General features: G+C 47.2%; 36 protein-coding genes and 4 pseudogenes (1 of these 40 running past the window's edge). 5 read left to right on the top strand and 35 right to left on the bottom strand.

Going from position 1 to position 43,129, the window contains the following annotated elements:
- The 9 genes from FPZ49_RS19295 to FPZ49_RS19260 form a co-directional block, all read right to left on the bottom strand.
- Positions 1 to 113 (bottom strand): transposase (locus tag FPZ49_RS19295; protein ID WP_186445923.1); only part of this gene is annotated, 113 nt, incomplete at its 3' end.
- Between the two features lie 104 nt (positions 114 to 217).
- A complete protein-coding gene (locus FPZ49_RS19290) occupies positions 218 to 910 on the bottom strand; it encodes an ATP-dependent DNA ligase (protein WP_144849939.1) in 693 nt (230 codons plus the stop codon).
- A gap of 398 nt (positions 911 to 1,308) precedes the next feature.
- Entirely contained in the window at positions 1,309 to 2,040 is a 732-nt protein-coding gene (locus FPZ49_RS19285; protein ID WP_144849937.1) for an FGGY-family carbohydrate kinase, read from the bottom strand.
- 73 nt (positions 2,041 to 2,113) lie between these two features.
- A complete protein-coding gene (locus FPZ49_RS19280) occupies positions 2,114 to 2,800 on the bottom strand; it encodes an FGGY-family carbohydrate kinase (RefSeq protein ID WP_144849935.1) in 687 nt (228 codons plus the stop codon).
- Between the two features lie 5 nt (positions 2,801 to 2,805).
- Positions 2,806 to 2,976, bottom strand: coding sequence for a hypothetical protein (locus tag FPZ49_RS35835; RefSeq protein ID WP_186445922.1), 171 nt, complete (start codon positions 2,974 to 2,976; stop codon positions 2,806 to 2,808).
- 32 nt (positions 2,977 to 3,008) lie between these two features.
- Positions 3,009 to 3,458, bottom strand: coding sequence for an aspartate/glutamate racemase family protein (locus FPZ49_RS19275; RefSeq protein WP_144849933.1), 450 nt, complete (start codon positions 3,456 to 3,458; stop codon positions 3,009 to 3,011).
- A 66-nt stretch (positions 3,459 to 3,524) separates the two neighbouring features.
- The gene (locus FPZ49_RS19270; protein WP_144849931.1) at positions 3,525 to 4,892 is read right to left on the bottom strand and encodes a sedoheptulokinase; all 1,368 of its coding nucleotides are present in this window, start codon (positions 4,890 to 4,892) and stop codon (positions 3,525 to 3,527) included.
- Entirely contained in the window at positions 4,889 to 5,797 is a 909-nt protein-coding gene (locus FPZ49_RS19265) for a class II fructose-bisphosphate aldolase (RefSeq protein WP_144849929.1), read from the bottom strand. Before FPZ49_RS19265 ends, FPZ49_RS19270 begins: the two co-directional genes overlap by 4 nt.
- A gap of 37 nt (positions 5,798 to 5,834) precedes the next feature.
- On the bottom strand, positions 5,835 to 7,337 hold the full coding sequence (locus FPZ49_RS19260) for an FAD-dependent oxidoreductase (protein WP_222429930.1): 1,503 nt from the start codon (positions 7,335 to 7,337) through the stop codon (positions 5,835 to 5,837).
- Between the two features lie 45 nt (positions 7,338 to 7,382).
- Here FPZ49_RS19260 and FPZ49_RS37890 point away from each other — a divergent pair, with 45 nt between their 5' ends.
- Positions 7,383 to 7,922: a JAB domain-containing protein gene (locus FPZ49_RS37890; RefSeq protein WP_144849925.1), complete on the top strand. Its 540-nt coding sequence runs from the start codon at positions 7,383 to 7,385 to the stop codon at positions 7,920 to 7,922.
- A gap of 65 nt (positions 7,923 to 7,987) precedes the next feature.
- Here FPZ49_RS37890 and FPZ49_RS19250 read toward each other — a convergent pair whose 3' ends face one another.
- The gene (locus FPZ49_RS19250; RefSeq protein WP_222429929.1) at positions 7,988 to 13,822 is read right to left on the bottom strand and encodes a cadherin-like beta sandwich domain-containing protein; all 5,835 of its coding nucleotides are present in this window, start codon (positions 13,820 to 13,822) and stop codon (positions 7,988 to 7,990) included.
- Positions 13,823 to 15,016: 1,194 nt separating this feature from the next.
- Here FPZ49_RS19250 and FPZ49_RS19245 point away from each other — a divergent pair.
- Positions 15,017 to 15,283: pseudogene (locus FPZ49_RS19245) on the top strand (JAB domain-containing protein); the annotation flags it as partial.
- Positions 15,284 to 15,782: 499 nt separating this feature from the next.
- Here the strand turns inward: FPZ49_RS19245 and FPZ49_RS36885 are convergent.
- The 5 genes and pseudogenes from FPZ49_RS36885 to FPZ49_RS19215 form a co-directional block, all read right to left on the bottom strand.
- Positions 15,783 to 16,094: pseudogene (locus tag FPZ49_RS36885) on the bottom strand (enolase C-terminal domain-like protein); the annotation flags it as partial.
- 74 nt (positions 16,095 to 16,168) lie between these two features.
- A pseudogene (locus tag FPZ49_RS37520) lies at positions 16,169 to 16,318 on the bottom strand (LacI family DNA-binding transcriptional regulator); the annotation flags it as partial.
- A gap of 169 nt (positions 16,319 to 16,487) precedes the next feature.
- A complete protein-coding gene (locus FPZ49_RS19225) occupies positions 16,488 to 17,411 on the bottom strand; it encodes an oxidoreductase (RefSeq protein WP_144849917.1) in 924 nt (307 codons plus the stop codon).
- Positions 17,412 to 17,520: 109 nt separating this feature from the next.
- Positions 17,521 to 18,237, bottom strand: coding sequence for a purine-nucleoside phosphorylase (deoD, locus tag FPZ49_RS19220; protein ID WP_144849915.1), 717 nt, complete (start codon positions 18,235 to 18,237; stop codon positions 17,521 to 17,523).
- A 207-nt stretch (positions 18,238 to 18,444) separates the two neighbouring features.
- On the bottom strand, positions 18,445 to 18,642 hold the full coding sequence (locus tag FPZ49_RS19215) for a hypothetical protein (RefSeq protein WP_144849913.1): 198 nt from the start codon (positions 18,640 to 18,642) through the stop codon (positions 18,445 to 18,447).
- 559 nt (positions 18,643 to 19,201) lie between these two features.
- Here FPZ49_RS19215 and FPZ49_RS19210 point away from each other — a divergent pair.
- Positions 19,202 to 20,284 (top strand): amidohydrolase family protein, encoded by a 1,083-nt coding sequence (locus FPZ49_RS19210; RefSeq protein ID WP_144849911.1) that lies wholly within the window; start codon positions 19,202 to 19,204, stop codon positions 20,282 to 20,284.
- A gap of 433 nt (positions 20,285 to 20,717) precedes the next feature.
- Here the strand turns inward: FPZ49_RS19210 and FPZ49_RS37515 are convergent, their stop codons facing one another.
- From FPZ49_RS37515 to FPZ49_RS19160, 11 genes and pseudogenes are all read right to left on the bottom strand, one after another.
- On the bottom strand, positions 20,718 to 20,834 hold the full coding sequence (locus FPZ49_RS37515; protein WP_391563840.1) for a glycerophosphodiester phosphodiesterase family protein: 117 nt from the start codon (positions 20,832 to 20,834) through the stop codon (positions 20,718 to 20,720).
- A 338-nt stretch (positions 20,835 to 21,172) separates the two neighbouring features.
- Positions 21,173 to 21,868 (bottom strand): hypothetical protein, encoded by a 696-nt coding sequence (locus FPZ49_RS35825; RefSeq protein WP_186445920.1) that lies wholly within the window; start codon positions 21,866 to 21,868, stop codon positions 21,173 to 21,175.
- Between the two features lie 322 nt (positions 21,869 to 22,190).
- Positions 22,191 to 22,379, bottom strand: a pseudogene (locus FPZ49_RS19200) (cold-inducible protein YdjO-related protein); the annotation flags it as partial.
- 395 nt (positions 22,380 to 22,774) lie between these two features.
- A complete protein-coding gene (locus tag FPZ49_RS19195) occupies positions 22,775 to 25,015 on the bottom strand; it encodes a helix-turn-helix domain-containing protein (protein ID WP_186445919.1) in 2,241 nt (746 codons plus the stop codon).
- Positions 25,016 to 25,130: 115 nt separating this feature from the next.
- Entirely contained in the window at positions 25,131 to 25,526 is a 396-nt protein-coding gene (locus FPZ49_RS19190) for a Rieske (2Fe-2S) protein (RefSeq protein ID WP_315899195.1), read from the bottom strand.
- A gap of 20 nt (positions 25,527 to 25,546) precedes the next feature.
- Positions 25,547 to 26,701: an amidohydrolase family protein gene (locus FPZ49_RS19185; RefSeq protein WP_144849905.1), complete on the bottom strand. Its 1,155-nt coding sequence runs from the start codon at positions 26,699 to 26,701 to the stop codon at positions 25,547 to 25,549.
- A 4-nt stretch (positions 26,702 to 26,705) separates the two neighbouring features.
- Complete coding sequence (locus FPZ49_RS19180; protein WP_315899194.1) at positions 26,706 to 27,584, bottom strand: carbohydrate ABC transporter permease; 879 nt, start codon at positions 27,582 to 27,584, stop codon at positions 26,706 to 26,708.
- A 23-nt stretch (positions 27,585 to 27,607) separates the two neighbouring features.
- Positions 27,608 to 28,564 (bottom strand): ABC transporter permease, encoded by a 957-nt coding sequence (locus tag FPZ49_RS19175; RefSeq protein WP_144849903.1) that lies wholly within the window; start codon positions 28,562 to 28,564, stop codon positions 27,608 to 27,610.
- Between the two features lie 51 nt (positions 28,565 to 28,615).
- Positions 28,616 to 29,701 (bottom strand): amidohydrolase family protein, encoded by a 1,086-nt coding sequence (locus FPZ49_RS19170; protein ID WP_144849901.1) that lies wholly within the window; start codon positions 29,699 to 29,701, stop codon positions 28,616 to 28,618.
- An 18-nt stretch (positions 29,702 to 29,719) separates the two neighbouring features.
- The gene (locus tag FPZ49_RS19165; RefSeq protein WP_144849899.1) at positions 29,720 to 31,276 is read right to left on the bottom strand and encodes an extracellular solute-binding protein; all 1,557 of its coding nucleotides are present in this window, start codon (positions 31,274 to 31,276) and stop codon (positions 29,720 to 29,722) included.
- A gap of 193 nt (positions 31,277 to 31,469) precedes the next feature.
- Complete coding sequence (locus FPZ49_RS19160; RefSeq protein WP_144849897.1) at positions 31,470 to 32,561, bottom strand: hypothetical protein; 1,092 nt, start codon at positions 32,559 to 32,561, stop codon at positions 31,470 to 31,472.
- Between the two features lie 905 nt (positions 32,562 to 33,466).
- On the opposite strand from FPZ49_RS19160, the gene FPZ49_RS19155 reads away from it, so the two are divergent.
- Positions 33,467 to 34,207 carry a Fic family protein gene (locus FPZ49_RS19155; protein ID WP_144849895.1) on the top strand — a complete coding sequence of 247 codons (741 nt, stop codon included), beginning with the start codon at positions 33,467 to 33,469 and terminating at the stop codon, positions 34,205 to 34,207.
- Between the two features lie 240 nt (positions 34,208 to 34,447).
- Here the strand turns inward: FPZ49_RS19155 and FPZ49_RS19150 are convergent, their stop codons facing one another.
- Positions 34,448 to 34,831, bottom strand: a complete 384-nt coding sequence (locus FPZ49_RS19150) for a VOC family protein (protein WP_144849893.1) — start codon at positions 34,829 to 34,831, stop codon at positions 34,448 to 34,450.
- Between the two features lie 1,034 nt (positions 34,832 to 35,865).
- Here FPZ49_RS19150 and FPZ49_RS19145 point away from each other — a divergent pair.
- A complete protein-coding gene (locus FPZ49_RS19145) occupies positions 35,866 to 37,035 on the top strand; it encodes an MFS transporter (RefSeq protein ID WP_144849891.1) in 1,170 nt (389 codons plus the stop codon).
- Here FPZ49_RS19145 and FPZ49_RS36880 read toward each other — a convergent pair.
- From FPZ49_RS36880 to FPZ49_RS19110, 8 genes are all read right to left on the bottom strand, one after another.
- Complete coding sequence (locus tag FPZ49_RS36880) at positions 37,026 to 37,157, bottom strand: hypothetical protein (RefSeq protein ID WP_261381490.1); 132 nt, start codon at positions 37,155 to 37,157, stop codon at positions 37,026 to 37,028. The genes FPZ49_RS19145 and FPZ49_RS36880 overlap by 10 nt on opposite strands.
- A gap of 389 nt (positions 37,158 to 37,546) precedes the next feature.
- Positions 37,547 to 37,738: a hypothetical protein gene (locus tag FPZ49_RS19140; protein WP_144849889.1), complete on the bottom strand. Its 192-nt coding sequence runs from the start codon at positions 37,736 to 37,738 to the stop codon at positions 37,547 to 37,549.
- 309 nt (positions 37,739 to 38,047) lie between these two features.
- Entirely contained in the window at positions 38,048 to 38,869 is an 822-nt protein-coding gene (locus tag FPZ49_RS19135) for a hypothetical protein (RefSeq protein WP_144849887.1), read from the bottom strand.
- Between the two features lies 1 nt (position 38,870).
- On the bottom strand, positions 38,871 to 39,743 hold the full coding sequence (locus tag FPZ49_RS19130) for a gamma-glutamylcyclotransferase (protein ID WP_144849885.1): 873 nt from the start codon (positions 39,741 to 39,743) through the stop codon (positions 38,871 to 38,873).
- Positions 39,744 to 39,775: 32 nt separating this feature from the next.
- On the bottom strand, positions 39,776 to 40,543 hold the full coding sequence (locus tag FPZ49_RS19125) for a M20/M25/M40 family metallo-hydrolase (RefSeq protein ID WP_144849883.1): 768 nt from the start codon (positions 40,541 to 40,543) through the stop codon (positions 39,776 to 39,778).
- 106 nt (positions 40,544 to 40,649) lie between these two features.
- Entirely contained in the window at positions 40,650 to 41,657 is a 1,008-nt protein-coding gene (locus tag FPZ49_RS19120; protein WP_144849881.1) for a tetratricopeptide repeat protein, read from the bottom strand.
- A 590-nt stretch (positions 41,658 to 42,247) separates the two neighbouring features.
- Entirely contained in the window at positions 42,248 to 42,547 is a 300-nt protein-coding gene (locus FPZ49_RS19115; RefSeq protein WP_144849879.1) for a hypothetical protein, read from the bottom strand.
- Positions 42,548 to 42,991: 444 nt separating this feature from the next.
- Positions 42,992 to 43,129, bottom strand: the 3' end of a protein-coding gene (locus tag FPZ49_RS19110) for a TRAFAC clade GTPase domain-containing protein (protein ID WP_144849877.1). 1,683 nt of this gene lie beyond the right edge of the window; 138 of the gene's 1,821 nt are visible here — the last part of the coding sequence; its start codon lies beyond the right edge, outside the window; the stop codon is at positions 42,992 to 42,994.

Raw genomic sequence — 43,129 nt, 5'->3', positions numbered from 1 at the left:
TCTTTCAGCCGGTTGGATATTTCATCATTGATCACTTTTCGGCGGTACTTGATTACTAGAATTAGATGATAATTAAGTGAGAATACTGAATGGTTATTCGAGTCAAGATCCATTGATAATACAACCTTTCTCTAAATACGACTGAATGAATCTAATCGTATAGATTTCGGCTGTATTAGTCAAGTTACCTAAGACCGTTGCCATTCATCCCACCACTTTAGAAGTGGGGGAATTCTGACAACTGATGGTTAAAATTCAATCCAATAACAAGCCCAAACGGATTACTCCTATAGCCCAAAATCACAACATCAATTGACTTGAAATGCTTAATTTTCAACCAATCCATACTTTTCGTGTCCAGTAAATATCTTGAATCTTTTCGCTTTGCTACTATTCCCTCCATATCCTTCTCTCGGGTCAATTCGAATAATGCTTTTCCTTTGCCTTCGAGATACATAGTAGGTGTGATTACTTCGGTTGGGCAAACAATCTCAGTTAAGCGCTGTTTTCGCTTCATTAATGGTTCATTCAAAAGCTCATGCTCCATGTATATAACATCAAAGGCTACGAATGTAGCCGGATGGGTGTGTACTGCATCTCTAATGCGTGCCGAATTGCTTAAACGACCACGGAAGGAAAAATCATCGAACACCGGTCTTCCGCCGCGTAAAACGATTCCCTCGCAATCTAAAATGGCTGAATTTGCTTTGATCGCCTCGCGCACTTCTCTTAACTCTGGAAATTTGCTTGTTACAATATTGCCATTTCGCGTGTACGCTTCAATACGATCTCTCTGTTTATGAAGGAGAATGCGCCAACCGTCCCATTTTGGCTCAAAGATGTGGTGTTCGCTACCGAAAGGTTCATTCCCAATACTCACGATCATTGGTTTTATAGGTGTAAAGAGCATTTTATTTCCTCCCTTTACACCATTTTGGCATTTTTAAGGTAACAATAACCGTTTAGATCCTAAGTAAATTACATTCATGATCGAATACCGCATTGAGGGCAATCAATACAGATAGCGGCTGAGCCCTCTGCCGGTACAGCAATGGGAACTGGCAGAGGGCTCAGCCGCTAAAAATTTATATTCTGGCCTGATGTCCTTGGCCTTGTTGTTCATTAGAATTTTCATAAGTATTCCCCATCTAGCGCCAAGAAGCGCTTAATCAGGGTTACCAGAGCGTTATACCATGTGTCTATACTTCCATTTTCACTCTACATTGCATACATACGTAAGTTTGAAATTCTTCATACTTCTAATACTCCGTTAGTCGTTTCCCGGCTGTGCTAGGGGCAAATGAAGATCTAACCCAAAGGCCTTCGGTTGGTACTTAGAACCGAACGAAGCGGCTTGAATTGAGTTTCATAAATTCGATGATACTCTGCATGCCGTACAACTGAAGGTACTATAATTTTCTCTTCATGTGCTTGCATCTTAGGAAATGAGTGCGGACCCCCTAACACAAAACCGCAGCCCATCGCAGCAAGTCTGGCCGCTCCAACCAAAGCCGCCTCGCTAACAGAAGAAATTGCAAAGGTGCAGTTTGACACATCGGATTTGATCTGCATCCAATCCATGTTACGCGTCCCGCCCCCGACGGATATCACAGAACGTGGTTGGGTTCCGTTCGCAAGCTCAGCAGCCTCTCGGATCGCTTCCATTTGGTATGCTGTCCCTTCAAGTACTGCTTTGGCGATCTCGGCCCGTCCATGCTGCCGATCCAGACCTATCAAGGCTCCACGTATGTTCGCGTCCGGCCATGGAGCCCCGCTCCCGACAAGATATGGGAAATACAAAATGCCGGTAGGCCGCTGTCCCGCTTGCCGGACCAACTGCGACATATCTTCATAGCTTACGGGTTCCTCCCCAAGAACACTGCGCAACCATTCGACCGATCCCCCGGATGCGGATAATCCTCCCAGCCAATAGTACTGCCCTTCCACAACGTGAAGACCGTAGGAAAGCCCGGAGTTCAATTCCTTGTCGGTCAGTTTCTTTTCGCTCAAAAAGCCCATCATCGTTTCAGCCGTACCCATGGAGTTAAATAACGCCTGACGTTCAGACGCCCTGCCGCAAAGGCTGCGCACAAGTGATCATGCCCGCACACCGCTACCGGCGTTCCGGCGGAAAGTCCCCGTCCAACAGGTCTCCTGAAGTATGGCCTATAGGTACACCGCTTGGTACTGCCTCAGGAAACAAGGTGGAAGAGAACCCGAAGTGCCGAATCCAGTCATGATCCCAACTTCGGCTGGCAATATCGAAGCAGTATGTTCGTGCAGCCAATGTATAATCGGTCACCATAGTGCCTGTTAGACGATATACGATATAATCTGCTGCGGATAACCATACGGCATCCTTTAAGGCGTCGGAATGGTGATCTTGAATCCATAGCAGCTTGGCTAGGCCGTACTTAAAGCTGGCATGAAGCCCGGTTTTCGCAAAGCGCTCCTGCAAGTCGCTTTCCTGAATTAACTTGTCGGTCTGGGAGAGTGCCCGCGTATCATACCACGGAACGAATTCGGAACTGGGAATTCCCGTTGTGCGGTCAACCAGAAGCCCAGCTTCTGCCATGCTGGTTACTCCGACACAAGCAATTAGAGGCCGGCCGCAAACAACGTAAACTTCGCTTACAATTTCGGAAATCGTCTGCCACAAAACATCCGGGTCATACGCACATCCTCCGTCCGAAGTCGAATGAACCGGGGTCGGGCGGCTAGCAACAGCAGCCAATCTCCCATCTTCCGTGACTAAACCGGCTTTGCAATGCGTCGTTCCCATGTCGATGCCTAGAAACATAATTCCTATGCCTCCCTGGTAAACAGTTGGGCTACCTCCACCATCGCTAGTCGCGGGCTGGTCAAAAACCGCTCACGCTCATTTGGTTCTAACCGCGTCAATACACGACTCATGGATGCCTGGGCCAGCACCACCACATCTACTCTCTCCGCTAGCTGAAGGAGTGACTGAAGCAAAATCCGGTCGTGCTCCTCCGCATTCCCCCGAATCAGCTGCTGATAAGCTTCGCTAAGTAATATCGGCTGCAGCCTGTATCCCTTGCTTTTTGCTGCAGCAGCTCTATGGTCGGTCTGAGCGTCGTTTCTAATGTAGCCGCAACGCCGATTTTGGTTCCCTGCCGGATCGCCTCCGTGGCCATCGCATCGTCAATCCGGATGACAGGTACGGACACGCTGGAACACATCGCCGAGGCCGCTTCACCGACCGAGGAACAGGCGCTCAAAATCACATCCGCTCCTGCACGCTCGGCATATTTAGCATATTGAACCAATTTGTCCTGCACGGATTCCACCTTTGTCCCAGGCAACGCCAATTCGGGTAAAATCGAATCATCTACAAAGTTAATCACACTGCACCCAGGCATCAGCTCCGCAGCCAATGCTTTAAATACGTCCACCGTGACAGGCGTCGTGTGGATCACACCCAGTTTTCGAGACATGTATCCTCCTTCCCGTGCAACACCGCCGTCTAATCAGCAGCAAGCACTCCATCCATTCGATGAGAATTACATTTGCAACTTTTCCATTACATCAAACGTGCTTTCCAAGGTTTCATGCGTTTGAGCACAAACCAAAGCGATTCGGAACAATCCGACCAGAGTGTCTTCAGAGAAGGGAGATAGTTCGCAGGGCATAGAAAAACGCTCGCCGATCAGATTGAATAGTATAGGGCTTTTTCTAACCACTCCCCCGGCACAGATCACCCTGTTTACCTGATTCTCTTGAGGTGATTTCAGGATTCGATAATGCTTCAAATATTGGTCGGCCATATTATTCAAAGCCCCAAGAAAAAGGTCCTCTACTTTAAAATTATGTTCCTTTATATTTCGAACGCTGCCTTCATCGGGTTGCATAGAGCTATTGAAAAAGGATACATTCACTTGAAGATCTGTCTCCTGAATGAATGCTAGATATCGGTCCACTCTTCCCCATATTTCCCCATCCTCGATCTCAGCTTGCCCATAGATTTTTTCCCCGACACCTTTAATAAAATCAACTAATACCTGTAATGAGCGGCCTCCTGGAATGTGGGATAGCGTCCGAAAATACATCCCCTCAAAAAAAGGACGTGTTTCATAGCTGCCGAAGGTTGGGTGCTGATCCAGGATGCACATTTGAGCACCCGTTCCAATATTCAGGACTAGGTCTTGATCAGGCCGGATAAAGCTTCCAAGTAATGCAGCCTGCTGATCTCCGACCGCTGGGTACAAAGAAATCTGCTGGTTTCGTGTTCGATATATCCCGGTTGCCGCAGACTCCTTTACAATCGGCGGAAAAACAATGTGGTCTAAGCCTAACGTGCGAATCAGTTTCCAGTCCCATTCCCCTTGCTCTAAATTCACCATCCCTGTCGACGCGGCATTGGTAAGATGGCATGCCGGTTTTTCCCCAGACAGCTTTGAGATAATAAAATCCCCTAAGGTACAAAACCAAGCCTTTTCCTTGGGATGGTGTAAAACCCAATGATAAAGGCTGCACACCCCATTCACGTTGTGCACCCTCGAATCCATGAGTCGCTCCAGCCACTCCAAATACGTTTCATTCGAGTCCTCTACCCGCTCAAGCGCGCGTCGATCCTGCCAGCCGATAAAATTGGAGATTGGCTCCCCTGATTCATCTGTCAGCACAAAGCCGTGCATTTGCGTGGAGAACACAATTCCTTGAATATCCAAATCCTCATCCAAGTATTGATCAATCATCTCTACGACCCGATTCAGAAAATCGATCGGATCGTTCTCCTTAAAGTTCGAACTCGCATGAGGAACAAATTCAGGTGCCTTGATTTTACGAATGCTTTGGATACGGCACTCACTTAAATCGAATAATGCAGCCTTAAGATAACTGCTCCCGATGTCAATACCCAGGAACTTCATTGCATTTTCCCTGCGCTTCCGAGAAAATGGCTGATTTTGTCCGCTACCATAGCCTGCACCGCTGCTCGCCCTACCTCCAGCTGCTCCGCAGATAAACCGCGGCACTCCGAATTCGTCATCCGTTCTTCACGCCCAAGCGCCTCTAATAAAGCAAGCTCAAGGTCGGTCGCGATGTTGACCTTGCTGACACCACCGCCCGGAAGCATAATCGCCTTGGACATCATCTCCGCAGGAACGCCTGAGCCCCCATGAAGAACCAGATGAACCGGTGTCAGAGCACGAATCGCCATCAGCCGCTCATAATCAATTTTCGGCTCCCGCACCATATAAATGCCGTGAGCAGTACCACAGGAAACCGCTAAGGCGTCCACACCCGTTTCACGGACAAAGCGTTCCGCTTCCTGAGGATCGGTATATAGCTCCTCGTCTTTTTCGGTTTCAACAAAATCCGTCGTGCCGATCATCCCTAGCTCCGCTTCCACCGACACCCCGCGGGCATGAGCGTACTCTACAACCTCCTTGGAAATGCGGATATTGTCCTCAAGCGGCTGCTCCGAGGCATCGATCATGACAGAGGTAAAGCCAGCCTCTATCGCCTGTGCGATCGTATTCAATTTCTTCGAATGATCGAGGTGAAGCACCACAGGAACGGAAATGGCCTCTGATTCAACGCAATTGTAAAATTCCTCTGCAAACTCCTGTGGCGTGATGCCATAACGAACCAATTCTCGATGTGAAATCTGCACAATTAACGGTGATTGCAAAGCCTGACCGGCCCTTAAAATCGGGGCGATCATCGGTGTATACCTCGGCGAAAATGAGCCAAGAGCATAGCCACCCTTCTCAGCGGCAATAAGTGCTTGCTTTAATGTGAGCACATTCGGAAGCTTTTTTCGGTTGGTCATCTTTGGTTCACTCCTGAATTAGTTTCTTCTTGCCAGGTTAGGTGGAGCCTCTTGCTGCTTTCCAAGGCTTAGTTTGAAGCGACGACTGGGTGGAGGCGAATTGACTCCATTGATCACTGCTCTCCAAATCCATACCTGTAATGTCCTTCAGCTCCTGCCGGGCATGCCGGACAAGTAGCTTTCGCCGATCCGCGGTAAAGGCCGCCAAGATCCGAAGCCCCTCTGGCTCGCCGCAGCGAGCTAAGGCCCGGCCGATGACCAGCTCAAGATACGCCTTCCGCTCTAAAAAATAATCCGGCTGCAGCTCCTCCGTCATGACGTTGCCTTGAAACAAGGGGTTGTCATGTAGCTTTTTTAAGATCGGTACGCAGGCGGAATTTCCAAGCCGTTCGGCGATATCACAGATGCTGTCGACGTAATAAAACAGCCCGTGCCTCGGGTCCGTCAGCTTTTCCCATGTTGGCTTCAGCTTGGAAATGGCCTGCTCCATGACCGGGATGGCCCTTGGATCGGAAAGCATCGCCATGGTGTACAGCAGGTAGGCCAAGTCAGGCATAGCCCCTTGGTCCGGCGGCGTGTTAGAGTGCCGCATCTTCGAACTTCGCGGTGGCAGCTCCTCCTCTTCGAGATACGGCTGCATATGCTCCAGCAAAACGGGAAACGCTTCCGCCTCCCCATACCATGCCAGCGCGCGCGCTACTGTCAGCCGGCGGAGGGATGCATCCTTACGCAATTCCTCCTTCAGCAGCGGCACGATCTCTGGCCCCGCCGTACAAACCATGACGATTGGAATCGGCTCCTTCCTCACGTCCAAATAGCCCATATCTGAATAATTATACAGCTTTTGGCTGTCGTCAAGCAGTCCGATCCAATACTTCATGTCCTCCGACGTGAGCATCGTCTCCTGGATTTGTCGCTGCAGCACCTCTGGTGGCAGCACCTCGTATTCCACAAGCTTCTGTTGCAGCTCACGAACCGGTAACTCTCCCGGTGAAATCCCTGCTGCCGCCGACATCGCCGCTGCCAACCCGGCCACACCGCCCAGATTTTCCAGATCCGCCTGCATACGCACCGCCGGCAGCCCGTCATGGGTTACTGAGATCGCTTTGCCTGTCACAAGAATTCCCATCAAATCTATAGGGATCATGACGCGATAGGGAATTTCGATTTCCAGGTTTGGCGAGATCAGCCCCATTTTGACCCAGTCCGAAGTGCTGTGGCCTTTAATATCGTTGTTGCTAAAAGCGATGTTCACGACGTCCGGCCACTGCCGCTGCGTCAGCTGATCCGTCAAAGTCAGCCGTACCTGGCCTTGGATATGCCGCGACTCCCTCGGTGCAACATACATCACGTGATCGTGGCCGATCATCCGCCGCCTTGCGGACAAGATGGCCCGCGTATAATCAAATGCATCGCCGACGTCCACCGTGCTGGTGAAGTTGTTCTTTACGACACCCGGCGACGGCTTGGGTGCCATGGAAAACCATAAGGTCACGCTTTCCCGTTCGGAGCCGTATACCGTTTTTGCGCCCGCCAGCATGGCAAGATCGCCGTCCCCTTTAACTATATTAAAGGAGGCTCTTCTATGAATGCTCATCCTAATTCCGAATTGAGGTCTTTATTATCCGACTCTTTACTCGAAAGACAGGGTAGCTATGTGATTGAAGATCTTTTGCATCACTCTCCTACCGTTTCTGAGCTTACCGATGCCACCGAACAGGAGTTGGTTCAGGTAAAGGGGATCGGCCTAGGAAAGGCCCGGCAGCTCGTTGCAATGCTTAAGCTTGCAAAAGTGATTATTAACCCCGTTAATGATCGGAGTGTTATTAGAAGCCCTAAAGATGTCTTCGAATTGTTAGAGCCTGATTTCAGGCATCTACAGAAGGAGCATTTTGTCTGTTTATTCTTAAACACGAAAAACCGCCCTGTACAAGCACAGAGCGGGTTTTCAGTTCCATCGTTACTTGTTCGTTGCGTGCTGCTTCGACGACAGCTTGCTAGCTGGGCTGTTTTGGCCTTGCGAGCAGCGGTTTTTATCGTCCTTGGCCTGCGTATCATGCACTTTGGCAACGAATTATTCGGTAGTGCTGCAATATGCGGGATTTATCGATCTTCTAAATGTTAAAAATAAGGACTATCCTTCCACTGTTTAATCACGGTTTTGGAGGATAGCCCTGTTGTCGAATAAGGCTAAATCAGATCCGATTTTTGCAGCAATCTTTGCACAATAGCCGCAACCTCAGCTCTTGTGATAAACGCTTTAGGAGCCAGTCTTGCGCCCTCTCTTCCCGTTACGATACCGGCCTCCGCACTGTCGGCAATACCGCCCACCGCCCAACTGGAAGCATCCGCCGCATCGGTGAAGGAACGCAATATATCTTCTGCCGCATGGCTAGCAAGTTTGTCTTTCAGCTTCGTAATCGTCATCGCCTGGGCGATGATGACCATCGCTTGTTCCCGGGTGATCTTGTCATTAGGACGGAAGGTTCCGTCCTCAAAGCCGCTGATCAGATGATAAGCGTATGCCGTATTGATCGCACTGCTGTACCAGTCCGAGCTCTTCACATCCGAGAATGGGGTTGCTCCGTTTTCCAGCTTCAGTCCCAGGCCTCGAACGATAATGGCCGCAAATTCTGCGCGGGTAATATCCCGGTCAGGACTGAAAATTCCGTCGCCCGTACCTTCGATGACCATTCGCGAGCCCATATCATTGACTGCAGCCTTGGCCCAATGGTTTGCAACATCCGTAAATTCAATCGGATGCCAAACAACCGTGTACGTGCTGTTGGTCAAGCTGTACACTTTGGCGTAATACTTGCCGTCGATTTTAACGATCTTGGTCGGCACGTGCCTTACCGTTCCGTTGGGCTCGACGACGATGCCTGTCGTGATTTTGCTTGGATCAACGCCATCCGGAATGGCAATGGTGCGTTCCACATAGGCGTTGAATTTTGATACCTCGACAGTGGTATTGCCATACGTGCCCGTTACAGTAAAGTTTACCGGAGGCACAACAAGTGCGAACGTTCCTTTTGCCGCCGCATTCTGCACAACCTTCACCGTTTCCGCAGGCGGTGCCGCGATTTCGATGTGAATCTTGATGTCCTGCAAAGCTACCGACTTTCCAAATTGGCTGGATATGGAGTCGATATTGATTTGCTCCGCGGGTACCGTGTACGTCACTTTATCGGTTTTCATTTCCAAAATCGCTTGCTTGCTCTCCATACTTTTCACCATTTGACCGTTCAGTTCCCCGACGACCACATCGGACTTGATGTTCACAGGAATAGTGACGACGGCATTCCGTCCTTCTGCCGCGAGCTTATCTTCCAGCTTTTTCTGGTCAACAGCTACTGTGGTTACGGTTTGACCATTAACCGTGCTTGTTGTTGCCGTTCCTGCATTCTCGACTTTGCCGTTAACGAGTACGTTCACTTCCGTATCGGTTGTCACCGGAGTCGTTGTCGGCGTCGTGCTGCCGCTGTTGGAACTGGATAAGCTTTCGCGGTAAATAGTCACAACGTAAGTTTTCTTTGTAACACCATCCTGGGCAGTAGCCTCAATGGTGATCCGGTTCACGCCTACCTGTAATGGGATCAGTGAGGCTGCACCGCTAGTAACAGCAATACCTTGAATGGAAATCATCGCATTCGGTTGGTCAACCGAAGCAGCTACTGTAAGACTAACCACGCTGTAAGCTACTCTAGCCTCATAGTCGGTCAACGATGAAGTAAAGGCAGGAGATAAAGTACCTTTGCTGAGGACAATACTACCTACCACCGCGTTGTCCGATGGTGCACGATTGACGCTAACCGTATAGATCTGTGAGTTGATTCCATCCTGCGCTATAACTTCAATCGGAATCAGATTTGCCCCTACCTGCAGGGCGATCGGCGCAGAGGTTGCCCCGTTTTGCATTGCTGCTCCGGCAATTTTTAAGCTCGTGTATGGGCCGTATACTGCAGCAGTAATGGTTGTGCTGGAAACTGCATTGCCTACACTCACATTGTAACCAAGATTAGTGCCTGAAAAATTTGGTGATAACGCGCCGGCAGAAACCGCCAGACTTGACAGTACCACCGTGCTGCTTGGCGCACGATTAATATGGACCGTATAAGTTTTCTGTGTGCCGTCTTGTGCGGTCACCTCGATGGTAACCGGATTGCTTCCTACGTTCAGGTTGATGCTTCCGCTTGCTTGACCGCTGGCCGTGGAAGCACCGTTAACTTTCACGCTCGCAGTGCTATCAGCTAAGGTCGGGGTAACTGTAATACCGTATACACTGTTGGCCACACTTACCGTGTAGCTTGTTACTGCCGGGTCAAAAGTTGGCAGCACCGTACCACTCGACAGCGTAAGTTTGCTCAAGTCCGCATTACTGCTTGGCGCACGTGTCACTGTAATTGTGTATGTCTTCGTTGTGTTATCCTGCGCCGTGACAAGAACCGTGATCGTGTTCGACCCCACGCTTAAGTTGATTGTGCCACTGGCTGTTCCGCTCGTTACGGCCGTTCCATTCACTTTAACAGTTGCTGCGCTATCGGCCACAGTCGGCGTCACCGTTATTCCATATACACTGTTGCCTACGCTCGTCGTGTAGCTTGTTGTACTGGATGCGAACGCCGGAGTCAGCGCGCCTGCACTCAACGTCAGGTTGCTTAGGTCGGCGTTGCTGCTGGCTGCACGTGTTACGGTTATCGCGTAAGTCTTTGTTGTGTTATCTTGTGCCGTCACCAATACGGTGATTGTGTTCGTTCCTACATTCAGGTTAATTGCGCCACTAGCTATTCCACTCGTTACTGCCGTTCCATTCACTTTAACGGTCGCCGTGCTGTCGGCCACTGTCGGCGTCACCGTTATTCCATATACACTGTTGCCTACGCTCGTCGTGTAGCTTGTTGTACTAAATGCGAATGCCGGAGTCAGCGTGCCCGCACTTAACGTCAGGTTGCTTAGATCGGCGTTGCTCGATGCTGCTCGCGTTACGGTGATCGTATAGCTCTGCGTTGTCGTCACGTCTTGTGCCGTCACCAGCACCGTGATCGTGTTCGCGCCAACATTTAGGTTCACTGTCTTGGCATTACCGCTTGTCACTGCGCTACCGTTCACCGTCACGCTTGCTGTTCCATCGGCCAACGTAGGCGTCACATCCACGCTGGCCACAGCATTTGCCACACTCGCCGTGTAGCTCGTCGTCCCCGACGCAAACGTCGGAGTTAACGTGCCCTGGCTCAGCGTCAGGTTGCTTAGATCGGCGTTGCTCGATGCTGCTCGCGTTACGGTGATCGTATAGCTCTGCGTTGTCGTTCCGTCTTGTGCCGTCACCAGCACCGTGATCGTATTCGAGCCAACAGTTAGGTTCACTGCCTTCGCATTGCCGCTTGTCACTGCGCTACCGTTCACCGTCACGCTTGCTGTTCCATCGGCCAACGTAGGCGTCACATCCACGCTAGTCACAGCATTTGCCACACTCGCCGTGTAGGTCGTCGTCCCCGACGCAAATGATGGAGTCAGCGTGGCCGCACTCAACGTCAGGTTGCTTAGATCGGCATTGCTCGATGCTGCTCGCATTACGGTGACCGTATAGCTCTGCGCTGTCGTTCCGTCTTGTGCCGTCACCAGCACCGTGATCGTATTCATGCCAACAGTTAGGTTCACTGTCTTGGCATTGCCGCTTGTTACCGCACTATTGTTCACCTTCACACTTGCTGTTCCATCGGCCAACGTAGGCGTCACATCCACGCTAGTTACAGCATTTGCCACACTCGCTGTGTAGGTCATCGTTCCTGACGCAAATGACGGAGTCAGCGTGCCTTGGCTCAAAGTCAGGTTGCTCAAGTCCGCGTTGCTCGATGCGGCTCGTGTTACGGTGACCGTATAGCTCTTGGTTGTCGTTCCGTCTTGTGCTGTCACCAGCACCGTGATCGTGTTCGCGCCAACATTTAGGTTCACTGTCTTGGCATTGCCGCTTGTCGCCGCACTACCATTCACCGTCACGCTTGCTGTGCTGTCTGCTACCGTCGGCGTCACATCCACACTGATCACAGCATTTGCCACACTCGCCGCATAGCTCGTCGTCCCCGATGCAAATGATGGAGTCAGCGTGCCTGCACTCAATGTCAGGTTGCTTAAATCGGCATTGCTCGATGCGGCTCGCGTTACGGTGACCGTATAGCTCTGCGTTGTCGTTCCGTCTTGTGCCGTCACCAGCACCGTGATCGTGTTCGCACCGACATTTAAGTTCACTGTCTTGGCATTGCCGCTTGTTACCGCACTATTGTTCACCTTCACACTAGCTGTTCCATCGGCCAACGTCGGCGTCACATCTACACTGGTCACAGCATTTGCCACACTCGCCGTGTAGCTTGTCGTTCCCGACGCAAACGCCGGCGTCAACGTGCCTTGGCTCAGCGTCAGGTTGCTCAAGTCCGCATTGCTCGATGCTGCTCGTGTTACGGTGGTCGTATAGCTCTTGGCTGTCGTCCCGTCTTGTGCCGTTACCAGAACGGTAATGGTGTTCGCGCCAACATTTAGGTTCACTGTCTTGGCGTTGCCGCTTGTCGCCGCACTACCGTTCACCGTCACGCTTCCATCGGCCAATGTCGGCGTCACATCCACACTGGTCACAGCATTTGCCACGCTCGCCGTGTAGCTTGTCGTTCCCGACGCAAACGCCGGCGTCAGTGTGCCTTGGCTCAGCGTCAGGTTGCTCAAGTCCGCATTGCTGCTGGCTGCTGCACGCGTCACGGTGATCGTATAGCTCTTGGTTGTCGTCCCATCTTGTGCCGTCACTAGCACCGTGATCGTATTCGCACCAACATTTAGGTTGACTGTCTTGGCATTGCCGCTTGTCGCCGCGCTACCGTTCACCTTCAAGCTTGCTGTTCCATCGGCCAATGTCGGTGTCACATCCATACTGGTCACAGCATTTGCCACACTTGCTGTGTAGCTTGTCGTGCCCGTCGCAAACGTCGGAGTTAACGTGCCCTGGCTCAGCGTCAGGTTGCTTAAATTCGCATTATTACTAAGGGCCGCCGCACGTGTTACTGTGACCGTGTACGTCTTTGAAGTCGTTCCATCCTGTGCCGTCACCAGAACGGTGATCGTATTAGCTCCCACATTCAGGTTCACAGTGCTCGCATTCCCGCTCGTTGCTGCGTTGCCATTCACCTTCACGGTAGCTGTGCTGTCTGCTACCGTTGGCGTCACATTTACACTCGCCACGCTGTTGCTCACGCTCGCCGTGTAGCTTGTCGTTCCCGACGCAAACGCCGGCGTCAGTGTGCCCTGGCTCAGCGTCAAGTTGCTCAAATTCGCGTTACTGCTGGGCGCAGCACGCGTCACGGTGACCGTGTATGTCTTCGTTGTGTTATCCTGCGCCGTCACCAGCACCGTGATCGTATTCGCTCCCACGTTCAGGCTAACCGCTCCGCTGGCTGATCCGCTCGTTACGGCCGTTCCGTTCACTTTCACACTCGCAGTGCTGTCGGAAACCGTCGGCGTTACTGTCAGGCTGCTTACCGCATTGCCCACACTAGCCGTGTAGCTTGTCGTCCCTGACGCAAACGCCGGAGTTAACGTGCCCTGGCTCAGCGTCAAGTTGCCCAAGTTCGCGTTACTGCTGGCCGCCGTTACGGTAATCGTTGACGTTCCCTTCTTGGTGCTATCTGCCGTCGAAGTTGCGGTAATGGTATAGGTCCCCGGAGTCGAACCCGACGCTACGGTTACCTTGCCGGTGTTGTCCACCGTGACCTTGTTGCTGGCATCACTGCTCGACCACGTTACGGTTTGTGCCGCTCCTCCAACCACACTGACCGTGGCCGTTAATTGCTGGCTTCCGCCCTGAACCACACTAGCTGTGCTTGGGCTTACTGTAACGCTGGTTACGGATGACGCTGTTGGCGTCCAAGTCGTTCCGTAAGCATTCGTAAGGAGGCTATTCGAACCCACATCGCCGCCAACTGCTGCAAATTTGCCATTGCTGAAGGCTATACTTCTTAAGCCTAAATTTGTGTCGGTACTCACACTTGTCTTGCTCCAGGTTGTTCCATCAAATGTGGCCGCGGTTGCTTGATCACCCACTGCAACGAACATCCCGTTTCCATAAGCCGCCGCATAAAGATAATTGCTCACTCCAGTAGTATCTGAAACGCTGCCTAATGTTAGATTCTTGCTTGCGGCGTTATAGGAAGCTGTCAAATACTTATTGTCGAATGTACTCTGATCATAACCAAGTATCAAAAATTGCCCGTTTCCATAAGCTACATTCATGAAACTCGTACCAGGGACCGTTTGAGAGTTGAATGTCCACGAGTGTGCCGTCGAATCGTAGGTTCCTGTTACTATAACTCCTTGAGTAGTGGTTCCGAGATGCCCTGCTGAATCTTCCCCATCCATTCCTACGGCAACCAGATGCCCGTTGCCATCACCAGTCATACTTAAGATTTGAGTCGTATTGGCGGGATTAAAAGTTGTCGAAGTCCAAGTCTGTCCATTATTAGAGGAGTAAACCAACTTGCTGCCCCTGTCGGCACCTGCGAAAAAATAACCGCTCTCATAAGCATCGGCGTTGTATACAACTCCACCTAATGCTGTGTCCGAGGTGTACGTCCAAGGACCTTGAAGATTAGTTGCGGTAAATTTGTCATTTGCCGATCCGGTACCCACAAAATGACTGGAGCCATCATAAGCAACGCCCGAAATGGAGGTACTGATAGAAGTAGAATTGCTGTTGCTCCAAGCCCCGCCGCTAGTGTAATAATTAGCCCTATTGCCTACCGCTAGAAATTCAGAGCCAACGGGTATGACAGTCATTGAAAGAGCACTGAATGATGACAATTGAACAGGAGTAGTCCACGATGATGCTGCGGCTGCAGGAGTAACATTAGGAGTTAACAATGAAAAGATTAAAATAAAAACAATAAATAGTTGTCTTAGAGAACTTATCCTCAAAATATAACCACCCTCACAAAAAATGGATCCAAACTCGTTTCAATTAACTCTAGCAATCTTCTAAATAGCGGCGAAATAGATTATTCTTCCGATTTAAAACCATCAACTTTCGATCAACAACCGTGCAGAGCATTTTCACCCCTTTTGTAGAAATGAAATATCGTCCATCCTGACATGATAATTATATTAGCACAAATTCCCAATATATAGGCATAAAGTCCTTGTTGATTGTGAAATATTTAATGAATCTTTAGAGTCAGACAACACAAAAACCATCTAATTTTCAAGGAGATTATCTCCATCGGTTCCCTAAATTCTGCGATCGTCCATCCCAGAGAGGTGTTCAGCCCAGCCATCAAACGCTCCTCTGCCTCTATTATTTGTGCACACAATCACCCTTCCACTGACCCGAGTCCTTCCCCTGAGGACATCGAAATAACGCTCCGTATTGTAGAAGCTGGTGCGATCATTGGCATAGAAGTACTCGATCATATCATTATTGGCGGGAATCGATATTACAGTCTAAAAGAAAAATACGCGCTACCTCATTCCTCATCTGGACATCCCAACAAACGCATGTTGCAAGTGCAGTTAACTTTCGTGGGATCGAACTCGTCATCCCCTGTCCTTCTCGAATGGTGAAGAAGTTTTCAAACCCTGCTTAAGTGGATTCACTCGCTACAAGCATGTCACAGCTTAACTACGGCCATTGTTGGTATGGAGCCAAGCAGTCATTACTCCGATCATTTTGTATTGCATCAATTATTGCATCAATAACTAATGCTAATACCATCGGTTATTCCGCCATTTGGCTGCTCGTTTACGGATAGTCGCTAACTCTAGTAGACAGCATCAGCAAACCAAACCAAAACCAAAAAAAAACCGAGCCGTGTCCAGCTTCCCTGCATAAGGGAACTTGACTTAGCTCGGTTTTTTTGAGGGAGGCTTGAGTCACACCGCCTAGCGCCACAAATCTGCTAGCCGCTGGCTGTTGGCTGAACAATGGCAAGCACGCCCCGCCGCAGTCAATCCGTCAATTCACGCGGTGCGCAATGAAGTCCTCTCTGACCTCGGTGCCCATTCCCGGCGTATCGGGCAGCAACACTTCGCCGTCAACCATCTTGAGCTGGGTGACCAACATCTTGTTCTCATGCTTCAAGCTGCCGCTCTCCAGATAGATTGCATTCGGGATCGCGCACAGCATGTTCACATTTACCGGCCCGCCGGCTCTGCGGTTATCCGGCTGCAAGACGGATGCCGCACCTGCTTGAACCGCATCATAAAACTGATGCTTCGAGTAATAGTTCTCGCCGATAGCAATCGGGATGTCGAGCGCCTGCACGAGACGGGCGTGATTTGCTTATGCTGCGGGATGAGGGGCTCCTCCAGCCAGCGGATGCGGGGAGCGGTGGATCCTCTGACGATCAGCCGGCAGGGCAGCGTATAAGGTTCGGGATGTGCACTGTCATACTCAATCATACGAATCAGGATTTCAGCAGCCATACTCACATGCTCGTACCGCTCCATCCTGACGGTGGTCAGAGGCGGACCTAATAGTTTGCATAACAACTGAACTATGTTAACGCTTTTCGTCGGAATTCAATTTCAATAGGCCACCGCCCTTGATCCCGACGAGTCACGTCTGCCCGGCTGAACGCCTTCAATGATATAGACCAGTTTAATGGGGGGCAGATTTATCTCATGATATGTACTCCATTTATTTAACTTCAAGTAACAGTCAATTTGGAAAAGTGTAATGGATCCCTGTCAGCTTCTCCGAAACCTCCCATAGCTGATTCGCGATCTTCTTATCAAATAGTTTATGTACAATAGGATCAATAATCGGATGACCTCGCTTCGCTCCACGTCCGTCCGGTCCTATGTATTCTCCGCCCTTTAATGACAGTTCTGTGGCTGCGTACAGGGTTGGCAACGCGCCCATCTCCGCAGTTTGAAACATCCTCCTCATTAGTAATCTAAGTAAGCCCCTTACTTCGCTACCCGAGCCCCGGGAAATGATATTCGTCGCTGCAATGCCGGGATGGCAGGCGATACTAATCGTTTCCGCTCTGGATGCGCTAAGCCGCAGCTGTAATTCCATAGCAAATAACAGGTTTGCCAGCTTGCTCTGCCGATAGAAGGGAAAACCGTGATATCCTTTCGAGCCGTCCAAATTATCGAAATCAATTCGACCACTCCTCGCAGCCAAGCTGCTGAGCGTTACCACACGAGATTTAGGGGTTTTGAGCAATTCGGGGAGCAGCAACCCAGTTAACGCAAAATGCCCCAAATGATTCGTCCCGAATTGCATCTCAAATCCGTCTTTCGTTTTCTGGTAAGGGGGCATCATGACGCCTGCATTATTAATCAAAATGGACAGGTTCGAATATTGCTTTTGAAACGCTGCCGCAAAATCGCTGATACTGCTCATATCTCCCAGATCAAGTTTCATAACCTTTACGATAGCCTTTGCATGCCGCAGTTGAATTTGCTTAGTCGCTGCGATCCCTTTCTGCACATTGCGAACGGCAAAAATCACCTCCGCACCTTTACTTGCAAGCCCCATGGCCGCATGTAACCCAAGCCCGCTGCTCGAACCGGTGATAACTATAGTTTTGCCCGATTGGTCAGGAATTGACGATTCATCCCATTTATTCGCCATGGTACCTCCACATCTTTTTGATGGTACTGTATCAAATGCATCAGATTAATAATAGCCGTGGTAATAAATAATTTTAAGCTTTAAACAAAAAAACCTTGATCACTGAAGATCAAGGCAGGGTAAATTCGTGAGTCGCTGTTTCCAGAGCTAATTGAATCATTTCGTTAAACGTGGTTTGTCTCTCCTGAGGCGACGTCTGTTCCCCCGTCAATACATGATCGCTCACCGTTAGAAGTGACAAAGCCTCAACCTCGAACTTAGCTGCGAGCGTATACAAAGCAGCTGTTTCCATCTCGACCGCCAGTACACCGTACCGAGCAAGCTTCGGTAACGAATCATTGTCCGAATAGAATAGATCTGCGGAGTAGACGTTCCCCACTTTCAAAGTAAGGTTCGTAGATTTCGCCAAATGATAGGCTTGTTGGATCATAGAAAAGCTGCCGATGGGTGCATAATCAATTCCCGGAAACGTGTTTCGGTTGATGCCTGAGTCTGTGCATGCGGCTTGGGCGACAATCACATCCCGTATATTCACATCCGTTCGTATGGCCCCGCAGGTCCCGATCCGGATTAATTTCTTTACACCAAAGTTGTTTATGAGCTCGTGAATATAAATACTTGCCGAAGGCATCCCCATCCCCGTTCCCTGCACGGATACTCTATGTCCGTAATAAGTTCCCGTAAATCCAAGCATCCCACGTACATTATTGTAACAGACTGCATCCTCCAGGAATGTTTCGGCGATGTACTTGGCGCGCAACGGGTCGCCAGGCAGCAGCACCTTTTCAGCGATATCTCCTAGTTGAGCCTCGATATGGACTGTCACGATATTTATATCCTCCTTCTGCTTGGCATAAGCCGGGCCTCGCTTAGTCTTTATGCATTGACTACTACCATATTATTACCAACGAAAACACTGATAAACTAAGTAATTTATTTCATAAGAATCATTTTTACGTAGTAGATTAATGAGCACTATCGAGCAAAACACTCCCCTGCTTCCATCATGTCCCAATATATATGAGCTATGTGCTCATTTGACATAAAACTCGCTCTCGCTACGAACGAAGTAAGTTCCGTTGAGTTTAACAGATATCGGAGTAATTTTTTCAATAATTCCTTTATCTTCTTCAACATAGATGTCATCTGCAGTGCGTTGTATTACACTGACTTGCATCTGGAACAACGCTGCTGCAAATAAGTCAGCATCAGTTCTCAATGGTTTGGCCATAACTTTATTCTAACTCCTTTTTTAGGTTGCTTGACAGGGCATCGAGAGCTTGTTTGATGCACTGTATAGCGTGAAAGACAGAATTCGGCGGCACAGATTTTGCACACCTCTTCACTAATATCGCATACGTTAACAACTCCAACGGTTGCTTTTGGATCGCTGCAGATATGATGCTCCGTCCTTCTCCAAGCCCGATAACTCCAAATCGATATGTTTTTTAGAGTCATACTCATACCGGCATAGCTCCTTATTTTCATGGATTTAGGAGGGAACCGTGATGAACCCCATTACTTTAATGATACACCCGATATATCGAAGTTGCATTAAAAAAATGGGATAATATGGGTTGTCGGTTATTCTCCTGCTCGTTATTTAAATAGTAAAGGTATTGCTTTCATTAGGATTTCATATTGGGCAGGAAACTTACTATGTAGATTAAAGTATGAAAAGCACTTAAGCGGATCTTGTTGCCAAGAGGGTTCTCAATATTACCGATGCTCATATTTATTAATAGATCGCAAGAATGAATGACAAAACAATGAAATGAGGAGAGCGTAGTATGCTTAATCCATTGTCAGTTAAAGCTTATGACGCAGTAACTAACAGTTTTTTTCCTGCGGTAATTAAAAAAGTTGGTGAAAAATACATAGTAGAAAAGAATTTTTCCAACGACTTTGAATCTGAGCTGTATATGACCCCTGGCTGGATTGATCTTCATGCGCATTTTAACGAAGGTTTTGGTCTTTTTGGTACTAATGCCGATGAAATCGGTTTTAAATCAGGTGTGTGTATGATTGTTGATGCCGGGACGGTCGGTGACTACACGATTAAGGGTTTTCGAAAATATGTAGAGCCGACTATTAAGACAAATTTTAAATTGTTTATATGTATAAGCCCCATAGGGGTTATCTATCATCATGAGTACAACGCTATGGAATACTTAAATGTTGGGCAAACAGTTAGTACAATTAACGAGAACCGCGACATTATTAGCGGAGTAAAGGTGCGTATCGGTAGCGAGGTCATTCGACACGAAGGTATCGAGCCACTTAGACTTGCTAGTGAGGTGGCAAGACTTACCCAGCTACCACTTATGGTACATATCGGTGGAACTCCTCCCCATTTATCCGATATGGAACCCTTTTTTAGGAACGGTGACATCGTGACGCATTGCTTTAACGGGCGTGGTGGGGATGCTTGGAATGCGGATGGAACACCGTCTACAGCTATGAAAAAACTCATTGATCGTGGTGTTATCCTGGATGTTGGGCATGGCAGTGCTAGTTTTTCTTTTGAAGTCTGCGAAAAGGCGATCAAGCAAGGGTTGCCCAAATTTTCCATTAGCACTGACCTCCATGCTCTTTCGCGTAAAAAATACGCTTTTGATATGGCTACAACGTTGACGAAAATGCTGGGGCTATCCATTCCTCTTGAAGATATTGTTTATGGGATAACTAAGTTACCTGCCGAAATATTGCGGCTCGATGATTGGTGTGATTTATCAGAGGTTAAAAACGCAACCATCTTCCGCATTGTGAATGAGCCGGATAATTACTATGATTGTGAGGGTCAAACTAGGAAGTATGATAAAAAGATTGTGCCGGTTGGCGTTGTGTTAAACGGAGAATTTATCAATATATAACCATATCGTTAAAAAACGTATTACACTTTTATAGGTGATGCCAAGTAATTTGTCGGTCTTAAAAGAAATAGACCGCACCAATCGCAAAGTGACGGTCTACTCTCCCATAACGAGCTAGCCCCCTTGAAGGGCGACTATTGATGCGGCCCGGATCCTATTTGCGCAGGTCCGGGTCTTTTAGTCTTCTCAGAGGAACTATTCGAGTGGCGAAACGAGGTACCCAGCCTCAATGTCATATTAGATGCGACGTTTTGGCGATGCACCTTATCGTTGATAATCGTAAAACCTTCAGGTTTGAGGACCTCCCCCACATCATCCGGCGTTACTAGATGATTAAGATTACATAAAATATATTATGTATACTTATGAGAAATCGATTGATGAGACCCTGCCTGCCTCAAGGTCTGTATCTAGACATTTAGAACCTATTGAATCACCGTTTATCATCATGCATTAGAAAGATTATATCGTCTTTGGTGTAGTGAAGGTCCGTTTCGACGCCATTAACCCCTGGATCGAGCCCATTATATTGGCCACCGAAATCTTTCAATCATTATACAAAACACTATATTTTGTTGAAAGTTATAGGTCTCCTGCAATACCTGGCTGTCCTGAATCGCCCTTTTCGCCTTTGCGCCCTTTGGACCGGCAATATTCCAATTCTGATCATTTTTATCACAGGTGTTTCCCGGTGCAGCTATTTCGACCTTGCCATTTGATTTGACACACGCGTTGATAACCTGCGTATTAGGCTGCTGTTGCACGGCTGCATAAACGCGCTCACACAGGTTTTTTAAGAGCCGTAATAGAGTTACAGATGATATTCCACATTCTTATGTTGGGTTAATCGAGAACTTAAACGGAAAAAGCAAATGTGCTCCCCGTTCATTACCCTTTATAGTCTGGATTCGTTTGAGTCCATCCTCCATAACTATTGACGCTCGAATCCCCATCACCATCTACCCAGGTTGTGCTACCATCTGCATTATGTCTCAAATATGGATCCACATGATGGGTATTAGGGTTTTCAACCGTACGGTCTGATGGCGTATCGGTTAGAGCATCCGTGTGGCTTCCCAGAGCATGATTAGCATCGATCGGTGTATCATGAGCACTATCCAAATCGGCTGCTTCGGCAATACCATCTACACCGTCAACAACATCTACGATTCCAATAGCCAGAACGCCGACGGCAGCCACTTTTACTAAGTTTTTTGCTCCTTGCTTCAGAAGTTCGCCATCTCCGTCTTTTAAACCACTAACTACATCTTTGCCATTCTCATAAACATAACCGATTCCCTGTCCAACCCCCATTATCGTAGACCCGACAGCTTGCCCGACATCGCTGAAACCAGCTTCCAATTGTTTTTCGTCTTGCGTAATAATCCCAGCACCGACATCCCATATTCCAGATGCAGCATTACCCAAGGTTTCTCCGGTTCGGATTGTCGCGTTCTCGACACCGTCCCCGATCTCTTTAATATAGTCACTTCCCGTTAATTCACCAACGACACGTACGCTGCCACCAATTACTTTTCCTGTAACTTCGCCAGCGAATTTCCCCAAATCTTTTAAAAATCCCATAGTCAGTCCTCATCCTCTGGATATATTGATATAATGCAAATCGAATTATAGGCAAAATATAATGTACATCTTGAATATTATATAGGAAAAAATTGCTATGAAGTCTTAAATTATTTTTATTGAATCATTCAGCTTTTACGGATGGAGAGTAATATAAAATTATTGATTTCCATCCCCACTCTCATTGTCTTAACTTAGTAGGACATTCCCGATTTTCTCCTTTAGCAAATTAAAAACATCGCTACGATTGTGCGATGTTTTTATAGAAAACTGTGAGAATAAGTCATTTATAGTTTCCAAACTTTAACGATATGTAAATCTTTCACACGATACCGCGACGGCGTTTTCTCATAGTTGTATCCAGATTTAATTCCTTTTCAATGCTTAGAATAGGAAGAATTTTTGTTCTGCGAACCATCTCTGATTCGCATAATGCACAAGTGGGAACTTTATTGAACGAAAAGTCTTCACGGACCCAACCCTTGCATCCTTCTTTTACACATAGCCAAACAAATGTCTCTTGTTATTGAACTGGTGGTTTATTAAATTGTCCTTTCAACTAACTTCCCTCCGTTTGATACTGCTACTACTAAGATATGCCACTGGTGCTTGAAAAAATGATCTTTTGAATCGGACTAGGAATTTCATCGCAAAAATCTATGCAAAAAAACGACCCTAATCTTCTTGGGATCGTTTCAGTGATTCTCAACTCGTCAAGACGTATCCGGTTCCCCTAGGCAGAAACTATTCCGCGACACATAACCGGCTAAATAAAATTCAGGGCACCCATACGTGCCCCGGGAAAGCGGTTCACGTCGGAGAAGCGTGGCTCCTTTTTGTAATGATATAGACCCACTTCCCGGTGGGAAAGTGTGAAAAAGAAGGCTAAGCCTCTTAACACTGTAGCTAAGTTTTACGATACATGACGCGGAATTGATTGGGTGTCGTGTTGTTGTATTTTTGAAAAATGCGAATGAAGTGCCGATCGGAAAAACCGACCGCGGAAGCAATTTCGCGAATACTCATATCCGTTTTCACAAGCATGGATTTCGATTGTTCAAGCTTGCACTGAATAGTAAATTCAACAAAGTTTATCCCCGTTTCTTTCTTGAACAAGGAACTGAAATAAGAGGGATTCATTCCCACAAGCTCGGAGCATTGCACCAGCGACACGCCCTCCAGCGCATGCCCGCGGATATATTCACAAATTTGCTCGACGGCTGACTTGGCCTTTCCCTTGTTCTCCTCTTGTAACACTTTCAAAAAGAGGCCGAATAGCCGATCCGTGAACCAATCGTGTATTTCCATAGAAGTACGGCATTCCCGCAGTTCTTCAAATAAAACATTTTCGCTCAACACATGATACATATTTCCGCCTTCCGAATTAAGAGCGAGCAGTAACGAGGCGAGCAATACAAAATAGCATTGATAAATAAAGCCCGGGTCTTCAGAGGTGCAGATGGATTCAGAAAAATGTCGCAGCTCTTCTAGCGCCTTCCCTACATCGCCGGCTCTGAGCGCTTGGATCATGCGAGTTTCCACCGATTGGGGAAATATCTGGGAGGTGTTTCTATGCATTTTATTGCCGTCACCAACGAAAAAAACACCCTCGTTTTTTCCATAAATGCGCTGCTGCAATGCTTTTTTCGCCTCCTGATACGAAATGGACGCATCGGCAATGTGGGTATATACTTTTCCGATTCCAACCGAAACTTCGATTTTCATAATCTCCGTCATCGAATGCCGGACTTCAATTGCATAGCGTCGAATTTGATGCAAGAAGTTATCCGTCGACATTTCTTTCCCTGGGTAGAGAATAGCGGTAGCTTTCCCGTCGTGACTGTTAAGTATATATCCGGAGATCAGAAATTGTCCCGTTTGCAGGAGCTCGTTCATCATATTTGCAGCAGAGTAAGCGACGATCGGCTCATCGTCTTTCAAAAAGCGGCCTTCTTTATGTAAATTTTCAATATCAACCACCATAACCGAATAGATTCCGCTCGAATGAATTCGATGTGTTAGGCAATCTTCATTCAGTGAATGGCGAATAAGCGGATTCCATTCCAGCAGCATCTGCAGAAATTTTTCACGCATCGTCGGTTCAATTCGTGATACATAGCTGTTGATTTTATGCGTTTCATCCTTAAGGTGGTCCATGCATTCTTTCAGAAACGAAGCTTCGTTTTCAACCGTTTCCCGCATGTTTCCGAAACTCAATTGTTCCCCGTACTTGATCAGCTGCTCGATCGGATTGTAGATTCGGCGCAAATGCAGCATGGTGATTCCGATGCTCAAACCTACAACGAGGATGACGATCAGGGCCACCAGCCACTGAATCCACATGAATTCGCGGGCAATCCATTCTCTCGGGATCACCGAAACATACGTTCTCCCAAGGGCTGTCTTCACATACGTGTATAAATAGGTATTCCCTCGTTCGTCTTGGATATAGCTGTTTTTGGCAGAATCCTCGCTCCCGAGAAAATCTTTCACTCGGGAGTCAGCCAAGAGGGCTGGCGAAGCTCCCGGTGAACTGAATAAGATTTCGCCTTGTGTGTCACGTACATACAACGCGGCAGTCCCCGACATATCCTTCAAATCGTTTTGCAGAACGTCGATTTTGACTTGATACATCAAGATTCCCCAGTTGGAGCCGTCATTCGGATTAGTTAGCTGCCGCCAAAATGTAAGATATCCTTTCTCTTTCCCGTACGGGAGCCATGTCCATTGCGCACGCTTGCTTTCTATAGGAATTTTAAAGATATCATCTGTCATTTTATTCCGTTTTCTTAGCACATTTCCAAATTCGCTGGACAATACAAAATCATCGCCAAATCGGTAAAGCATAATGTCCCCGATTAAACGATTCATATTTCGTTTCCTGGTAATGACATCGATAAGCTTGTTTTGAACTAAATAGTCCGTTGAATATCCCGGCTTCAGGGACGCTTCGTTCATCTGTGGATCCATCGCCAGCTGAAACGAATCCTGTTCTACATTGTGAAGGATCTCTTCCGTCCGGTCTTTGACTTGTGTTAGATTGGCCAGATTTTGATCTATCGCTTGCCGTGCCGCTTTGGACATGGATAATTGATAATATACGAAGCCTGTGATGACTACAGGGATGCAGATCGAGAAACAGCTCAACCATACCAACCTATTGAGTAGATTCTTCCGGAATCTGAAACTTCTTCGGATCTTAGGCGAGTACAGTTTACAAATCCAATTCCACATCGGCGCCCTCCCTGCAAGCGGAATAACGTTATACCGTTACGACAATCCAGCCCGCTTCCTCGGTAACCTGGTAAGTTTCCACACTGGGGCTGTCCTCCTCCGGCCGGTCTACGACTTCCACTTCGTATGTTTTCACCAAACATTTGAACGGATCGAACACGGACTTCCCGTTGGTAATATCAAATTCCCAGCCGTGCCACGGGCATCGTACAATTTCGCCGTCCCTTCCGTAAAGATATTCCCCCGGATCGGAAGGCAGCATAATGCCTTGAATATGTCCTACGCACAACTGCGCCCCCTGATGGGGACAACGATTTCGTATCGCGTAAAACTGGCCCCTGATGTTGAATACTCCGATGGATCGTCCTTCAATCGAAACAATTTTCCGGCCTCCCGGCGGGAGCTCTCGAACGGGACATACCATACATTTTCCCATTATTTCCATCATACTCCTTTTGAACTGATATTTAAATGGTACAATAGTTTAGCATTTTCCGATAAAATGCGGCTCCTGGCCCGAGGCGTTAAAAATTCTAGTTGGTCGGGTGAGGCGAAATGTTCATCCGGGTAGTCGCTCGAAAAGAGAAGCATCTCTTCGTAATTCATCATGGAAAGCACATCCAAAAGCTCTTCATTGCGCTGTGGCCGCTCCAACGGCTGCGTAGTCATTCTCACGTGATCACGTAAATATTCACTCGGAAGCTTTTTCATCCATGGAACTTCCGAGCGCAGTCCCTTGTATTCCTGATCGAGCCGCCACATCAGTGCCGGCATCCAGGTAACCCCGCCTTCCGTAATGACGATTTTCAGATCTGGAAATCGCTCAAACACGCCTTCCGTAAGCATGCTCACCAAATGGACCTGCATGGCGAAAGATAGACCGGCATAGTACTCCAAAAAATGGGAGGGGTATCCTTGCGAAGCCAGAATATTGATGCCGATTCCATCCGCTCCCGGATGAATGGCTAAAGGCAGTCCATGACGGGCGCAAGCGTCATAAATTGGGTAATAGTGGCGCTGGCCAAATGGAGCACGTGCGCCGGAATCGATTACTACCTGCACGAAATGGGGATGTCCGGCCCATCGTTCGATTTCCTTTGCAGCAGATTGGGGATCCTGATGAGCGATCATAATCGACCCTTTGAAAGCGCCATCCGCATTATATTCGTTCAACCATGTGTCGGAGAGCCACTTGTTGTAGGCGGTCGCAACAGCGGCAGCGTAATCCGGATCGTGGTTCGCCGAAACGTCGGCACGCGGCAGTAAAATGGCAGTAGTGATACCGTGAGGCCGCAGCAGCTGTTCGCGCAGGAATTCCGGTTCCGTCCCGGGGCTTCTTCCGTCAGGAGTGACGGTGCGGCGAGGCGTCACCGGGCTTTGAAAATAATGATTCTTCCGTATATGAAAGCGATGTTTCCACGGTTGGGCCAAATATTGCTTGATTTCTTCGGCATTTCGCGGATATACATGCACATCACAATCGATAATTCCTGATTGACTCTTGGAAAGTTCAGCTCTTGCCTCTGTTTCTTCGCTTAGCGGGTTTATCATCACTGTTCTCCTCTCTATGGTTCCTGTCTTTGTGGACGTACTGTTCACCCGCTTATCCTTTTACCGAGCCGAGCAGCACACCTTTGGCAAAATATTTTTGCAAAAACGGATAAACGACGAGAATGGGCAGCATAGCCACAACGACGGCGGCCAAGCGGATCGTTTCTTGCGGTAAAATTTGATCCGCGTCCCCCAGCGACCCTTGGACCGAATTGGCGTTCGCGTCCATGATCAGTGATTTGACCAGCAATTGCAAAGTCCACTTTTTCGCATCCGACAAATAAATCAAGGCATTGAAATAAGTGTTCCAGTGAGTGACCGCAAAGAACAGGGTAAATGCGGCCACGGCCGGTAAGGAAAGGGGCAGCACAATCTTGAAAAATACCCCGAGATCGTTGCAGCCGTCGATTTTCGCCGCATCCTCCAGCTCTTCCGGAAGCGTTTGCAAAAAGCTTTTGACAACGATCAAATTGAATGAATTGATCATGGCAGACCAGATCAGCGCCCAGTACGAATTTAGCAGGCCCAAGCTTTTAACCAGCAAAAAGTTGGGTACGATCCCCGCGTTAAACACTAAAGTGAAAATGACGCTGGCCATAATCAAATTGCGGTGGGGCAATTCTTTTTTGGTGAGCCCGTAAGCCATAGTGAAAGTAAACACCAAATTTAGCAGAGTGCCGATCACGGTAATGTAGACGGTGCTGTATAAGGCATTTCTGAAGTTGATCGAACCGAGAATATACTCGTAGCTTCGCAATGAAAATTTTGCCGGGATCAGAGTAAATGTGAACGGCTTATACACCCCAGGATCTGTTAGCGAAACGCTGATCACATAAAAAAACGGAAACAAACACAATAAGGAAAAGGCCAGCAGCAATAAGTAATTGACATAATCGAAAGCGGTCATTTTATTTCCGGTTGCCGCGCTCAAGCCTCCAACCTCCTACCATGCTTTTAATAGATACCTTCCTGCCCCATCCGCTTGACGATCGTATTCGATAACACCACAAGAAACAGGCCGATAACTCCTTTAAACATGCCTACCGTAACGCCGACGCTAATCTGGCCACGTTGAATCCCTTGGGTAAAGGTATAGGTGTCGAATACGTCCGCCACATTATTGACCAACGGACTTTTCATCAGCAGCACTTGTTCGAAACCGACGTCAGCTATATGTCCCAGTCGCAGGATAAGCAGAATGACGATTGTCGTTCGAATCGCCGGCAGCGTGATATGCCATATTTTCCGCCAGCGGCTTGCTCCGTCCATCTCGGCGGCTTCATAAAGCTGGGGATCGATGCCCGCCATGGCAGCCAGAAAAATAATCGTCCCCCAACCGACGTCTTTCCAAATGTTCTGTGCGGTGAGCAGGCCCCAGAAGTAGTCCGGGTTGGTCAGGAAAGATTGGGCTTTTCCGCCCGACTGAATGATGAACTTGTTGACGAGACCGACATCCTGCGAAAGCATAAAAAAAGTCAGGCTCGCCACCACCACCCAGGACATAAAGTGGGGCAAGTACAGAATGGATTGGTTCAAACGCTTGAACCAATCGTGCTTCAGTTCGTTCAGCATCAGAGAGATGATGATCGGAAGCGGAAAAAAGAAAACAAGGCTAAACAAATTAATGACCAACGTGTTGCGCAGCATGATATAAAAATGATCGTACGTAAATAAGTCGATGAAATTATCAAATCCGACCCATTCGCTGTGCCACATGCCCAGCGCCGGACTGTAATTCTGGAAAGATACCAAGAGTCCCCACATGGGAGCAACCTTAAATACCAGATAATAAAACACTCCGGGCAGCGTAAGCAGGTAGATGTATCGAAAGCGGACATATCTGCGCCAAGCAAGCGCTGCCTGCCGCCGGCTTTTTACGGAATTCATGTCGAGGATATTCGCTTCTTCCATATGTTCACTCCTTTGCGAGCAGCTCGCGGATAGCAAACGGCTACCCCGGCTTCACTTCAATCCGTATAGTTCTCTCGCGTTCTCGAAAAAGATCCGCTCCCGCATCCGATCGGGCAATTTAGGAAACGCATATTTCGGTGAATCGAAGTCCCAGTGCGGATAATCGCTGGCGAACATCAAGATGTTTTCAGCATCCATGAGCTCCAACATTCTCACCAGTTCACGGTCTTTATCGGGGCGTTCGATTGGTTGGCTGGTTAACCGTATGTGATCCCTCATATACTCGCTCGGCTTGCGGCGCAGCCAGGGTACTTCTTCGGAATAACGCTCATACATTTGATCGAGGCGCCAGAGTAAAGTCGGCAGCCACGCCACTCCTCCTTCAACCAGAACGACCTTGAGCTTCGGGAACCGTTCAAATACGCCTTCGACCAACAAACTGACCAAATGGGACTGGTAGCTGATAGAATGGAGCGTGGCCCATTCTATATAATGGGTCGGATACCCGATCGTCGGTTGTATATTGATTCCGATCCCGTCCGCTCCGGCGTGAATCGCGAAAGGCAGGCCGTAATGCTCGCAAGCTTCGAAAATGGGATAGTACATTTTTTGACCGTATGGAGCCCGCGAGCCGGAATCGCTCAGAACTTGAACGAATTGCGAATGGGCCGCCCAACGTTCGATTTGTTTGACAGAACCTTCCGGGTCCTGGGTCGAAATCAAAATCGAGCCGCGAAACACTTGGTCATGATTATAATCCCTTAACCATGTATCTGCCTGCCATTCGTTATACGCCGAGCAGACGGCTGTGGCGTAATTTGCATTCGGCAACGGATTGGAGAAAGGCCTGGGAAGCAAGATCGCATAATCGATGCCGTATTCATTGATGAGCTGCTCGCGCAAAAAATCAGGATCTGATCCCGGCCCCCCGCCCCGGGGGGGGACCGAATCCGTACGGTTGACGTTCATCGGGTGATGATAAAGATCACGGCCGCTTAGGGAAAATCGAGAGCGCGAGTAGGGGTCCATATACTTTCGGATTTCATCTGCATTTCTGGGAGCCACATGCACATCACAGTCAATGATTCTTTGTTTGCGCATCGAATTCTGGTTTGTCTCCTCTTTAAGAGTCTGCATCGGTCACTTTCCTCCCGTCTATTGTTGCATCTGTTTGTAGCTCTCGGCGAATTCTTTATAAGCTTTTTTGAAATCCGGCATATTGTTCAATTTATCGACGTAGGCCTGGTAATCCTGCATCGAAATGGCACCGGTGATTGCTTTGGTTCGCATAGCTGTCCATTCGTCGGAGTATTTCGACCATACTTTTAACCAGCTGTCGGAGAAAAGTACAGTACTCAAAGGTACTTGAGCGATATTTTCAACCGGTTCCATCTCTTTGATTTTCGCTTCATTCCATTCTTTCGAAGCCTGGGGATCTCTTACCTTCAGCCAACGATCATCGGCGATCGGCACAAATTGATACAAGTCGGTGTCGATCTCTTTTTTGCCCACATCGGTCAATTTTTTCACACCATCCGCCGTTGTGAAGTCAACGCCCTCGATCCCGTAAGTGAACAAATCCAACAGTGCAGGGTCAGCCGACTGATCGAACATTTTCAAAATTCGTTTGACCTTATCTTCCGGAACTTTTTTCGAAATCAAGATATAGCCTCCGGATCCGACGGTCCGCTCCAATGCGTAGCCTTTCGGCCCTTTCATAATCAGCGAGTCCACATTCGCATCTGTCATTCCCTTTTTCCTTAAAGCATCTGTAGCTGTCCAGGCATGGTAAATGTTCCACACATAGCTGGCGCTTGATCCGGAGGTAAACATATCCTGAAGCTGCGCGCCTTTCATGACGGAAAATTCTTTGGGCAGCACTCCATCTGCATAGCGATCCCGATACCAGGCAACAAAATCTGTATAATTCTTTGTAAGGAAAGGATAAATGAGACCGCCTTCGCTGTTATTAACCGGCTCGTTCGTGCCAAAAGCACGACTGTAATAATCGTTGAATTCCATCCCGATCGTATTCCCGTTGCCGGCCATGTTCTTTTGGACGATCTGTTTCAAGTCTGCAGCAAATTCATCCATCGTTTGCGGCATGGGCAGCCCCAATTTGTCCAGCCAATCCTTACGAATCTGTGGGATGACATTCAGCTTAGGACGCGTCAGCGGCAAGGAGTACAGCTTTCCATCAATTTTAAAATATTTCGACCACTCGGGTACGATCTTCTTTAGGTTCGGGTAATCTTTATAATCGCCCAGGAACGGCGTAAGATCCCAAAACAAGCCTTGCTTGGCGGCGTTGACGGTGGGCAGGTAATTTTCCGGGGAATCAATGATATCGGGAAGGTCGCCGGAAGCGAGGACGATATCGAGTTTGCTGGTATAGTCGCTTTGCGGTACCCAATCTACGGTTAAATTCACATTTAACTTTTTTTGAATTTCAGTCCAAACTGCATTTTTCATATCCGGTACTTGAAAATAAAGAAACGACATGACTTTCAAATCCAGCGGCTTTTGATCGTCTCTCGCTGCCGTCCCCGTTCCCTGCGCCGGTGTCCCTTGCGCAGGTGTCCCCTGCCCCGCGCCACTGCTCCCGCCCGTGGGGCTGCATGCCGCCACCAACATGGCAAGAATAAGGTTCATTCCAACCATGGAAAGCGTCTTTTTCTTATTGCGTATGTTGGATATATAACCTTTCCGCATACTTTCGTACCTCCCTTAGTCTTCAATTTGCTTAGCTTTGCACACAGTATAAGCCTCAAGTTGCCAAGACAGCCAGTGACATTATTCAAGATTCATACAAAATCCAAAAAAATGTCTCTCTAGTGTGATATACCTCATGGATTTTTAGCGTTCTGATACTTTAGAGATGTCATAAGAAAATTTCTTGAAGCTGTTAGTTCTGGAATGCACAAGGTAGTAATGGCTCCAAATTATCATGATTCATGGTCTGCAGAGCTCCGTGGATATCTTCGACCAATAGCTTTAAAGATTGCAGATACGGAGCCACCCTGTCCCTGTCTTCGTTGTTCCTCGTTGGTGTCAACATCTCCCTATGCCCGCTCATCAGGTTCTGGGCAAAAAGGAACGTTCCCGACAAACCGGGCAGCGGACTATCCGTATAAAAAGCAGTCGAACCGTCGCCGCTAAGGGTAGCGGTGAATTTCAAGTCGTTGGCCGCAATCGACAGGTCGGACAGCTTCGTCACCTGCGCGGGCGGTGCTGTCAAGGTCACCTCCGTTCCATCGGAACGGTTGCCCGCACGATCCATCATGCGGATCCGGAGGTTCAGTTTGCCGTTCGGCTTCACGTTGACCAGATCTTGATGAATATTCGGATTCTTCAGATCCATAAGCTTTTTATCGGCGCAGACGTTCTCCAGCTCATAACCCACCAATTGTGGATCTTGCACTGCCGCCGTCTCCCCCTCCACCATGGGAGGATTCCACTTGACCAGCGCTTGGTTGACGGCAAACATTTCCCAAGTCACATCGAAAACGTCTCCGGCCGGCGTCCAGTCCGTCACCAGCGTTAGCGGGTTGGACGCCATGCTCTCCACCCCATTCTTAAGAGCGGTCGCATAGAAGGTGAGCGTTCCCTCTCCCAAGTCCGATAGAGCCACATCAATGGCAAACTTCCCTTGGTTATCTGCTATGGTCGGTTCCCCGATGGCCGATGCTTCCCCTCTGTCCAGGGAATACCAGAGCCTGACCGAATCCCCTGCCTTCGCCTTCCCGCTGATGCCGACCTGTCGCTCGTTCGTCAAGGACACCGGCAGCGGACTGAAAACCGGCACCTCGTGGGTGCTGGACATGACCATCTGACCGCCGTTCCCGTACACTGAATTCCATACAGTCCCCGCTTGGCCGGCGGTTAACTTCGTCCCAATGCCTCCCCCCGTATTTGCAAAAATTTCATGGGGCATGCTCCCCACAAACAGAAAGACCGAAAGCATCAGACCGATTCCGGCCCGCCACTTCTTTCCCAACCACCCTTTAACATCGTTTAGAGTCCTCCTCTTTTCGTGTTGCCTTATTGATCTTCTTCTTTTCACGTAACCTCACTTTAACCGTGGCTTGTGAGAGAACCATTCCATATCCACTCATAGCGACCCTGACAAACCAAATTTTATCCCCAACTGGAAAAATCGGGTAGGCTGAAATTTTATCACCCTAGTAATGTTATTAGTTGGAGGCAATTCCCAATAGGTGTGGCGATATTTCCGATGGAACGGTAACCTAACGCCAAATCAGGCGATTCGGTTGGACAGGAATCTTCCGTGGTAGGCGACCAGCTAACGTCGGTGTCGGCTAGCCGGCAGTAAGACCGTGGAACAATGGCGGGTTGGTGGGAATGAGATGATGAACAGACGGTTGTGTGGTCAAGCGATTAGGGGCGACATAGTGGTAGAAACAAGGGAGCATGAGGAAAGACGCAACGTATGAAGGAAATTGATAAAATGTCAGGCGTCGGGCTCATAGCTACTAATCTGAGGGCGTCGAACGTGGTTGTCAGCCCATTAACGCTTCCATCCGGAATGATAATGGTGGATCTGTTATGACGAGCTTGCTTACCGCACTACCATTTTGTACTGCATCAATAACTGCATCAATAATTAGTGCTCATACCATCGGTTATTCCGCCGTATTATCAAGAAATCATTTTCTTCAAAGCATATATTTCGTATAACAAAATGATCCTCAGATTTCTTGCGCAGAAGCTGGAAGTGTTCCTGCACATGCGCAAGTAGGTACCCGGTACCCGTTAGGTTTATTTCTAAGGGTAGATATTGAAGCAGTAAAATTAAGATGTGCATCGCTATATGATTAGAACCGTCTAACTAATATTCTATTTGTTATAATGATAATGACTAGTGTTAGGAGGATGGTGAATATGAAATTCGAGAAAATCGATAAATTAAAAGTCGAACTAGATTCACTTCGACCTCTGCCAGCCGCCGCTGTGAGAAATTTGGATGAGATATATCGAGTAGAGTGGACTTTTAACTCAAACGCAATTGAAGGTAACACTTTGACCTTACTGGAAACTAAATTAGTTATAGAAGATGGACTAGCAATTGGTGGTAAAAAGCTACGAGAGCACTTTGAGGTTATTAATCATGTCGAGGCAATTAATTACGTTAAGGATATCGTTAATCGAAAAATTGAGTTATCTGAATATGTGATTAAGTCGATTCATCAATTAGTGCTTAAAAATATTGACGACGAGGATGCAGGCCGATATCGAATGATCAATGTGGGAATATCTGGATCCCAGCATACTCCACCAAACTTTGCTAACGTCCCCGAGAAAATGGAACAATTGATTCAGTGGTATCAACAATCAAAGAATAAATTCCACCCGGTTGAACTAGCAGCGCGATTTCATTTCCAGTTCGTTTATATTCACCCGTTTACGGACGGAAACGGACGAACGGCTCGATTATTAATGAATTTAGTTTTAATGGGTTTTGGTTTCCCACCCGCTATTGTCAAAGCTGAGAGTGGAATCCGTTTAAAGTACTATGAAACACTTGAAGAAGCCAGTGTAAATGATAATTTGAATCCTTTCATTAACTTGATTGCTGAGTGTGCGGAAGATAGTTTGCAGAGATATATCGCGGTGGTTAAATGAATTTAAAATTCTGTGAAAAATTAGAACTAAGTATATAAGGCCGACAATATAGTTAGGCGGTTTCATGCTCCTTCAAAATGGCTAATTTCTCTTCCCCACAGTACTCATTAATTTTGGGCATGAAAAAGCCCCTCTTGATAATAAACAGGTTTTATTTTTTCACCTGTCTACCTAAAGGGGAGCATATCAAGGACTGGTTGACTTTTTACATTTTACTTTTTATGAACGAGCCTTTATGCTTTAATCCCTAAAATCGCAATCCAGTTCGATAATGTTTTTATCGGGATCGGTAATGTAGATTTGCGAAAAGCCGGTAACAGCATGCGGTCTTGCTTCGTATTCGATACCGTTTGCTTCGAGCCAGTCAATGGTCTCTTGATAATTCTCCACCACGATCGCCAGATGACCATCTTTAGTATCGAGCACCCCTTTTCGAATGGTTTCGCCGTCGTGAACAATCAGATGAAGTTGCTGCCCGCCGACATCAAGCCAAACGCCTCGACTAGTTTGAATAGGAGGTCGAGGAATTTCTTGAAGCCCCAGGACATGCTTGTAAAAGGCAACCGAGCGTTCGAGGTTTGTAACCGAAATGCTTACGTGGTGGTACTTTTTGCACTGCAGCATCGTGAATTCCTCCCCCTGGCTGTGTTGTATTTGTACTACCTTTATTTTACAAATCATAATTCTATGTCAAGGTACTTTCCTCCTCTTTATTTATATAAATTTTATAAACAACACTACTTTCGTGTAAACGGCCATGCTAAACACCAGAAGTCCAGTTTTCCCTACCTGCTCCAGCCCGGTAATTTTTGTTTAAGTTACCCTCAATTCCAAGCAGGGACATTTAGCACGGGTGCCCCCATTACTCCTCCTAGTAATTGTTGTGGTGGTGGTGGCGGAAGCACCCAACAGTCTCCATCGAAGGACCTGAAAGGGAAATGACGTATGAGTTTACACCTGCTCCAATTCACTTGTTGCTCAGCCTTGCCTCGGAAGCGAAAGAATTAACACAAGAAGCATCCTTTCTTCGTAACAAAATTATTCAAGCCCTCAAGCGAAACACTCAATGTTTGCATACATTTTGGCCAGTAACTACCTACTTTCAGATATCTCAGCCATCGGCCAGCATGTTGATCTTCCACACAACCTCCGTGAGGATTACGAGATGGCCGAACGGTTTGCCACCTCCTCTATGGAACCAATATTGGACGCAAGTATAAACTTATTAAGCAATCGTACTTTGCTTTCGTTCAAGGCGATTATGTTTTTACGTTCTTGGCGTCCTGTGGTTCCAATCAAACTGCCGCAGAGATCAATTCTGTTCTTGCTTCTACGTATTTTGGAACGGCACAGGATACTCCTAGTTCGCAAAAGTCGATCCCATAAGCGAAAAAAAGGTTAAGTGAATAGCTTAACCCTTTTCTTTTACAATCGGAAAAAATGGATCGCGATGTTAATGGAGTACCCTGCTTGACCACCGCTAACAAGAATCACCAAATCATTCCCCACGGAACTATGAAACTCAGTGAAGCAGGGCCCGTTCAATTGGCCTGAAATCGTAAGTGTGCAAATAATATTTCCCAAATTAATGTCCGGACAATGTATAATGTAAACGTATGCAAGACTGAAAAAATCCCACCGAGAAATCAGGTGTTTTCATGGCACTGCGCAATATTATCATGATTGTTTTCAGCTTTCAAGTCATCTACAATATGACAAGGCCGGTCGTTTCACTTTATGCTTCCTCACTGGGAGCTTCTACCTTCGACATCGGGCTGCTCACAGGGGCGTTTGCCTTTGCTCCGTTAATGCTTGCAATTCACGCCGGACGGGTTACCGACAAATTTGGGGACCGCCTCCCCGTGCTGCTCGGCAATATCGGCATAGCAATCGGGATGGCGCTTCCCTGGCTGTTTCCGACTATGTGGGCGCTGTTTGCCAGCCAGATCATCGTCGGAATATGCAACATCTTCATCTCAGTATCACTGCAAAATGTCATCGGTCACGCCGCACCCGAAGGCAAACGCGACCATTATTACGGGCTGTTCGGCACAGCAGTGGCGGTGGGAGGGGTCGTCGGACCGATCCTCGGCGGATATATCGTGCAGCATTTCTCGTATGCCGCAGCGTTTTTCGCATCAGTGCTGCTTGGTATCGTGCCTATCTTATTCTCGCTGATAATCAGGAACGAACGGAGAAGCAATCCGAAGGCCGGCAGCGAGTTTACCGCTTCTTTTACACTGTTAAAAATGCCCATTTTGCGCAAAGCGCTGCTGTCTAGTGCACTTGTACTGTATTCACGTGATATATTTGTTGCATATTTTCCGCTATATGCTGACAGCATAGGCATTTCAGTATCGACCATCGGCTGGATTCTCTCTTCGCAAAGCCTGGCTATGGTCGTCATACGCGCCGCTTTGAGTAAGCTCACCGAATCGCTCGGCCGCGATCGGGTACTGCTTGCTTCGATTGTGGCGGCCGGCTTGGCGTTTGTGCTTGTGCCGTTCACCAGCCATCCTGTTCTGCTCGGCATTTGGGCAGCGCTGATGGGATTTGGATTGGGGTGCGGACAGCCCTTATCGATGGCAACCGCCTACAACGTATCGCCCAAAGAACGGACCGGCGAAGTGCTTGGATTACGGCTGGCATTCAATTGTCTGTCCCAATTGCTCGCGCCGCTATTTTTCGGTGTCATCGGCTCAATGCTCGGGCTGCTTTCCGTCTTTTTTCTCAGTGGCGCGTTTCTGTTCAGTGGTAGCTGGGCGATAAGTTCCAAGAAGTCCGCTACAGCTGTACAAAGCTTTGAAACCACGAGCCTTCACAAGTAGGATTCATTAGATTCTACTACGTTCGTGTTCAGCTCGAGCTTTGCCACCACGAGCCGTACGATCAGATAAAAAACAAGACCCGACAAAGCTGCTAATTGATACATTGGTTTGAGGTTGAACATTTACTTCCCTCCATTGATGAATCCAAACGTCTCACGGTCAATGTTCCTATCCTCGTCCAACTCACGAATCAAGACAAGCTCATCGTCCAACGGTATGATTTTAACATTTGCGTCCGGCGGGTTTTCTAAATGTGCCCACATGCGACGAAGATCCCGTTCCCAGCGCTTTTGCTCCAACTTGTACCTCTTTACGACCGCTGAAGAAGCATTAGGGTACAGCTGATCCTTCTCCTTATCGAACTCAGGCCAACTATACCATGGCGGCTGCCCCATAGATAAAATGATCATCGATCCTTTTGTTCGTCTCCATCATTCTGCTGCTTTCTAATAACGATCTCGGTTCCAAAAACGGCCTTATTAAACAACCTATCCCCGAGCTCTCTCCTCGTCTAAGGCCGCCATTTGGCGAATGCCAATGTACATCCCATAGAAACAGAGCACTTGTATGATGAGCCTAGTTTTTCTGCCGTCTGGATACCGAGGGTCAGGAAGTACTGTTTCATGCCGGCGTAGAAGTCGTCCTTGTCCTTTTCCCGCTCCACCGGCTTACTGTTTTGCGCAAATTCATAAATCTTCCCCATTCTCATTCCCCCCAAACGATTGAAACACATTTTTCATGCAGTCGATGCATTCTGATTACACATACATTTTATCGCTTTGGCGGCATCAAGCAGCCACATGCAATGCCGCCACCCATAACAAAATCGCTCTCGCCGTGTACCTTCGCTTCTCGAATAAAGGTATCGACCTTATCCCGAATTTGGAACTGCACTCGTTCATATTTTAGAAAGACTTCGGTAAAGTTTGATCGATTATTTCTCCCTTTGTCAGAGACTGGCCTCGTGACCAAAACCTACCGAGTGTCTAATTCATTTTTATCATCTATTAAATTACCAAGGTAGACTCTGTACAACGACCTGGCTTTCATCTATATAAGAACTGTATATCCCGTTCATCCAATTTTTAAGCTCATCGTAATTGTCCACTAAGCTAGTCGCCCGTGCTTTCATACTACGGTGCTTATAAATACATTGTTTGTTCTCACGTAGTTCTTTTGCATGTTCTGCAAACCATTCTCCAAGCTTTATGGAATCCTCCTGTACATGTCGCCGGTCCCACTGTTCTCCACGTAATTTTCTGGCTGTTAAGATTCTGTAGTTTCGAGTATCTTCTTCGACAATCCACGTATAATGCAGTCCCTCAAGTTTCATTAACTTATTAATAATGATTTCAAACCACGCGGCGCTGAATAATCCCGAAAACCAGATCTTTGGACTTGACCTCCCATGCCCGTCACAGCTCATCATGGTCAAAATCCCGGCGTGACTCAATTGCTTAATTAAGTAGGACACCCCAGGGTCCAGTGTTAAAGTATCTAATTTGAGACCATGTCTTCTTTTCGTAAAAGCTTTCCAGGATTGCAACTCCAACGGACACCAAGATTCTTGATTATACGCCTTGTACATTTCAATTCGATCGATAACCTCCTCGGTAAGCAGGAAAGATTCCAGGATGAACATCTCTTCTTGCTCCCTAAAGCCAATCTGAGCTGCGCCAAGGACCTCCCTGAGGTACCGTTGATCATGGCGGCCAGAACCACCCTTTAACCATAATTGGTTTGTCAAATGTCCGACATGAAAGCCTCTAGTTTTGAGAGCATGGACTAGCCTCGTCATGCTCATTTCTATACATTTTTCAATATGTTTATCCAAGTTATAACCACTCCTTATTCTCGAATTCAAACTCATGTACAAATCGATGTAACAATGCACCGTAATACATTTCAGACACGATTGGTTTTAAGCCGCGCAGCACTTCCTCCATGTACTCAAGCGGAGGGGATTGCTCCTCAGACTTACTCACGGCTACAAAGGTTACAGCCTCTACCGACTGATCTGGGTCTAATAGGTCTAATGCATGTGCAACGTTAACAATAATTGGACGATATGCCTTCGTGTATACTCCTTCTCTACTATATAAATAACCAGTTAACACATCCGAAGAGATTTGATAAAGCTTCCCTTCAGTATGGCCTCCCGTTTCCACTACATCCGCTCGATTACCGTCAGAAGAATACTTTGAAAACTGAAGGTTAAACCCATTCAGGATGCCACAACCGATGACCTCACTAAAGTCTTGCTCCCTACCTGCAGCTACGATTCGTTTCATATCTGCGCAACTACCATAGGCAAAATATACTACGTGCGACTCTCTTTCCAAGCTCCTCAGCTTCCAGTCGGAAAAGCGCGGTAATCCATCGGTATCAACGCAATAAGTGTATGTCCATGCGGAATAGATCCTTTTATCAGTCGTTACCTCGATATTTTTTCGTTCATACAAATTATGAGGATTGTTCGGCCCATAATAACCCTCTAGCGTATCCAAAGATTGCAATGTGTCTTCAGAAATCTCATAAAGCTCCCCAACAACCGTGCCCTCTTCTTCCACAAGTCCAGGAAAACCAAAACCCGTGTCTATGATCTGCCCATTTACTCTGGCATATACCGATACGCAATGTGATGTACCAAGTACTTTGTGGTTCCTCTCTTGCTGGCAGAGTGTTCCATAAACAAAGACATAGTGCATGTTGATCTCTCCCCTCTCATATCGCTATTGTCTTACAAGCACCTTACAACATCTGTAACCAGACTCCACCCCTTGATTCCACCTACGATAAGATCCACCGTATCTAACGCAGAAGGTACATGCAGTTCCTCAAAGTCTGTATGCTCGTACTTATACCCACAAGATAAATTAACACTAGGAAGTCCGTGCTGAGCATAGGTTACTGCATCGCTAATGCCCCCTTGGCACGCTTTCCAATCGGTTACTCCGATCTGTTTCCCAACTTGCTCCCAAAATAACCCTATTTCTTCTGGGCAAAATGCCATCCAACGGCAAGATGTCACGATATCTCTTCGGTTTCGTCGATCCGCGACAATTGCCGTATCTACGCCATGTAGCCATTCACGAGATATTTGGCTTGACCCTACCCTGCCGATTTCTTCTTCACAAGTAAAAGCGACCTTAATTGTCCCGTTGAATTCCTCACCCATGTTTATTCTTCGAATCACTTCTAGGATAATAGCTATTCCAGCTCGATCATCTGCGCCCAAAATCCCCTCCGAACTACGTAGCATGTCTCCTTGCCATAGGAGTTTTCGTTCTGGAGCAAAGGAATCCACTGTATCCATATGAGCCGAAAGCAAAATAACTGAACCTATTCCAAAGCTACGTTCAGCCAAGACATTGCCATAATTGTCAACCTGAACAAGAAATTGATTTTCAGCCAGCTTCGATGTCACATATCTAGCTACGTTTTTCTCGTTACCGCTAACCCCTTGAATGCTTAACAACTCCACTAAAGACTTTTTGAAATATTCCATCACTTAATAACCTCCTTCAATGTGTTAAGTCCATTATAGAAAAGGAGGGTTACAGGGATTGTAAGGTAAACAAAAACAGCACCCTTGACAAAGGCGCTGTAATTGATCACATCATATATTTGGGATCATTTGCACTATAAATGAGCATAGGATTTGGATGATTGATAATATACCCATTATTAGCTAAGATAGTTTGTTCTGGAAGGCCACTTCGTATAAGATCTTCCTTTAGGTCATTCATATATTTGCTTACTTGGGAAATGTTTAGTTGGTCAGACAACTCTCTCTGCGGAACTGGTCTCATTTGGGTAAACAAAACCTCCAAGATAGCCATTCGCCTCGGAGATAATTTACAAACATTCCCATGAATATACAACTTCTTGTCCTCTAGACTAGTGCTATCTAATATAAAAGTGTCCGTTCTACTTCGCAATTCTCTAAATTCTTGCTCCGAAATATGACGCTTACCAACTGTAGACAAGCATGTATAAGGCTTTTCCTCTTCCTTTAGGATATCTTTTTCCAGAATCAATATATAATCCAGATCATGTTCGTCCGGACTTCCCAAGTTTTCGTACATTACCTTCGCTTTGCGCGCAGCCAGTACGCTGTACTTTGCATAAGCAATTGCAAGTTGTGCTTGTGCTTTCATTCTCTGCGATTCCGAAAGCTTTTCGTGCGGCAACGGACGTCGGTCATCGTGTAGCTTAGGTGGATTTAGCGCTTTTTCAAAATGACGTATGGCCGCTTGATATCGATTGTTGTAAAAATCGATAAACCCTAACCTATAATTAGCTACGGGAAATGCCCTTGGCTTCTGTAGTGTGATCAAGTCCTCAAAGAACTGGTATGCCTGCTCATAATTCACTTTACTTCGTTTTAAGTCCCATCCAAGATCCAATACAATTCTGGCAATGGAGTTACGATAAAACTCCTCTTCCGGTTTGATCTCCCACATTCTCAAGTTTAAATAAAAGAGTCGTTCTTTTAACTCATATGTGGACTCCTGCTCGTTACGCTCCCAGGCCTCTTGCTCCATTTTCTCAAGTAAGGCAAAATCACTTAGATTGTTGTATGGGCTATTTCTTCTGGCTCGAAATTGAATCAGATCCATCAATACCTCCATTAATCTAACATAAATCAATAAGAACTATCTACTATGCACTATCTGTAGAATTGGAATCGGGTTTTAAAACCTGAAATTCACTCCTTGAGTCCAAACTTACCTTGAATCGATACCGATGCATCCAGACCATCATTCGTCTAATATCTGCAAACCCCAGTTTGTTGTTTTATCACAACTTTTCACCTTAATCCCTGCTATTTCTTCCTTCATGATATGCCATATGTATGATGGCAAAGAAGCATAGAAGTGCCATGCTTTCTAACATCAGCATTGCCGAAAGGTGATAATCCATCAGTTCTTTTAGACCCAATTTTAACGTAAATGTAACAAGAAAAAAAAGAATCCAATATTTCCAGTTAAACAAATATCTCATGGTGCCACATCCTGGTAAGTTATTATGCTGGATCGCTTAGTTTTTATTAGAGCAATCGCACGATCTCTTTCATCTTTCAATATACCCTTAGCGGATAGGTATGGCTTTGTAACATATCTACTTCGGCTTGCTGCTCAAAAAAGCCGTCTTTTGGAGTTAAGTACGATATACGAAGAAACGTCTAGAGGGCTTATTGAGCGATATATCAGGATTTCTCAAGCCTTGAGCGAGCGAAAGAAATCTCTTCTTCCGTGAAAAGTTGTTTGAACTTAGGTGTATAGGCGACAAGCGCTTCCACCGTAAGATCGAGTCTGCCCCTTTCCCACAACTCGGCATATCCATCGCTCGGATGGCTGGAAGAAACGAACTTCTTTGCAGTATGTAGGGAGGCCTCTGGGGAGACGAGCATCTGTAGATATCGAGTGGCATTATAACCGGTTTCTTTCTTGGCTTTATAATAAATATTGATCATTTCCTTATGGAAATCTTTCAAAAGATCGCTCATTTCAATACGTCCGGTTTTATTTCTTCAAAAGCACATTACTTACTGTGGTTGAATTCAATCATGGTATGTTAAAAATTCAATAGCGAATTTCAGCGAAGTTCCACCATTACGAGGTGTAGACAGTGGTTCCCTTGGCATTGTCCGACCGACACCCTGAATACAGTAGATCATCTTACCCGCGAGGCCTGCTCCCACGACAATATTTAGGCCAGGTAATTATAATGCAGCAACTATCAGTAAACAGCGTCAAAAACGATGGCGGAAATCATTAACAATTTAAAAAGAGACTTCTCACAAGTTTTTGTTCACACTCGCGAGAAGTCTTTATGTTTAAGTTTCATCAACCCTCGAGAGCACCCTTAAAAATTTTGCCTCGTATTAGTCGATCTCCCCCATATTGTTTCAAAAAGTGACGTGTTCGCCGCATCTACATTCCAGTTACAATCATCTCACCAAACTTTTATCAACATTTTCAAGGATCCAGGTTAAGGACTTTAAGGTTCCAGGGATATTTTTTTGTTTTACATCAGGTGTATTGCTAATGGAACTGCAGGCAAAGTATTGAACATGCCGAAACTTATG

Origin of the sequence: Paenibacillus cremeus, from assembly GCF_007786445.1 — a bacterium.
Taxonomy (GTDB): domain Bacteria; phylum Bacillota; class Bacilli; order Paenibacillales; family NBRC-103111; genus Paenibacillus_G; species Paenibacillus_G cremeus.
The sequence above is the reverse complement of the archived record's forward strand: the minus strand, read 5'-3'. Positions and strand labels throughout refer to the sequence as shown.

Coding starts and splice junctions, on each gene's coding strand:
- FPZ49_RS19290 (WP_144849939.1), bottom strand. CDS start 910: ATGCTCTTTACACCTATAAAACCAATGATCGTGAGTATTGGGAATGAA.
- FPZ49_RS19285 (WP_144849937.1), bottom strand. CDS start 2,040: ATGGGTACGGCTGAAACGATGATGGGCTTTTTGAGCGAAAAGAAACTG.
- FPZ49_RS19280 (WP_144849935.1), bottom strand. CDS start 2,800: ATGTTTCTAGGCATCGACATGGGAACGACGCATTGCAAAGCCGGTTTA.
- FPZ49_RS19275 (WP_144849933.1), bottom strand. CDS start 3,458: ATGTCTCGAAAACTGGGTGTGATCCACACGACGCCTGTCACGGTGGAC.
- FPZ49_RS19270 (WP_144849931.1), bottom strand. CDS start 4,892: ATGAAGTTCCTGGGTATTGACATCGGGAGCAGTTATCTTAAGGCTGCA.
- FPZ49_RS19265 (WP_144849929.1), bottom strand. CDS start 5,797: ATGACCAACCGAAAAAAGCTTCCGAATGTGCTCACATTAAAGCAAGCA.
- FPZ49_RS19260 (WP_222429930.1), bottom strand. CDS start 7,337: ATGCTGGCGGGCGCAAAAACGGTATACGGCTCCGAACGGGAAAGCGTG.
- FPZ49_RS37890 (WP_144849925.1), top strand. CDS start 7,383: ATGAATGCTCATCCTAATTCCGAATTGAGGTCTTTATTATCCGACTCT.
- FPZ49_RS19225 (WP_144849917.1), bottom strand. CDS start 17,411: ATGGCGAATAAATGGGATGAATCGTCAATTCCTGACCAATCGGGCAAA.
- FPZ49_RS19215 (WP_144849913.1), bottom strand. CDS start 18,642: ATGGCCAAACCATTGAGAACTGATGCTGACTTATTTGCAGCAGCGTTG.
- FPZ49_RS19210 (WP_144849911.1), top strand. CDS start 19,202: ATGCTTAATCCATTGTCAGTTAAAGCTTATGACGCAGTAACTAACAGT.
- FPZ49_RS35825 (WP_186445920.1), bottom strand. CDS start 21,868: ATGGGATTTTTAAAAGATTTGGGGAAATTCGCTGGCGAAGTTACAGGA.
- FPZ49_RS19190 (WP_315899195.1), bottom strand. CDS start 25,526: ATGGTATGTCCCGTTCGAGAGCTCCCGCCGGGAGGCCGGAAAATTGTT.
- FPZ49_RS19175 (WP_144849903.1), bottom strand. CDS start 28,564: ATGGAAGAAGCGAATATCCTCGACATGAATTCCGTAAAAAGCCGGCGG.
- FPZ49_RS19170 (WP_144849901.1), bottom strand. CDS start 29,701: ATGCAGACTCTTAAAGAGGAGACAAACCAGAATTCGATGCGCAAACAA.
- FPZ49_RS19165 (WP_144849899.1), bottom strand. CDS start 31,276: ATGCGGAAAGGTTATATATCCAACATACGCAATAAGAAAAAGACGCTT.
- FPZ49_RS19155 (WP_144849895.1), top strand. CDS start 33,467: ATGAAATTCGAGAAAATCGATAAATTAAAAGTCGAACTAGATTCACTT.
- FPZ49_RS19150 (WP_144849893.1), bottom strand. CDS start 34,831: ATGCTGCAGTGCAAAAAGTACCACCACGTAAGCATTTCGGTTACAAAC.
- FPZ49_RS19145 (WP_144849891.1), top strand. CDS start 35,866: ATGGCACTGCGCAATATTATCATGATTGTTTTCAGCTTTCAAGTCATC.
- FPZ49_RS36880 (WP_261381490.1), bottom strand. CDS start 37,157: ATGTTCAACCTCAAACCAATGTATCAATTAGCAGCTTTGTCGGGTCTT.
- FPZ49_RS19140 (WP_144849889.1), bottom strand. CDS start 37,738: ATGGGGAAGATTTATGAATTTGCGCAAAACAGTAAGCCGGTGGAGCGG.
- FPZ49_RS19130 (WP_144849885.1), bottom strand. CDS start 39,743: ATGCACTATGTCTTTGTTTATGGAACACTCTGCCAGCAAGAGAGGAAC.
- FPZ49_RS19125 (WP_144849883.1), bottom strand. CDS start 40,543: ATGGAATATTTCAAAAAGTCTTTAGTGGAGTTGTTAAGCATTCAAGGG.
- FPZ49_RS19120 (WP_144849881.1), bottom strand. CDS start 41,657: ATGGATCTGATTCAATTTCGAGCCAGAAGAAATAGCCCATACAACAAT.
- FPZ49_RS19115 (WP_144849879.1), bottom strand. CDS start 42,547: ATGAGCGATCTTTTGAAAGATTTCCATAAGGAAATGATCAATATTTAT.